Origin of the sequence: Kitasatospora sp. NPDC056184 (assembly GCF_042268405.1) — a bacterium.
Taxonomy (GTDB): Bacteria; Actinomycetota; Actinomycetes; order Streptomycetales; family Streptomycetaceae; genus Kitasatospora.
In genome coordinates this window covers 56,802-112,417 of record NZ_JBHJUI010000005.1, presented here as the reverse complement: position 1 = coordinate 112,417, position 55,616 = coordinate 56,802, and the positions used below count along the sequence as shown (strand labels likewise).

General features: G+C 74.2%; 53 protein-coding genes, 1 tRNA gene and 1 riboswitch (2 of these 55 cut by a window edge). Of the genes, 25 read left to right on the top strand and 29 right to left on the bottom strand.

What is annotated here, in order from left to right:
- The 3 genes in view from ACFC0B_RS12470 to ACFC0B_RS12460 are tightly spaced (each overlapping or abutting the next) and all read left to right on the top strand, a layout consistent with a single transcriptional unit that may run on beyond the window.
- Window positions 1-310 carry the final stretch of a hypothetical protein gene (locus ACFC0B_RS12470; RefSeq protein ID WP_376085289.1) on the top strand. Its footprint begins 944 nt before the window's first position, so only the last 310 of its 1,254 coding nucleotides appear in the window; its start codon lies beyond the left edge, outside the window; the stop codon is at window positions 308-310.
- A complete protein-coding gene (locus tag ACFC0B_RS12465) occupies window positions 307-933 on the top strand; it encodes a precorrin-8X methylmutase (RefSeq protein WP_376085288.1) in 627 nt (208 codons plus the stop codon). Before ACFC0B_RS12470 ends, ACFC0B_RS12465 begins: the two co-directional genes overlap by 4 nt.
- Window positions 930-2,444, top strand: a complete 1,515-nt coding sequence (locus tag ACFC0B_RS12460; RefSeq protein WP_376085286.1) for a precorrin-2 C(20)-methyltransferase — start codon at window positions 930-932, stop codon at window positions 2,442-2,444. Before ACFC0B_RS12465 ends, ACFC0B_RS12460 begins: the two co-directional genes overlap by 4 nt.
- Before the next feature lie 36 nt (window positions 2,445-2,480).
- On the opposite strand, the gene ACFC0B_RS12455 is transcribed toward ACFC0B_RS12460, so the two are convergent.
- Complete coding sequence (locus ACFC0B_RS12455; protein WP_376085284.1) at window positions 2,481-2,747, bottom strand: type II toxin-antitoxin system RelE/ParE family toxin; 267 nt, start codon at window positions 2,745-2,747, stop codon at window positions 2,481-2,483.
- A complete protein-coding gene (locus tag ACFC0B_RS12450) occupies window positions 2,744-3,007 on the bottom strand; it encodes a type II toxin-antitoxin system Phd/YefM family antitoxin (RefSeq protein ID WP_376085282.1) in 264 nt (87 codons plus the stop codon). The genes ACFC0B_RS12455 and ACFC0B_RS12450 overlap by 4 nt, the downstream gene beginning before the upstream one ends.
- 129 nt (window positions 3,008-3,136) lie before the next feature.
- Here ACFC0B_RS12450 and ACFC0B_RS12445 point away from each other — a divergent pair, with 129 nt between their 5' ends.
- Both ACFC0B_RS12445 and ACFC0B_RS12440 read left to right on the top strand, forming a co-directional pair.
- Window positions 3,137-4,267, top strand: coding sequence for a cobalt-precorrin-5B (C(1))-methyltransferase (locus tag ACFC0B_RS12445; protein ID WP_376085280.1), 1,131 nt, complete (start codon window positions 3,137-3,139; stop codon window positions 4,265-4,267).
- A 149-nt stretch (window positions 4,268-4,416) separates the two neighbouring features.
- A complete protein-coding gene (locus tag ACFC0B_RS12440) occupies window positions 4,417-5,946 on the top strand; it encodes a UDP-N-acetylglucosamine 1-carboxyvinyltransferase (protein ID WP_376085278.1) in 1,530 nt (509 codons plus the stop codon).
- A 49-nt stretch (window positions 5,947-5,995) separates the two neighbouring features.
- Here ACFC0B_RS12440 and ACFC0B_RS12435 read toward each other — a convergent pair whose 3' ends face one another.
- From ACFC0B_RS12435 to cbiE, 5 genes are read right to left on the bottom strand one after another with little or no spacing between them, the layout of a single operon-like run.
- Window positions 5,996-6,514, bottom strand: coding sequence for a protein phosphatase (locus ACFC0B_RS12435; protein ID WP_376085276.1), 519 nt, complete (start codon window positions 6,512-6,514; stop codon window positions 5,996-5,998).
- Between the two features lie 30 nt (window positions 6,515-6,544).
- Window positions 6,545-7,075 (bottom strand): DinB family protein, encoded by a 531-nt coding sequence (locus ACFC0B_RS12430; RefSeq protein ID WP_376085274.1) that lies wholly within the window; start codon window positions 7,073-7,075, stop codon window positions 6,545-6,547.
- 40 nt (window positions 7,076-7,115) lie between these two features.
- Window positions 7,116-7,856, bottom strand: coding sequence for a cobalt-precorrin-6A reductase (locus tag ACFC0B_RS12425; protein ID WP_376085957.1), 741 nt, complete (start codon window positions 7,854-7,856; stop codon window positions 7,116-7,118).
- Window positions 7,856-8,617 carry a precorrin-4 C(11)-methyltransferase gene (cobM, locus tag ACFC0B_RS12420; RefSeq protein ID WP_376085272.1) on the bottom strand — a complete coding sequence of 254 codons (762 nt, stop codon included), beginning with the start codon at window positions 8,615-8,617 and terminating at the stop codon, window positions 7,856-7,858. Before cobM ends, ACFC0B_RS12425 begins: the two co-directional genes overlap by 1 nt.
- Window positions 8,614-9,873, bottom strand: a complete 1,260-nt coding sequence (cbiE, locus tag ACFC0B_RS12415; protein ID WP_376085270.1) for a precorrin-6y C5,15-methyltransferase (decarboxylating) subunit CbiE — start codon at window positions 9,871-9,873, stop codon at window positions 8,614-8,616. The genes cobM and cbiE overlap by 4 nt, the downstream gene beginning before the upstream one ends.
- A 179-nt stretch (window positions 9,874-10,052) precedes the next feature.
- Here cbiE and ACFC0B_RS12410 point away from each other — a divergent pair, with 179 nt between their 5' ends.
- Window positions 10,053-11,513, top strand: a complete 1,461-nt coding sequence (locus ACFC0B_RS12410) for a catalase (protein ID WP_376085269.1) — start codon at window positions 10,053-10,055, stop codon at window positions 11,511-11,513.
- Between the two features lie 57 nt (window positions 11,514-11,570).
- Here ACFC0B_RS12410 and ACFC0B_RS12405 read toward each other — a convergent pair whose 3' ends face one another.
- Window positions 11,571-12,011 carry a gamma-glutamylcyclotransferase family protein gene (locus ACFC0B_RS12405; RefSeq protein WP_376085267.1) on the bottom strand — a complete coding sequence of 147 codons (441 nt, stop codon included), beginning with the start codon at window positions 12,009-12,011 and terminating at the stop codon, window positions 11,571-11,573.
- A gap of 131 nt (window positions 12,012-12,142) precedes the next feature.
- On the opposite strand from ACFC0B_RS12405, the gene ACFC0B_RS12400 reads away from it, so the two are divergent.
- Window positions 12,143-13,129 carry an EamA family transporter gene (locus ACFC0B_RS12400; protein WP_376085265.1) on the top strand — a complete coding sequence of 329 codons (987 nt, stop codon included), beginning with the start codon at window positions 12,143-12,145 and terminating at the stop codon, window positions 13,127-13,129.
- Here ACFC0B_RS12400 and ACFC0B_RS12395 read toward each other — a convergent pair.
- Window positions 13,083-13,679, bottom strand: coding sequence for a dihydrofolate reductase family protein (locus ACFC0B_RS12395; protein WP_376085264.1), 597 nt, complete (start codon window positions 13,677-13,679; stop codon window positions 13,083-13,085). The genes ACFC0B_RS12400 and ACFC0B_RS12395 overlap by 47 nt on opposite strands.
- A 152-nt stretch (window positions 13,680-13,831) precedes the next feature.
- On the opposite strand from ACFC0B_RS12395, the gene ACFC0B_RS12390 reads away from it, so the two are divergent.
- A complete protein-coding gene (locus ACFC0B_RS12390; protein ID WP_376085262.1) occupies window positions 13,832-14,407 on the top strand; it encodes a TetR/AcrR family transcriptional regulator in 576 nt (191 codons plus the stop codon).
- On the opposite strand, the gene ACFC0B_RS12385 is transcribed toward ACFC0B_RS12390, so the two are convergent.
- The 3 genes from ACFC0B_RS12385 to ACFC0B_RS12375 are packed head-to-tail and all read right to left on the bottom strand — an operon-like array spanning window position 14,408 to window position 16,726.
- The gene (locus ACFC0B_RS12385; RefSeq protein ID WP_376085260.1) at window positions 14,408-14,965 is read right to left on the bottom strand and encodes an AAA family ATPase; all 558 of its coding nucleotides are present in this window, start codon (window positions 14,963-14,965) and stop codon (window positions 14,408-14,410) included.
- 17 nt (window positions 14,966-14,982) lie between these two features.
- Window positions 14,983-15,615 carry an AAA family ATPase gene (locus ACFC0B_RS12380; RefSeq protein ID WP_376085259.1) on the bottom strand — a complete coding sequence of 211 codons (633 nt, stop codon included), beginning with the start codon at window positions 15,613-15,615 and terminating at the stop codon, window positions 14,983-14,985.
- 10 nt (window positions 15,616-15,625) lie between these two features.
- A complete protein-coding gene (locus ACFC0B_RS12375; protein ID WP_376085257.1) occupies window positions 15,626-16,726 on the bottom strand; it encodes a PhlD in 1,101 nt (366 codons plus the stop codon).
- Between the two features lie 224 nt (window positions 16,727-16,950).
- Between ACFC0B_RS12375 and ACFC0B_RS12370 the strand changes: the two genes are divergently transcribed.
- Window positions 16,951-18,291, top strand: a complete 1,341-nt coding sequence (locus ACFC0B_RS12370) for an MFS transporter (RefSeq protein ID WP_376085255.1) — start codon at window positions 16,951-16,953, stop codon at window positions 18,289-18,291.
- Window positions 18,292-18,298: 7 nt separating this feature from the next.
- Here the strand turns inward: ACFC0B_RS12370 and ACFC0B_RS12365 are convergent, their stop codons facing one another.
- From ACFC0B_RS12365 to ACFC0B_RS12340, 6 genes are all read right to left on the bottom strand, one after another.
- Window positions 18,299-18,862: an EF-hand domain-containing protein gene (locus ACFC0B_RS12365; RefSeq protein WP_376085253.1), complete on the bottom strand. Its 564-nt coding sequence runs from the start codon at window positions 18,860-18,862 to the stop codon at window positions 18,299-18,301.
- A gap of 137 nt (window positions 18,863-18,999) precedes the next feature.
- Complete coding sequence (locus tag ACFC0B_RS12360) at window positions 19,000-19,533, bottom strand: hypothetical protein (protein WP_376085251.1); 534 nt, start codon at window positions 19,531-19,533, stop codon at window positions 19,000-19,002.
- A 108-nt stretch (window positions 19,534-19,641) separates the two neighbouring features.
- On the bottom strand, window positions 19,642-21,345 hold the full coding sequence (locus ACFC0B_RS12355) for a dipeptide ABC transporter ATP-binding protein (RefSeq protein ID WP_376085250.1): 1,704 nt from the start codon (window positions 21,343-21,345) through the stop codon (window positions 19,642-19,644).
- 28 nt (window positions 21,346-21,373) lie between these two features.
- Window positions 21,374-22,366, bottom strand: coding sequence for an ABC transporter permease (locus tag ACFC0B_RS12350; RefSeq protein WP_376085248.1), 993 nt, complete (start codon window positions 22,364-22,366; stop codon window positions 21,374-21,376).
- Window positions 22,367-22,456: 90 nt separating this feature from the next.
- Window positions 22,457-24,214: an ABC transporter substrate-binding protein gene (locus ACFC0B_RS12345; protein ID WP_376085246.1), complete on the bottom strand. Its 1,758-nt coding sequence runs from the start codon at window positions 24,212-24,214 to the stop codon at window positions 22,457-22,459.
- Between the two features lie 81 nt (window positions 24,215-24,295).
- Complete coding sequence (locus tag ACFC0B_RS12340) at window positions 24,296-25,276, bottom strand: ABC transporter permease (RefSeq protein ID WP_376085244.1); 981 nt, start codon at window positions 25,274-25,276, stop codon at window positions 24,296-24,298.
- Window positions 25,277-25,593: 317 nt separating this feature from the next.
- Window positions 25,594-25,691: riboswitch (ZMP/ZTP riboswitch) on the top strand.
- A gap of 21 nt (window positions 25,692-25,712) precedes the next feature.
- On the opposite strand from ACFC0B_RS12340, the gene ACFC0B_RS12335 reads away from it, so the two are divergent.
- The gene (locus ACFC0B_RS12335) at window positions 25,713-27,170 is read left to right on the top strand and encodes a glycine hydroxymethyltransferase (protein WP_376085242.1); all 1,458 of its coding nucleotides are present in this window, start codon (window positions 25,713-25,715) and stop codon (window positions 27,168-27,170) included.
- A 95-nt stretch (window positions 27,171-27,265) separates the two neighbouring features.
- Here ACFC0B_RS12335 and ACFC0B_RS12330 read toward each other — a convergent pair whose 3' ends face one another.
- Together ACFC0B_RS12330 and ACFC0B_RS12325 are read right to left on the bottom strand one after the other, a co-directional pair.
- The gene (locus ACFC0B_RS12330; RefSeq protein ID WP_376085240.1) at window positions 27,266-28,714 is read right to left on the bottom strand and encodes an aldehyde dehydrogenase family protein; all 1,449 of its coding nucleotides are present in this window, start codon (window positions 28,712-28,714) and stop codon (window positions 27,266-27,268) included.
- A gap of 69 nt (window positions 28,715-28,783) precedes the next feature.
- Window positions 28,784-29,137 (bottom strand): hypothetical protein, encoded by a 354-nt coding sequence (locus tag ACFC0B_RS12325; protein WP_376085238.1) that lies wholly within the window; start codon window positions 29,135-29,137, stop codon window positions 28,784-28,786.
- A 542-nt stretch (window positions 29,138-29,679) separates the two neighbouring features.
- Between ACFC0B_RS12325 and ACFC0B_RS12320 the strand changes: the two genes are divergently transcribed.
- Window positions 29,680-30,681 carry a class I SAM-dependent methyltransferase gene (locus tag ACFC0B_RS12320; protein ID WP_376085236.1) on the top strand — a complete coding sequence of 334 codons (1,002 nt, stop codon included), beginning with the start codon at window positions 29,680-29,682 and terminating at the stop codon, window positions 30,679-30,681.
- A 167-nt stretch (window positions 30,682-30,848) separates the two neighbouring features.
- On the opposite strand, the gene ACFC0B_RS12315 is transcribed toward ACFC0B_RS12320, so the two are convergent.
- Window positions 30,849-31,373, bottom strand: coding sequence for an AAA family ATPase (locus tag ACFC0B_RS12315; protein ID WP_376085234.1), 525 nt, complete (start codon window positions 31,371-31,373; stop codon window positions 30,849-30,851).
- 447 nt (window positions 31,374-31,820) lie between these two features.
- Between ACFC0B_RS12315 and lysA the strand changes: the two genes are divergently transcribed.
- Window positions 31,821-33,224 carry a diaminopimelate decarboxylase gene (gene lysA / locus ACFC0B_RS12310; protein WP_376085232.1) on the top strand — a complete coding sequence of 468 codons (1,404 nt, stop codon included), beginning with the start codon at window positions 31,821-31,823 and terminating at the stop codon, window positions 33,222-33,224.
- Window positions 33,225-33,428: 204 nt separating this feature from the next.
- Window positions 33,429-34,364, top strand: a complete 936-nt coding sequence (locus ACFC0B_RS12305) for a LysR family transcriptional regulator (protein WP_376085230.1) — start codon at window positions 33,429-33,431, stop codon at window positions 34,362-34,364.
- A 166-nt stretch (window positions 34,365-34,530) separates the two neighbouring features.
- Here the strand turns inward: ACFC0B_RS12305 and ACFC0B_RS12300 are convergent, their stop codons facing one another.
- From ACFC0B_RS12300 to ACFC0B_RS12270, 7 genes are all read right to left on the bottom strand, one after another.
- Window positions 34,531-35,544, bottom strand: coding sequence for a serine hydrolase (locus ACFC0B_RS12300; protein WP_376085228.1), 1,014 nt, complete (start codon window positions 35,542-35,544; stop codon window positions 34,531-34,533).
- Window positions 35,541-37,241, bottom strand: a complete 1,701-nt coding sequence (locus tag ACFC0B_RS12295; RefSeq protein WP_376085226.1) for an amidohydrolase family protein — start codon at window positions 37,239-37,241, stop codon at window positions 35,541-35,543. The genes ACFC0B_RS12300 and ACFC0B_RS12295 overlap by 4 nt, the downstream gene beginning before the upstream one ends.
- 8 nt (window positions 37,242-37,249) lie before the next feature.
- A complete protein-coding gene (locus ACFC0B_RS12290) occupies window positions 37,250-38,011 on the bottom strand; it encodes an amino acid ABC transporter ATP-binding protein (protein WP_376085955.1) in 762 nt (253 codons plus the stop codon).
- Window positions 38,012-38,031: 20 nt separating this feature from the next.
- Window positions 38,032-39,066 (bottom strand): amino acid ABC transporter permease, encoded by a 1,035-nt coding sequence (locus tag ACFC0B_RS12285; protein WP_376085224.1) that lies wholly within the window; start codon window positions 39,064-39,066, stop codon window positions 38,032-38,034.
- Window positions 39,063-39,959 (bottom strand): ABC transporter substrate-binding protein, encoded by an 897-nt coding sequence (locus ACFC0B_RS12280; protein ID WP_376085222.1) that lies wholly within the window; start codon window positions 39,957-39,959, stop codon window positions 39,063-39,065. Before ACFC0B_RS12280 ends, ACFC0B_RS12285 begins: the two co-directional genes overlap by 4 nt.
- 180 nt (window positions 39,960-40,139) lie before the next feature.
- Entirely contained in the window at window positions 40,140-41,822 is a 1,683-nt protein-coding gene (locus ACFC0B_RS12275) for an APC family permease (protein ID WP_376085220.1), read from the bottom strand.
- Window positions 41,823-42,075: 253 nt separating this feature from the next.
- Window positions 42,076-42,163: transfer RNA gene (locus ACFC0B_RS12270), tRNA-Leu, on the bottom strand.
- A gap of 330 nt (window positions 42,164-42,493) precedes the next feature.
- On the opposite strand from ACFC0B_RS12270, the gene ACFC0B_RS12265 reads away from it, so the two are divergent.
- Window positions 42,494-42,964, top strand: a complete 471-nt coding sequence (locus ACFC0B_RS12265; protein WP_376085218.1) for an ATP-binding protein — start codon at window positions 42,494-42,496, stop codon at window positions 42,962-42,964.
- Between the two features lie 20 nt (window positions 42,965-42,984).
- On the opposite strand, the gene idi is transcribed toward ACFC0B_RS12265, so the two are convergent.
- Window positions 42,985-43,668: an isopentenyl-diphosphate Delta-isomerase gene (idi, locus tag ACFC0B_RS12260; protein WP_376085216.1), complete on the bottom strand. Its 684-nt coding sequence runs from the start codon at window positions 43,666-43,668 to the stop codon at window positions 42,985-42,987.
- A gap of 362 nt (window positions 43,669-44,030) precedes the next feature.
- Between idi and ACFC0B_RS12255 the strand changes: the two genes are divergently transcribed.
- The 11 genes from ACFC0B_RS12255 to shc all read left to right on the top strand — a co-directional run.
- Window positions 44,031-44,786, top strand: coding sequence for a sugar phosphate nucleotidyltransferase (locus ACFC0B_RS12255; protein WP_376085214.1), 756 nt, complete (start codon window positions 44,031-44,033; stop codon window positions 44,784-44,786).
- A complete protein-coding gene (locus ACFC0B_RS12250) occupies window positions 44,774-45,847 on the top strand; it encodes an iron-containing alcohol dehydrogenase family protein (RefSeq protein ID WP_376085212.1) in 1,074 nt (357 codons plus the stop codon). Before ACFC0B_RS12255 ends, ACFC0B_RS12250 begins: the two co-directional genes overlap by 13 nt.
- 91 nt (window positions 45,848-45,938) lie before the next feature.
- Window positions 45,939-46,676, top strand: coding sequence for a CDP-alcohol phosphatidyltransferase family protein (locus ACFC0B_RS12245; RefSeq protein WP_376085952.1), 738 nt, complete (start codon window positions 45,939-45,941; stop codon window positions 46,674-46,676).
- 143 nt (window positions 46,677-46,819) lie between these two features.
- Window positions 46,820-47,665 (top strand): glycosyltransferase family 2 protein, encoded by an 846-nt coding sequence (locus tag ACFC0B_RS12240; RefSeq protein ID WP_376085950.1) that lies wholly within the window; start codon window positions 46,820-46,822, stop codon window positions 47,663-47,665.
- A 152-nt stretch (window positions 47,666-47,817) separates the two neighbouring features.
- A complete protein-coding gene (locus ACFC0B_RS12235; protein ID WP_376085210.1) occupies window positions 47,818-48,753 on the top strand; it encodes an ABC transporter permease in 936 nt (311 codons plus the stop codon).
- A gap of 34 nt (window positions 48,754-48,787) precedes the next feature.
- The gene (locus tag ACFC0B_RS12230; RefSeq protein WP_376085947.1) at window positions 48,788-49,564 is read left to right on the top strand and encodes an ABC transporter ATP-binding protein; all 777 of its coding nucleotides are present in this window, start codon (window positions 48,788-48,790) and stop codon (window positions 49,562-49,564) included.
- Between the two features lie 296 nt (window positions 49,565-49,860).
- Window positions 49,861-50,874, top strand: coding sequence for a squalene synthase HpnC (gene hpnC / locus ACFC0B_RS12225; RefSeq protein WP_376085944.1), 1,014 nt, complete (start codon window positions 49,861-49,863; stop codon window positions 50,872-50,874).
- A gap of 41 nt (window positions 50,875-50,915) precedes the next feature.
- Window positions 50,916-51,773 (top strand): presqualene diphosphate synthase HpnD, encoded by an 858-nt coding sequence (gene hpnD / locus ACFC0B_RS12220; protein ID WP_376085942.1) that lies wholly within the window; start codon window positions 50,916-50,918, stop codon window positions 51,771-51,773.
- A gap of 166 nt (window positions 51,774-51,939) precedes the next feature.
- Window positions 51,940-53,376 carry a hydroxysqualene dehydroxylase HpnE gene (gene hpnE / locus ACFC0B_RS12215; protein WP_376085208.1) on the top strand — a complete coding sequence of 479 codons (1,437 nt, stop codon included), beginning with the start codon at window positions 51,940-51,942 and terminating at the stop codon, window positions 53,374-53,376.
- Between the two features lie 170 nt (window positions 53,377-53,546).
- Window positions 53,547-54,635 (top strand): polyprenyl synthetase family protein, encoded by a 1,089-nt coding sequence (locus tag ACFC0B_RS12210; RefSeq protein WP_376085206.1) that lies wholly within the window; start codon window positions 53,547-53,549, stop codon window positions 54,633-54,635.
- Between the two features lie 7 nt (window positions 54,636-54,642).
- Window positions 54,643-55,616: the start of a squalene--hopene cyclase gene (gene shc, locus ACFC0B_RS12205; protein ID WP_376085204.1), read on the top strand. The gene runs 1,120 nt beyond the window's last position; only the first 974 of its 2,094 coding nucleotides appear in the window; it begins with the start codon at window positions 54,643-54,645; the stop codon falls past the right edge of the window.

Below are 55,616 nucleotides of genomic sequence, written 5' to 3'. Positions count from 1 at the left end.
GCTGCCGGGCTGCGCGAAGTCGCTGGCCGACGTCCGGGCCGACGCGGCCCGGGCGCTGGACGGCGGTCCGGCCGTCGGCGGTCCGGCCGTCAGCGGGGAGCCCGCGGTGGCCGGCGGCCTGCCGGTGCACTGGTCGGGCTGCGAGCGCCGCTGCGGTCACCCCGCCGGACGCCGGGTGGACGTGCTGGCGACCGGGCAGGGGTACCGGGTGGCAGTGGAAGGGCTGCCCCCGGGGCGGGGAACCGCCGTGGAAGTGACGAACGAGGAGATGGCCGCGGTGGTCGCCGCGGCCCGGAGGACCACCACGTGATCGAGTACGAGAAGGACGGCGCGTCCATCTACCGCCAGTCGTTCGCCACCATCCGGGCCGAGGCCGACCTCGCCGCGCTGCCCGCGGACGTCGCCCGGGTCGCGGTGCGGATGATCCACGCCTGCGGCATGGTCGACCTGGTCGAGGACCTGGTGTACTCGCCGGGTGCGGTCGCCTCCGCGCGCGCCGCCCTGCGCGCCGGTGCGCCGATCCTGTGCGACGTCAACATGGTCGCCAGCGGCGTCACCCGCAAGCGGCTGCCCGCCGACAACGAGGTGATCTGCACCCTCACCGACCCGTCCGTGCCCGAGCTGGCCCGGGCGATGGGCAACACCCGCAGCGCCGCCGCGATGGAGCTGTGGCTGCCCCGGCTGGAGGGCGCCGTGGTCGCCGTCGGCAACGCGCCGACCTCGCTCTTCCGCCTGCTGGAGCTGATCGAGGCCGGCGCCCCGCGCCCGGCCGCCGTGATCGGCGTGCCGGTCGGCTTCATCGGCGCGGCCGAGTCCAAGGAGGCGCTGGCCGCGCACCCGGCCGGCCTGGAGCACCTGGTGGTCCGGGGCCGGCGCGGCGGCAGCGCGATGGCCGCCGCCGCGATCAACGCGATTGCGAGCGAGGAAGAGTGACGGAGAATCAGCAGACCGGTCGGCTCTACGGCGTGGGCCTCGGCCCCGGCGATCCCTCACTGGTGACCGTCGGCGCCGCCGAACTCATCGGCAAGGCCGACGTGGTGGCGTACCACAGCGCCCGGCACGGCCGGTCCATCGCCCGGTCGATCGCCGAGCGCTATCTGACGGGCGGTCAGATCGAGGAGAAGCTGGTCTACCCGATCACCGTCGAGACCACCGACCACCCCGGCGGCTACCGGGGCGCGCTGGACGACTTCTACGAGGAGGCCGCCGCCCGGCTGGCCGCCCACCTGGACGCCGGCCGCGACGTCGTGGTGCTCGCCGAGGGGGACCCGTTCTTCTACGGCTCCTACCAGCACATGCACAAGCGCCTGGCACACCGCTACCCGACCGAGGTGGTGCCCGGCGTGACCTCGGTCAGTGCCGCCGCCGCCCGGCTCGGCCAGCCACTCACCGAGGCCGAGGAGACGCTCACCGTCATCCCCGGCACGCTGCCCGAGGAGGAGTTGACCGCGCGCCTGGCCGCCGCCGACTCCGCCGTCGTGATGAAGCTCGGCCGCACCTTCCCGACCGTGCGCCGCGCCCTGGAGCGGGCCGGCCGGCTGGCCGACGCCCAGTACGTCGAGCGGGCCTTCATGGAGGGCGAGCGGACCGCGCCGCTGGCCTCGGTCGACGCCGAGGACGTCCCGTACTTCTCAGTGGCCGTGCTGCCCAGCAGGGTCGCCCCGCTGGAGCCCCCGGCGCCCGACCTGAGCGGGCCCGGCAGCGTCACCGTGGTCGGCACCGGCCCGGCCGGCCCGCTCTGGCTCACCCCCGAGGCGCGCGGCGCCCTGTCCGCCGCCACCGACCTGGTCGGCTACACCACCTACCTGGACCGGGTGCCGGTGCGCCCGGGCCAGACGCGGCACGGCTCCGACAACAAGGTGGAGTCCGAGCGCGCCGAGTTCGCCCTCGACCTGGCCCGCCGCGGCCACCGGGTGGTGGTGGTCTCCTCCGGCGACCCGGGCGTCTTCGCGATGGCCACCGCCGTCCTGGAGGTCGCCTGCGAGGAGGCCTACCGCGAGGTCCCGGTGCGGATCGTCCCCGGCATGACCGCCGCCCACGCGGCCGCCTCCCGGGCCGGCGCCCCGCTCGGCCACGACTACGCGGTGGTCTCGCTCTCCGACCGCCTCAAGCCCTGGGACGTCGTCGCCGCCCGCCTGCGCGCCGCGGCGGGGGCGGACCTCGTGCTCGCCCTCTACAACCCCGGCTCGCAGTCCCGCACCACCCAGGTCGGCCGCGCCCGCGACCTCCTCCTGGAGTACCGGGCCCCCGAGACCCCGGTCGTGCTGGCCCGCGACGTCGGCGGCCCCACCGAACGCGTGCGCACCGTCCGCCTCGCCGACCTCGACCCCGCCGAGGTCGACATGCGCACCATCCTCCTCATCGGCTCCTCCCAGACCCGGCACGTCCCCCGGTCCCCCCACCCGGACGTCACCTGGACCCCCCGCCGCTACCCGGAGGCCTGATACCCCACCTCCCGGACCCCCGAGGTCCGGGAGGCATCAGGACCAGGTGCGGTAGATCTCGGAACGGTGGCCGATCCGGATCACCAGGACGATCAACTGCCCGCCGTCGACGGTGTAGATCACCCGATGGTCGCCGACCCGCAGCCGTCGGTTCTCGGGCGAGCCGACCATCGCGGTCGTGTGGAAGCCGTAGGGGTCCTGCTCCAGGTCGGCGAGCTTGCGCAAGATCTGTATCGCCGCCTGCCGGGGGAGTTTGCGCAGTTCACTGCGGGCGGACTCGATGAAGCGGGTGCTGTACTTCACTCCGGCCTGGCCAGGGTCTCGGCCATGACCTCTTCCAGGGAGTAGGTGGGTTCGCCCCGGCGCTCCTCGATGAGGCGCACCAGTTCGCGCTCCTCCCATTGCCGGTACTCGCGAAGCAGCTCTATCGGGACGACGGCGGCCACCTCCCGTCCGCGCCGGGTGATCACGGTCGGTTCGTCCCGCTCGGCGCGGTCCACCACGTCGGCGAGGTGCTCTCGCGCTTCTCGGATCGATACGGTCTGGACGGGCTGCTCACTCATGAGTCGAGTGTACTAAGCGGACCATGTGTACACAATGCCCCTGTGGGCCCGTCCCGCGTGTGGGGCGTGCGGGGAGGCGGGGGACCATGGACCCGATCGGTAACGGGACTGCAAGGAAGACGGTGCGGCATGGGTGAGGTCGGTGGGCGGGCCGGGCAGCTGAGGAGCAGTGGGCTGCGGCACGGCTGGACGACCGGGGCGTGTGCCACGGCGGCGACCAAGGCGGCGTACCGGGCGCTGCTGACGGGGGAGTTCCCGGACCCGGTGGAGATCGTGCTGCCGAAGGGGCAGCGGCCGGCGTTCGCGCTCGCGGCGGAGGGGATCGCCGAGGAGCCGGGCGGGCGGCGGGCGATGGCCGGGGTGGTGAAGGACGCCGGGGACGACCCCGATGTCACGCACGGCGCGCTGGTGCGCTCCACGGTGTGGGCGGGGGAGCCCGGTACGGGCGTGGTGTTCCGGGCCGGGCCCGGGGTCGGCACCGTCACCAAGGCCGGGCTGCCGCTGCCGGTCGGCGAGCCGGCCGTCAACCCGGTGCCCCGGCAGCTGATCCGGGAGGCGGTCGCCGAGGTGGCGGCCGAGTGCGGGGGCAGCGGGGACGTGGTGGTGGAGATCTCCGTCGACAACGGCGAGGAGATCGCCCGCTCCACCTGGAACCCCCGGCTCGGCATCCTCGGCGGGCTGTCCATCCTCGGCACCACCGGGGTCGTCGTCCCCTACTCCTGCTCGGCGTGGATCGACTCGATCCGGCGCGGGGTGGACGTGGCGCGGGCCGCCGGGCGCACCCACGTGGCCGGCTGCACCGGGTCGACGTCGGAGCGGACGGCCGTCGCCGTGCACGGCCTGCCCGAGGACGCGCTGCTCGACATGGGCGACTTCGCGGGCGCGGTGCTCAAGTACCTCAAGCGCCACCCGGTGCCGCGCCTGACCATCGCCGGCGGCTTCGCCAAGCTCTCCAAGCTCGCCGCCGGCCACCTCGACCTGCACTCGGCGCGCTCCCAGGTGGACACGGGCTACCTGGCCGGACTCGCCCGCGCGGGCGGCGCGGACGCGGAGCTGGCGGCGGCGGTCGCGGCGGCCAACACCGCGCTGGAGGCGATCCAGCTCTGCCGGGCGGCCGGGGTGCCGCTGGGCGACCTGGTGGCCGAGGCGGCGCGGGCCACCGCGCTCGGGGTGCTGGTCGGTTCGCCGGTCGCGGTGGACGTCATCTGCATCGACCGGGCCGGGACGATCGTCGGCCGGGCGGAGCCGCTGGGGCCGTGAGCGGGCCGCGCTTTCGTCCCGGGCGTGTCCCGGGAACGTCGCCGTGATGTGAAGATCTGACGTGCATACGGGGTGAGAAACGGACAAAAGTCGCGCCACGCCCGGGGTCGGTTCTGTCGCTATCTCAGCCATGAGATATGGTCTGGCGAGTGACAGGCGACTACCTCACCCGTATCGGCACCCTCATCCGTACCGCGCGTCAGCACCGTGGTTGGTCCCAGGCCCAGCTCGGCGAGGCCCTCGGTACCAGCCAGAGCGCGGTCAACCGCATCGAACAGGGCAAGCAGAACGTCAGCCTTGAGATGATCGCCCGCATCGGCGAAGCGCTCGACAGCGAGATCGTCTCCCTCGGCTACGCCGGCCCGATGCATCTGAGGGTCGCCGGTGGCACCACCCTCTCCGGCGCGATCGACGTCCGCAGCAGCAAGAACGCCTGCGTGGCCATCCTCTGCGCCTCGCTGCTGACCACCGGTCGCACCACCCTGCGCAGCGTCGCCCGGATCGAGGAGGTCTACCGCATCCTCGAAGTGCTCACCAGCATCGGCGTCAAGAGCCGCTGGACCAACGACGGCCGCGACCTCGAACTCACCCCGCCCGCCGAGCTCGACATCGCCGGCATGGACGTCGAGGCCGCCCGCCGCACCCGCAGCGTGCTGATGTTCCTCGGCCCGCTGATGCACCGCGCCGACACCTTCGCCATCCCCTACGCGGGCGGCTGCGACCTCGGCACCCGCACCGTCCAGCCGCACCTCACCGCGCTGCGCCGGTTCGGCCTGGAGGTCGCCACCACCGGCGGCGCCTACCACGCCTCCGTCCAGCCCGGCGCCCCGCTGGACCGCCCGATCGTGCTGACCGAGCGCGGGGACACCGTCACCGAGAACGCCCTGCTCGCCGCCGCCCGCCACGACGGCGTCAGCGTCATCCGCAACGCCTCGCCCAACTACATGGTCCAGGACCTCTGCTTCTTCCTGGAGAAGCTGGGCGTGCGGATCGAGGGCGTCGGCACCACCACCCTCACCGTGCACGGCGTCCCGCAGATCACCTGCGACGTCGACTACACCCCGGCCGAGGACCCGGTCGAGGCGATGAGCCTGCTCGCCGCCGCCGTGGTCACCTCCTCCGAGCTGACCATCCGCCGGGTGCCGATCGAGTTCCTGGAGATCGAGCTCGCCGTCCTGGAGGGCATGGGCCTCGACTACGACCGCACCCCCGAGTACCCGGCCCACAACGGCCGCACCCGGCTGGTCGACCTCACGGTGCGCCCCTCCAAGCTCACCGCGCCGATCGACACCATCCACCCGATGCCCTTCCCCGGCATCAACATCGACAACGTGCCGTTCTTCGCCGCCATCGCCGCGGCCGCCCACGGCACCACGATGATCCACGACTGGGTCTACGACAACCGCGCCATCTACCTCACCGAACTCACCCGCCTCGGCGCGGACATCAAGCTCCTCGACCCGCACCGCGTCCTGGTCCAGGGCCCCACCCGCTGGCGCGCCGCCGAGATGGTCTGCCCGCCCGCCCTGCGCCCCGCCGTCGTCATCCTCCTCGCGATGCTCGCCGCCAAGGGCACCTCGGTGCTGCGCAACGTCTACGTCATCAACCGCGGCTACGAGGACCTCGCCGAGCGCCTCAACTCCATCGGCGCCCAGATCGAGACCTTCCGCGACATCTGATCCGGATCCGGTGCCCCGGGGCCGTGGCCGCCTGCGTGCGGCCGCGGCCTCAGCCGTCGGTGCCGGCGTCCAACCCGGCCAGCAGGTACGCGGTGGCCAGCCCGGTGGTCAGGTAGTCGACGAACGCCAGGTTCCCGAGGGCCGACGGGGAGCGCCGTTCGCGGACCAGCGCGATCGCCCGTCCGGCGTCGTGGCCCAGCTCGACGAGCGCCTGCGCCGCCACCAGGCCGGAGCGGTTGTAGCCCGAGTGGCACCGGACGAGGGTGCGGCGGCCCTGCCGGACGGCCGTCGCCGTCAGCGTGGCCGCCTCCTGGACGGCGCGCAGCTGGGCGGCGGTGAGGTAGTCGTCGGGCACCTCGCGGACGACGTGCTCCACGTCCGGTGCCGGGCCGTGGCCGGGCAGCGTGAACAGGCTCACGACCAGGTCGAACTCCCGGCCCGCGACGGCGGGTTCGCGTGTGCCGCCGGGGGGCGTGAAGTAGTGCCCGCCCATCCAGAGGCCCGGCACGATCTCGTTCCACGGCTCCTGCGGGCCGGGGGTGCCGCGTTCCTTCTGCCGGGTTCTCATCGTCCGGAGCCTTCCGTCGTGGCGCGGCCGCTACTCGCCGGTGCGGCCGTCGAGGTGTTCGCGGAGGAGGTCGGCGTGGCCGTTGTGGCGGGCGTACTCCTCGATCATGTGGGTGAGGATCCAGCGCAGCGACCAGCTCTGGTCGCCATTGGGGCGCAGGTGTCCGAGGACGTCCAACGACGGGGCGGCGGCGACGAGTTCCCGGGCGTGGGCGCATTCGGCGCGCCAGACGGCGAAGGCCTCGTCCGGGTCGGCCTCGTCGGCGTCGAACTCGGCGAAGCTGCCGTCCGGGTGCCGCCAGAAGCCGGGGTGGGCCTCGTCGTTGAGGACGTTGCGGAACCAGCCGCGCTCGACCTCGGCGAGGTGGCGGGTGAGGCCGAGCAGGGAGAGCGTGGAGGGGGCCAGCGGGCGGGCGCGGAGCTGCTCGGTGGTCAGCCCGGCGCACTTCCAGGCGAAGGTGTCGCGCTGGAAGTCCAGGAAGGCGGTCAGGGTGGCGCGTTCGTCGCCGAAGGGCGGGGGCTCGGTGCGGGCGGCGTCGGCGAGGCCGTAGGCGTCGGTCATCGGGCCATGGTGGCAGGAACGGGCCCGACCGGCACGGGAATTAGCGGGCGGCGAGCCAGGCCAGCGCGGCCTCGGCGGTCTCCGCGACCGGGACGCCGGCCGGGGCCGGCGGGCGGTCCACGACCACCACCGGCAGGCCGCGTTCGCGCGCCGCGGTGAGCTTGGGCGCGGTGGCGGCGCCGCCGCTGTCCTTGGTGACGACGACGTCGATCCGGTGCTCGCGCAGCACCGCCCGCTCGCCGTCCAGGGTGAACGGGCCGCGGTCGAGCAGGACGTCGAGCGAGGTGGGCAGCGGCGGCTCGGGCGGGTCGACCGAGCGGGCCGTGAAGTGCAGGCCGTCGAGGTGGGCGAAGGCGCCGATGCCCTGCCGGCCGCTGGTCAGCAGGATCCGCCGGCCGAGGGACGGCAGCAGGTCGGCCGCCGAGGCCAGCGAGGGGACGCGGTGCCAGCGGTCGCCCGGCACCGGTGCCCAGCCGGGGCGGCGCAGGGCGAGCAGCGGCACGCCGGTCGCCGCGGCGGCCCCGGCGGCGTTGCGGGACATCGCGGCGGCGAACGGGTGGGTGGCGTCGACCACCGCGGTCACCCGTTCGGCGCGCAGCCAGGCGGCGAGGCCCTCGGGGCCGCCGAAGCCGCCGATCCGCACCTCGCCGGCGGGCAGCCGGGGCTCGGCGACCCGCCCGGCGAGCGAGCTGGTGACCCGTAGGGCGGGGTGTCCGGCGGCCAGCGCGGCGGCGAGGGCGCGCGCCTCGGTGGTGCCGCCGAGCAGCAGGACGTGCGCCATCACGCGCCGCAGGGCTCGTGCGGGCGCTCGCGGTCCGCCGAGTAGAGGTGGCTGTCGCGGAACTGCTCGGCGCCGAGCGTCCGCCCGACGATGATCACCGCGGTGCGGACGATGCCGGCCGCCTTCAGCTGCCCGGCGATGTCCCCGACGGTGCCGCGCAGTACGACCTCGTCGGGCCGGCTGGCCATCGCGACCACGGCGGCCGGGCAGTCGGCCCCGTAGTGCGGCAGCAGCTGTTCGACCACGTCGTCCACGTACCCGGCGGCCAGGTGCAGGACGAGCAGGGCGCCGCTGCGGCCGAGGGTGGCGAGGTCCTCGCCCTCCGGCATCGGGGTGGCGCGCTTGGCGATCCGGGTGAGGATGACGGTCTGGCCGACGGTCGGCACGGTCAGTTCGCGCTTGAGCGCGGCCGCCGCGGCGGCGAAGGCCGGTACGCCGGGCACCACCTCGTACGGCACCCCGGCCGCGTCCAGCCGGCGCATCTGCTCGGCGACGGCGCTGAACACCGAGGGGTCGCCGGAGTGCAGCCGGGCGACGTCCTGCCCGGCGGCGTGCGCGCGGACCAGTTCGTCGGTGATCTCGTCGAGGGTGAGGTTGGCGGTGTCGACCAGCCGGGCGTCGGGCGGGCACTCGGCCAGCAGCTCGCGCGGCACCAGGCTGCCGGCGTAGAGGCAGACCTCGGCGCGGGCGAGGATCCGCTGGCCGCGCAGGGTGATGAGGTCGGCGGCGCCGGGGCCGGCCCCGATGAAGTGGACGGTCACGAGGCGTTCTCCTGAGGGGTGGACGGCGCGGGGGACGCGGCGGGCTTGACGGCGGACCACTGGGTGACCGGCATCGCCTGGCGCCAGCCGGTGAAGCCGCCGACCGGGACGGCGTGCGCCACGGCGAGCCGCAGCAGCTCCCCGCCGTGCCGCCGGTACCAGGTGGTGAGCAGGGCCTCCGACTCCAGGGTCACCGTGTTGGCGACCAGCCGGCCGCCGGGCGCCAGCGCGGTCCAGCAGGCGTCCAGCAGGCCGGGCGCGGTGAGGCCACCGCCGACGAACACGGCGTCCGGCGCGGGCAGGCCGTCGAGGGACCGCGGGGCGGCGCCGGTGACCACCCGCAGCCGGGGGACGCCGAGCGCGGCGGCGTTGCGGGCGATCCGTTCGGCCCGCACCGGGTCGCGCTCCACGGTGACGGCCCGGTTGTCGCGGTGGGCGCGCAGCCACTCGATCGCGATCGAGCCGGAGCCGCCGCCGACGTCCCAGAGCAGTTCGCCGGGGACGGGCGCGAGGGTGGCGAGGGTGGCGGCGCGCACGTGCCGCTTGGTCAGCTGGCCGTCGCTCTCGTAGGCGCCGTCGGGCAGGCCGGGGACGACGGGGGTGCGGGGGCCGTCGGCGGGGAGTTCGACGGCGATGACGTTGAGCGGGTCGCCGGGCGGGTGCGGCCAGCCGTCGGCGGGGCCGTCCAGCTGCCGCTCGCCGGGGCCGCCGAGCTGTTCCAGGACGCGCAGCCGGGCGGCGCCGTGGCCGGCCGCGGCGAGCAGTGCGGCGACGGCGGCCGGGGTGGCGGCGCCGGCGCTCAGCACCAGCAGCCGGCGCCCGGGGTTGAGGGCGAGCCGCAGGGTGTCCGGCGGGCGGCCGACCAGGCTGACCACCTCGGTGGACTCCAGCGGCCAGCCGAGCCGGGCGCAGGCGTACGCGACGGAGGAGGGGTGCGGCAGGACGCGCAGCCGTTCGGCCCCCGCGGTCTCGGCGAGGGTGCGGCCGATGCCGTAGAACATCGGGTCGCCGCTGGCCAGGACGGCGAGCGGGCGGCCGGCGTACCGGTCGAGCAGTCCGGGCACGGCCGGGCGCAGCGGGGACGGCCACGGCACCCGTTCGGCGGCCACCTCGTCCGCGGGCAGCAGGTCGAGCTGCCGGGGGCCGCCGATCACGGCGCCGGCCGCCCGCAGCGCGGCGCGGGCGCTGCCCGCGAGGCCGGGCCAGCCGTCGGCCCCGATCCCGACGACGGTGATCGGGGGTGGCTGCTGGGGCACCGGTCGGCTCCTCGGGGCGGGTCGTGGACGGGGGTCGTGGCGGGTCGTGGACCAGGGTGTGGGCAGCCTACCCGGCGGTGTCCGGGCGGAGGTCAGCCAGGGTGCGGGCCCGGTCGCACGGGGTTAGCGTCGTGCCGGGAACACCTCCGGGGGGACCTCAGCACGCAACGGAGGACAGCATGTCCGAGTCAGCGGTCCCGTACACCACCAACAACGCCGGCGTTCCGGTGCCGAGCGACGACAACTCGCTCACGGTGGGCAGGGACGGCCCGATCCTGCTCCACGACCACTACCTGATCGAGAAGATGGCCCAGTTCAACCGGGAACGGGTGCCGGAGCGGGTGGTGCACGCCAAGGGGGCCGGGGCGTACGGCGTCTTCGAGACGACGGAGGACGTCAGCCGCTACACCAGGGCGACCCTGTTCCAGCCGGGCAGGCGGACCGAGATGCTGGCCCGCTTCTCGACCGTGGCGGGCGAGCAGGGCAGCCCGGACACCTGGCGCGACCCGCGCGGTTTCGCGCTGAAGTTCTACACCGAGGACGGCAACTACGACCTGGTCGGCAACAACACGCCGGTCTTCTTCGTCCGCGACACCATCAAGTTCCAGGACTTCATCCGCTCGCAGAAGCGCCGCCCGGACAACGGCCTGCGCGACAACGACATGCAGTGGGACTTCTGGACGCTCTCGCCGGAGACCGCGCACCAGGTCACCTGGCTGATGGGCGACCGCGGCATCCCAAAGTCGTACCGTCACATGAACGGCTACAGCTCGCACACCTACCTCTGGGTCAACGCGGGCGGCGAGCGGTTCTGGGTGAAGTACCACTTCAAGACCGACCAGGGCGTCGACTTCCTCACCCAGGAGGACGCCGACCGGCTGGCCGGCTCCGACCCGGACCTGCACCGCGGGGACCTCTGGCAGGCCATCGAGGGCGGTGAGCCGCCGTCCTGGACGCTGTACGTGCAGGTCATGCCGTTCGACGAGGCGCCCGGCTACCGGTTCAACCCCTTCGACCTGACCAAGGTCTGGCCGCACGGCGACTACCCGCTGATCCGGGTCGGGACGATGACGCTGAACCGCAACCCGGAGGACTACTTCGTCCACATCGAGCAGGCCGCCTTCGAGCCGTCCAACCTGGTGCCCGGCATCAGCGTCTCGCCGGACAAGATGCTGCTCGGCCGGATCTTCTCCTACCCGGACACCCATCGGTACCGGATCGGCCCCAACTACGCCCAGCTGCCGCCGAACCGTCCGCACGTGCCGGCGCGCTCCTACGCCAAGGACGGGCCGATGCGCTTCGACCCGGCACGGACGGCGAGGCCCTACGCGCCGAACTCCTACGGCGGGCCGGCCGCCGACCCGAAGGTGTTCGACGACCCGGCGGCGGGCTGGCACAGCTCGGGCGACATGGTGCGCGAGGCCTACTCGCTGCACGCCGAGGACGACGACTGGGGGCAGGCGGGCACCCTGGTCCGGCAGGTGCTGGACGACGCGGCGCGCGACCGGCTGGTCTCCAACATCGTCGGCCACCTCCAGGGCGGGGTGAGCGACCCGGTGCTGGAGCGGGCCGTGCAGTACTGGCGCAATGTCGACAAGGCGCTGGGCGACCGGGTCGCCAAGGGCGTCGGCAAGGCCTGACGGCCGGTCGGCTCCCCGGACGGCCGCCGGGGGCGCGGGTCCACGCGGCCCGCGCCCTCAGGCGTCCCTGCGGCCGTGCCGCCGCCAGTCGCCGGAGGCGATGAGCGCCGGGTGCGCGCGCAGCCGGGCGGCGACGGCGGGCCCGGCCAGGTACACCCAGGCGTCCGCCGACGCGCCGTCCGCCGTCCGGACGGCGAGCCGCTCGCGCACGTACGTGCCCAGCCCGTCCGGCCGGCGGTCCTCCAGCCGGTCCAGCGCCGCGAGCACCGCCGGATGGGCGGCCGGGTGGACGGTGACCAGCTCGCCGCGGATCCGCCGCCCCGGCGCGGGGTCCGGCACGGCGTACGGGAACCCGGGCCCTTCGTGCAGCGCCGCGCCCTCCAGCACCGCCGCCCGCACCCCGGCGCACCGGCCGGCCAGGAAGGCGGCGTGGTTGCGCTCCCCGGTGAGCAGGGTGCCGTAGACGAAGAAGGGCAGGGCGGGGGCTTCGGCGGGCACGCGGGGTTCCTCCTGGATCGGGGCCGGTCGACAGTCGATGGTGCCCGTCCGGTGATACCCACTGGCGCGCGGGGCGGCCGATGCGGTGTCATGGCGGGTGCATCTGCCAGCACCGTACGAGGGGGACACCCATGACAGCTCCAGCCGAGCGCACACCGGCCGCGCCTGCGGACTCCGTGCCGACCGCTCCCGCTCCCGCGGGGCGGCTCGGCGCGGCCGTGTGGGTGGCGCTCGCCATCGTCTACGTGGTGTGGGGCTCCACGTACCTGGGGATCCGCATCGCGCTGGAGACCATGCCGTCCTTCCTCTCCGCCGCCGCGCGCTTCCTGACCGCCGGACTGCTGCTCGCCGGGTACGTCGCCGTCCGCCACGGCCGCTCCGCCCTGCGGGTGGACCTGCGGCAGCTGGGCTCCGCCGCCCTGGTCGGCGGCCTGCTGCTGACCGGCGGCAACGGGCTGGTGGTGCTCGGCGAGAACTCGATCCCCTCGGGCCTGGCCGCCCTGCTGGTCGCCGCCGTGCCGCTGTGGATGGTGCTGCTGACGGCGGCCGGCGGCGACCGCCCGAGGCCGGCCGAGCTGGCCGGGGTGCTGCTCGGACTGGTCGGCCTGGGTGTGCTGTCCGCCCCGGCGATCGGCGGCGACATCGCGCCGGCCGGGGTGGTCGCGGTCCTCGTCGCCACCGTCAGCTGGGCGTCCGGCTCCTTCGCGTCCAAGCGCATCCGGATGCCCGGGAACGTGTTGACCTCCAGCGCCTACCAGATGCTGGCCGGCGGGCTCGGCAACGTGCTGATCGGCCTGGCCCGCGGCGAGCAGCACGGCCTGCGCCCCGGCGACATCTCGACCCGCTCCTGGCTGGCGCTGGGCTGTCTGGTGGTGTTCGGCTCGCTGGTCGCCTTCACCGCGTACGCCTGGCTGCTGCGCTCCGCCCCGCTGACCCTGGTCGCCACCTACGCCTATGTGAACCCGGTGGTGGCCGTGCTGCTGGGCTGGCTGGTGCTGGCCGAGCCGCTGACCGGCCCCACCCTGCTGGGTGGGGCGATCGTGGTCGCGGGCGTCGGCCTGGTGGTGGGCGTCAGCCGGTCGCCGGCGCGCCCGTCCGCTCGTAGGTCAGCACGGTGACCCCGTTGGGGAAGCCGTGGGACCCGGCGAGCGCGAAGGTGTGCGGGGCGTGGCCCGCGCGGAACAGCGGCACCCCGGCGCCGATCGCCACCGGGTACTGCTTGACGATCAGCTCGTCGATCTCCGGCAGCAGCCGGCCGGCCAGCTCGCCGCCGCCGCAGAGCCAGATGCCGAGGCCGTCCTGCCGCTTGAGCTCCCGGACCAGCTCCAGCGGGTCGGCCGCGGTGACCTCCACGGCGGGGTCGGGGCTCCCGGCCAGGCTGCGCGAGAAGACGATCTGCCGCAGGTGGGCGTAGGGGCTGGTGAGGCCCACCGCCAGCCCCGGCTGGTAGGTGCCGCGGCCCATGACGACGGTGTCGAAGCGCTGGTTGGGCGCCTCGGCGATCCCCAGCGCGGCCCGCCCGGGGGTCGGCACGGTCTCCGGGTACTCCGCGCACATGTGGGAGAGGTAGTCCCCGCCGACGTACGGCATGAGGAACCGGTAGTCGCCGTCCGGGGCGGCGATGAAGCCGTCGATGGTGGCGCCGACGTAGTACGTGAGCTTTCGCATCCACATCCTTGGTCCGTGTTGGTCTTGGAGCGTGCTGGTCGATCCGGTCCGCCCCGCCGACTCCGCCGGGGCGAACAACGACAGTTATAGTACTTCAGACGTAGTACTTCAACTGTAGTGGTTGCCAGAGATTTCCTGAGGGAGCTTCAGCGATGGCCCAGAACCCCGCCCGGCGCACGGCGCTCACCGACGCCGCCGTCGACGTCCTCGCCGACCAGGGGGCGCGCGGACTCACCTTCCGCGCCGTGGACGCCCGGGCGGGCGTCCCGGCCGGCACCGCGTCCAACTACTTCGCCGGCCGCGACGACCTGCTCGACCAGACCGCCCGGCACATCCACCACCGGCTCACCCCCGACCCGGTGATCATCGGCGAGCTGCTGCGGGCGCCGCGCGACCGGGCCCTGGTCACCGCCCTGATGCACGACCTCGTGCGCCGCATCGACGCCGACCGGTCCGGCTACCTCGCGATGCTGGAGCTGCGCCTGGAGGCCACCCGCCGCCCGGAGATGCGCGCCCAGCTCACCGCGACCGTCCGGGAGGAGCTGGAGGCCAACATCGCCTACCACCTGGACGAGGGCTTCCCCGGCGACCGCGAGACCGTCGTCGTGCTCTACCTCGCGATGACCGGCCTGCTCGTCGAGCACCTCACCCTCCCCGGCGTCCTCGGCGCCGACGCCCTCCCGGCCCTGGTCGACACCCTGGTCGCCCGCACCGTCCCGGAGGCCTGATCAGCCCTCCGCCGCGATCCGCCGGACGGCCTCCTCGACCAGGTCCGCCCGCGCGGACACCGCGGCCGCCGGCACCTCGACCAGCCGGTAGCCGCGCGCCCGGTAGACCTCCTCGTGCAGCCGCTCGAAGGCGAGCGCGTCGGCGGGCGAGATCCGGCGGGCGGCGGTCCGCTCGACGAAGCCGAGCCCGCGGACGAGGAACACCTCGCGCCGGTAGACGGCCTCGGCCTCGATCCGGTCCAGTTCCGCCCCGAGCACGGGTGAGGCGGGGCGGCCGAGGAAGATCCTGAGCGCCTCGGTGCAGACCGGGGAGCGGTCGTGGAACCGGACCGCCCCGGCCGCGGCCCGCGGCCGTGCCGACGCGCGGTCCCGCTGCACCGCCGCCACCTCGTCGACGAAGTCGGCCCGCTCCCAGGGCTCCGGCTCCCCGGCGGCCTGCCGGCGGCCGATCACGTCGGTCGCGGCCTCCCGCACGACGTCGTGGCCGCGCCGCGCCAACTCCTCCAGCAGCGTGGTCTTCCCGGACCCCGGGGCGCCGGTGAGGACGAACCGTCGCACGGTGGGCCGCCGTTCTCTCAGACGAAGCGGATGTGGCGGGCGCCGACGGCGGCGCGGCGCAGGCGGGCGCGGAGCGGGCCGTCGGTGTCGGGGGCCAGGGCCAGGCCGGCCGAGGCGGCGAGGCGGTCGGCGACCTCGGGGACGGTCAGGGCGTCGGTCCGGACGTGCTCGCCGAACCCGGCGCCGCTCAGCCGCTCCAGGCAGTGGTCCAGCCGGGCGACGGCGAAGGACTCCCGGCGCAGCGGGGCCTCCTTCCCGGCGAGCAGCTGCACGGCGCGGCCGCCGCCGCGCTCGCGCAGCCGCCGCAGCACCTGCGCGCGCTCCGCCAGCAGCGCGAAGTGCCGGACGTCGTGGCCCCGTTCGCGCAGCCGGCCGACGGTCTCGGCGAAGTGGGCGGGCTCGGTGACCGTCATCGGGACGATCACCGGGCCCCGGTGGCCGGCGAGCGTGCGGTCCAGCACCTCGAACACGCCCTGGCGCCAGGCCGGGAGGTCCCGGAAGTCGCCGCGCAGCGCCTTCGGGGTCATCCGGTGCAGGCCGAAGCCGACCTCCTCGGGGTCGCAGACGACGCTGCCGGGCAACCGCCGCCGCAACTCGTGCGCGACCTGCGTCTTGCCGCCGCCGAAGGGCCCGTTGATCCACAGGAGCATGTCCGGCACCCTACGCCCCGGGGCCGGTCCAGGTGGCGAGGAGGGTGCTCAGGGTGACGCCCGGTCCGAGGCCGAGGACCAGGCCGCGGGCGCCCGGGGGAGGGGGCGTGCGGTGGGTGCGGGCGAGGACGGAGAAGACCGTCGCGCCGCCCAGGTTGCCCTCCTCGGCCAGGACGTCCCGGGAGTGCCGCAGGAAGGCCGCGTCCACGTCGAGCAGCACCCCGAGCCGTTCCAGGATCGCCGGGCCGCCCGGGTGCAGGACCCCGAAGTCCAGCGCCCGGCCGCCGTGCCGGTCCAGCCAGTCGAGCAGGGCCGGGCCGAGGTCGGTGACCGAGCGCAGCGAGGCCCGGGTCGACGCGAAGTGGTCGCCGCGGTGGTCGGTCAGCTTGCGGTAGCGGTCGGTGGTGCGCGGGATGGTGTACTCGAAGCAGTGCTCCAGCCGCAGTCCGGGCGTGCGCCGCTCGGTGGTGACCACGGCGGCGGCGGCCGCGTCGCCCCACAGGCCCTTGTAGATCTGGTCCTCCACCGCGGTGCGGGTGTTCTGGTACATCGAGGAGAGCGACTCGGCGGCGACCACCAGCACCACGCCCGCCGGGTTCCAGGCCAGGAACCGCCGGGCCGCGATCAGCACGTGCGCGCCGCCCGCGCAGGCCAGTTGGCTCATCGGGAGGCGGCTGACGTCGGGGCGCAGGCCGAGGTTCTGCTGGAGGTGGACGTCCAGTCCGGGGACGGCGTCGCCGGTCGCGCTGGTGACGATCACGCAGTCGACCCGCTCGGGCGGCACCCCGGCGTCCGCCAGCGCCTCGGCGGCGGCGCGTTCGGCGGCGGCCAGCAGGTCGGCGAAGGTGCTGGTCTTGCGCTCGGCGGCGGTCCGCTCGGGGGAGGCGACCGTTTCGTAGGGCCGGAAGTAGCGGCGGGTGCCGGGCAGGTTGCCGAGGGCCAGCCGCACGGTCTGGGCCTGGCGCGGCGGGTAGTCCGGATTGCGGGCGAGGATGTCCTCCCGGATCCGCTCGGCCGTCACGGTGTGCGGGCCGAGGACGAGCGCCGGGCGGCTGACATGCGCGACGGGGGGAGTGGGGGGAGTGGGGGGAGTGGGGGCGGTGCTGGGCATGCGGATGGTTCCTTGCAGGCGGTGCGCGTCGGGCCCGGCCGGGCCCGGCGCGGCCACGCTACCCGTCGGCCCCGCCCCGCCCCGGGGCCGGGACCCGCGAAGCGCCTGCGCCGGTGGGGATCATTCGAGTACCATCCGTCGGGTGCCGGGCCCGGCGGGGGAGCCCGGGCCGGGGAGGCACGGCAGCGCGGCCGGAGCACGGCCGGGACCGGGGGAGCGACGGCATGGCGGGCACCGGGGCACGGACGGCGGCGGCCACCACGGCGGCCCTCCCACCCGATCCACCGCCCGCCCTGTGGCGGCAGCGGAACTTCGCGGCCCTCTGGTCCGCCCACACGGTCAGCCAGTTCGGCACCCAGCTCAGCTTCTTCGTGCTGCCCGTCCTCGCGCTCACCACCGTCGGCGCGACCCCCGGCCAGCTCGGCCTGGTCTCCGCCGCCGAGACCCTGCCGTTCCTGCTGGTCGGCCTGCCCGCGGGCGCGCTGCTCGACCGGTGGGACCGGCGGCGGGTGATGGTCGTCGCGGACGCGGGCCGGGCGGTCGCACTCGGCGCCGTCCCGCTCGGCTACGCGTTCGACGTGCTGAGCGTGCCGCTGCTCTGCGCGGTCGCCTTCGTCACCGGCCTGTTCACCGTCTTCTTCGACATCGCCGACCAGGCCTTCCTGCCCGACGTCGTCGGCCGCCGCCAGGTCGCGGCCGCCAACGGCCGCCTGGAGTTCTCCCGTTCGGCCGCCGAACTCGCCGGACCCGGCCTGTCGGGCCTGCTGCTCCAGTGGGCGACCGCCCCGCTGATCCTGCTCGCCGACGCGGCCAGCTACCTCGTCTCGGCGCTGCTCCTCGGCGCGGTCCGCCCGCCGGGGCCGGCCGCCGGGACGGCCGCACAGCCGCCCGCCGGGACGGCCCCGCAGCCGCCCGCCGCGCGCGAGCGGATGCGCACCCGGATCGCCGAGGGCCTGCGCTTCGTGCTGCGCCACCGCGCCCTGCGCTCGCTGGCGCTGGCCACCGCCGTCGCCAACCTGGCCGGGCTCGGCGGCGCGCTCAGCGCCCTGCTGCCCGCCTTCGCCCTGCGGGACCTCGGGCTCTCGCCGGGCCGGCTCGGCCTCGCGCTGACCCTCGGAAACGCCTGCGCCCTGCTCGGCGCGCTGTTCACCGCCCGGCTGGTGCGGCTGCTGGGCCTCGGTCGGCTGCTGGTGGCCGCCCGCTGCCTGCCCGGCCTCGGCGTGCTGCTGCTCGCCACGGCCGAGCCGGGCCGCGCCGTCCCCACCCTGGCGGTGGCGGCCGGGCTGATCGCCTGCGGCATCACCGCCTACAACATCGCCCAGGTCAGCCTCCGGCAGGCGGTGACCCCGGCGGCGCTGCAGGCCCGGATGAACGCCTCCGTCCGCTTCGTCGTCTGGGGCACCCTGCCGCTCGGCGCGGCCGCCGGGGGCCTGCTCGGGTCGGTGGTCGGGCTGCGCCCGGCGCTCTGGGCGGTCGCCGCGGTGGCGCTGCTCTCCGTGCTGCCGCTGCTGCTGACCCGGGACGTCCGCTCGCTGCGCGACTTCCCGGACGAGGTCGGGGATTGACGGAGCGTCAGGACAGGTAGGGCGGCCGCCCGGCCCACCAGTGGCCGGGGGCCTCGGGGGCGCGGCTGGTCCAGAACTCGATGAGGCCGGAGACGAACTCCTCGGCGGAGAGGGTGCCGTCGCCGTCCAGGTCGAGCCGGCGGAAGGCCTCGTCCGCGTCGTCGCGGGAGAGGGCGGAGAAGTGGCCGCGCTGGAAGACGAAGAACTCGCCCGCGTCCACCGTCCCGCTGCCGTCCACGTCGGCGACGGCCAGGAACGCCTCGGCGAGCGCCCCGTAGACGGTCCGTGCGGCCGCCTCGTCGTCGGCGAGCGCGCGGGTCGAGGCGACGAACTGGCGGCGGCTGATCGCGGTGGTCCCGATCGGCAGGTGGGAGACGTGCAGGTCGCGCCAGATGGCGAGGTAGGCGGTGATGATCCGCTGCTCGGCGGCCGACTCCTCGCCGTGTCCCAGTGACCGGGCCACCGCGCGGCCCATCAGCACGTGGTCGTGCTCGGTCAGCAGGCCGTCCCCGTCGGCGTCGAGGTGGTCGAACCCGTGGTTGATCCTCGCGAGCAGCAGTTCCTCGGACACGTCTCCCCCGGTTGGTCGGTCCCGGCAAGCACAGCAGAATCAGTCGCAACTCTCGGACGCAGCACGCTAACCCGCCGGGCGCCGGGTGCGCAGCCGAAGCGGCGAAGTGGCGCCCGGCGGAATCGGCGGCTCGCCGTTCAGCCCGCGTTCCGCAGTGCCGCGTCCGCCAGTCGCTCGGCCAACTCGCCGAGGGCCGATTGGAGTTGTTCGTCGGCGATGCCGTTGGCGTAGCCCTGGAAGGCGAGCGCGGCCTGGGCCTGGACGGCCGGGGTGGCGTAACCGGGGTCGATCGGGAGCGGGCCGGTGGGCGGCCAGGGGAGCGGCCAGTGCCGGGGCCACGGGACCCGGCCGTGCGGGGTGCCGCACCAGTCGTCGCCCACCTCGGCGAGGATCTGCCGCGCGTCGCCGCCGGAGACCCTCGCGGTGATGGCGGCGTTGGCCACGGCGCCGACGGTGCGGGCGACGGACAGCCGCAGCGCGGCGGCGACGGGCGGCAGCGGCTGCGGGTTCAGCCCGGCGGCGTCGCCGTCGTCGTCGGCGCGGGCCGCGAGGCGGCTGCCCAGGGCGGCGCCGTGGGCCACCTCGTGGGGGATCAGGCCGTCCCAGGCCGCGGGGTTGAGCCGGCCGACGAGCGAGACCAGGGTGACGGACCGGCGGACGAGCGTGGTCATCGGGTGACCCCTTCTCCGAGGGATGGCCGTGGGTGTGCGGCCGGTGACCGATCGTAGGCGGAGCGGTCGTGGAGAAGGGGGACCGACACCGGCGGCCGCCGCCGCCGCTCAGTGGGCGGCGGCGAGCAGCTCGCGGGTGTACTCGGTGTGCGGGGCGGCGAAGAGCCGGTCGCGGTCGGTGGACTCGACCAGCCGGCCGTGGTGCATCACGGCGACGCGGTCGCAGAAGTGGCGGACCACCGCGAGGTCGTGGGAGACGAACAGGAAGGCGACACCGAGGCGCTCGCGCAGCTCCATCAGCAGGTTGAGCACCTGCGCCTGGACCGAGACGTCCAGGGCGGAGACCGGCTCGTCGGCGATGATCAGCCGCGGTTCGGGGGCCAGCGCCCGGGCGATCCCGATCCGCTGGCGCTGGCCGCCGGAGAACTCGTGCGGGTAGCGGTCCAGGTGGGCGGCCGGCAGACCGACCTGCTCCAGCAGCTCGGCGGAGCGCTCGCGCCGCTGCCCGGCGTCGAGCGCGGTGTGCAGCCGCAGCGGGGTGTCCAGGGTCTGGGCGACGGTGCGGCGCGGGTTGAGCGAGGCGTACGGGTCCTGGAAGACCAGCTGGACCTCCTTGGCGAGCCGCCTCCGCAGGGCCCGGTCGGGCCTGGTGGCGTCCACGCCGTCGTAGCGGACGGTGCCGGCGGTGGCGGGCTGCAGGCCGGCCAGGACCCGGGAGGTGGTGGACTTGCCGGAGCCGGACTCGCCGACCAGGCCGAGCGTCTCGCCGGGCGCGATGCGCAGGCTGACGCCCTCGACCGCCCGGACCGGCCCGGGTCGGGCGCGCCCCGGCAGCGGAAGGCCGTGGCGGCCGGGGAAGTGCACGGCGAGGTCCTCGACCTCGGCCAGCCAGGGGCCGTCCGGCACCGCGGCCCGCGCGGTCCGGACGGCGGCGGCCCGGGGCGCCGGCGAGGGGTCGTCGACGGTCGGCAGCGGCGTGCCCGGGACGGAGTCCAGGGTGAGCGCGGCGCCCACCAGGGCCCTGGTGTACGGCTCGCGGGGCGCGGCCAGCAGGGTGGCGGTCGGCGCGGTCTCCACCGTCCGGCCGCCGCGCAGGACGAGCGTGCGGTCCGTGGTCCCGGCGACCACCCCGAGGTCGTGGCTGACCAGCAGCACCGCGGTGCCGTGCTCGCGCTGCAGCTCGCCCAGCAGGTCCAGCACCTGGCGCTGGACGCGGGCGTCCAGCGCGGTGGTGGGCTCGTCGGCGATCAGCACGTCGGGGTCGTTCATCAGCGCCATCGCGATCATCACCCGCTGGCGCATGCCGCCGGAGAACTGGTGCGGGTAGTCGCGCACCCGGGTGGCCGGGATGCCGACCCGGTCGAGCATCTCCGCAGCCCGCCGGCGGGCCCCGGCGCGGCCCGCGCCGGGGTGGTGCAGCCGGTACATCTCGGCGAGCTGGGCGCCGACGCCGTGGAAGGGGCTCAGCGACGTGAGGGCGTCCTGGAAGACCAGGGCCACCCGGCCGCCGCGCACCTGCCGCAGCACAGCCTCCCCGGCGCCCACCAGCTCCTGCCCGGCCAGCCGGATCGAGCCGGTGACGGTGGTGGTGCGCGGGTCGTGCAGGCCGAGCACGGCGAGCCCGGTGGCGGACTTGCCGGAGCCGGACTCGCCGACCAGGCCGAGGACCTCACCGCGGGCGAGGTCGAAGGAGAGGCCCCGCACGGCGGTGACGGGCGTACCGCCGCGCGGGTCGGCGAAGGTGACGGACAGGTCCCGGACGCTGAGCACCGGCAGGGCCGGATCGTCGGAGGGAAGGGGGGAGGGGGTCATGGCGGCGGGCTCCAGAGGGGCGGGGAGGTCAGCTGAGGCGGATGCGCGGGTCGAGCCAGGCCACCACGAGGTCGGCCAGCGCGACGAACAGCACGACGAAGCAGGCGGCCAGCAGGACGGCGCCGACCACGGCCGGCAGGTCCTGCCCCTCGACGGCCTCGATGGCGAACCGGCCGACGCCGTTCAGCCCGAACACCGTCTCGGTGATCACCGCGCCGCCGAGCAGCGCGCCCGCCTCCAGGCCGAGCAGCTGCACCAGCGGGCCGGCGGCGCCGCGCGAGGTGTACTTGAGATGGGCGCGCAGCCGCCCGAGGCCCTTGCCGCGGGCCGTGCGGACGTACTCCTCGTCCATCGTCTCCAGCAGCTGGGAGCGCGACAGCCGGGCGAACACCGCGGAGTTGACGAAGCCGAGGACGAGCCAGGGCAGCAGCATGCCGCCCGCCCAGGCGGCCGGGTCGGTGGCCGGCGGGGTGTAGGAGGGCAGCGGCAGCAGTCCGGTGGTGTAGACCAGCCCCCACTGGGCGACGTAGCCGAGGAAGTAGATCTGCACGCTGGCGCCGATCAGGGTGAAGCCGGAGAGCAGCTTGTCGGTGCGGGTGCCGTGCCGCAGCGCGGCGACGAAGCCGGTGCCGAGCCCGAACAGGACCAGGACGGCCAGCGCGCCCGCCGCCAGCGAGACGGTGACCGGCAGGTGGTCGGTCAGCGCCTCGGTGACCGGCTGGTGCAGCCGGTAGGAGTAGCCGAGGCACGGGGCGTCGCAGTGGATCGTGGTGCCGTCCACGTCCTGGACGTCCCGGCCGGCGACGATCCCGGTGAGGTAGTCGGTGTACTGGGCGAGCAGCGGCTGGTCCAGGCCCATGCTCGTGCGGACCGCCGCGACCTGGCCGGTGTCGCAGCGCGGGCCGCAGGCGGCCCGGGCGGGGTCGGCGGGGCCGGCGTAGAAGAGGGCGAAGGCGGCGGCGGAGACCGCGGCCAGGACGGCGAGCGCCTGGAGGATCCGCCGCAGGGCGAAGGAGAGCATGGTGGCCGGTCCGGGTTCGGGGGTGTCGGGTCGGCGGGCCCGCCGCGCGCACCGGGCGGCGCGCGCGGCGGGTCCACCGGGGACTTCGGGTCAGGACTTGAGGAACAGCCAGGCGGGGCTGACCGTCCCGTAGATCGGGTGGATGAACGCGCCGCCGACGTTGGAGCCGCGCAGCTGGTTCACCGTCGGGTAGCTGAACGGCAGCACCGGCAGGTCCTTCATCACCGTCTGCTCCAGCGCGTACAGCTCCTTGGCCTTGGCGCGCGGCTCGCCGATCTGGTTGATCCGGTCGATCTCCTTGTCCACCTCGGGGTTGCGGTAGCGGGCCGAGTTGAGGTCGGTGCCGGCGCGGCCGTCGAAGGAGAACGGGATCAGGGTGGAGGGCGTCGGCCAGTCGACCGAGCTGGTCTCCTCCCACAGGTCGTACGGGGAGTCGGCGCGGTGCGCCTCGTCCAGCAGCGCCTTGGGATCGATCGGCTTGGGCACCACGGTGATGCCGGCCTTGGCGAAGCCGTCGACCAGCACCTGGGCGACCCGCTGCCCGTTGGGGGTGTTGGCGTACGCGTAGGTGAGCGGGCCGGGCGCCTGCTTGGCCTTGGCCAGCGCGGCCTTGGCGGCCTCCGGGTCGCCCTCGGGCTTGGCCGGGTTGAGGTCGTACTTCTGCCAGTCCAGCAGGGCGGGCGAGCTGAGCGTGCTGGCGAGCTCGCCGGACCGGGCGCCGCCCTGGACCTGGCGGGCCTGCTGGCGGGGGTAGGCCAGGTTGAGGGCCTTGCGGACCTCGGCGTCGGCCACCCGCTCGTTGTTGACCATGAGGTAGGTGACGAAGGCGCCCTGGCGCCCGGAGACGACCAGCTCCTGGGCCTTCGGGTCGGTGTCCACCGTCTGGTACAGCTCGGGGGAGAGCAGGGTCGCCGCCGTGGTGGCGTTGGCGCCGCCGTCGCGCCCGGAGAGGATCTCCTGGTTGATGTTGAGCGCCTCCTTCCCGAAGGTGAAGACGAACTTCTCCGGGTACTGGCTGCGGATCGGGTCGGTCTCCGGCTTCCAGTGCGGGTTGCGCTCCAGCACCATGCGGGTGTTCTGGACGTGCTCGACGATCCGGTACGGGCCGGTCGCGAACGGCTGGCGGTCGTAGTCGGTGCCGGTGTCCTTGTCCTGGCGCACCGGCGAGGAGGAGGACTGCGCGGCCATGTACGGCACGTCGGCCTGCGGCTGCGGGAAGTGGAAGACCAGCGTGCGCTCGTCCGGCGTCTCGATCGCGGCGAGGTCGCCGTCCTGCGGGCCGCCGTACTTCTTGCGGGCGTCCTCGTAGCTGGCCTCGCCGGTGAGCCACTGCGGCCAGTACGGCGGGCCGACCTCGTAGCCCTTGCCGAAGGAGCGCTCGATGCCGTACTTGACCTGCTGGGAGGTGATCGGCTGGCCGTCCTCCCAGGCCACGCCCGCCTTCAGCTTGTACGTCCAGGTGCGGCCGCCGTCGGCGGCGGTGCCGGTGTCGGTGGCGAGGTCGCCGACCAGCTTGGCCTTGCCGTCGACCACCTGGTACTGGGTCAGCTGGCGGCCCCAGAGCAGCGAGGTGTTGTACGTGGCGCCCGCGTACACCTTCTGCGGGTCGAGGTGGCGGAAGTCGGTGGCGTTGTAGATGTTCACCGTGCCGCCCTGGCGGGCGCCGGCGACGGCCGGGGCCGGGCCGGCGCTCTCCTGCTCGCTGCCGAGCGCGGCGGTCAGCGGCGAGGTGTCCCTGCTCGCCCCGCCGGGGCCGGCGGGGGAGGAGGTGGAGCTCGCGCCGGCCGAGCAGGACGTCGCCAGCAGGGCGGTCGCGAGGACGGCGAGGGACGGTCTGATCCAGCGCATGGCGAATCTCTCCTTGGCCCGGGGGCTCCGGGGTCGGGTCGGGTGGTGCGGTGAAGGTGAACCGCGGGAAGGGGGAAGGTCTCAGCGGGCGGCGCGCGGGTCCAGGGCGTCCCGGACGGCGTCGCCGAGCAGGTTGAAGGCGAGCACGAACAGCAGCAGCGCGACGCCGGGGAAGAACATGTACGTCGGATCGGCCTGGAAGACCTCGGAGCCGCGGGAGATCATCCGGCCCCAGTCCGGGACCGGCTCGTTGATGCCCACGCCGAGGAAGGACAGCACCGCCTCGGAGGCGACGAAGGTCGGCACCGCCATGGTGGCGTGCACCAGCAGCTGCGCCCGGACATTCGGCAGGAGTTCACGGAAAACGATGTGGAATCCGCTCGCGCCCATCGCCCGGGCGGACTGCACGAAATCCCTTTCCCGGAGCGACCGGACGGTGGCCCGCAGGGAAAGCGCGAGCGGAATCCAGCCGAACGCGGAGAAGACCAGGACGAGCACCAGGAACTGCATCCACGCCGGTTCCGCGGTACCCGGGTCGACCAGTCGGGACTGGATCACCGGGCTGAGCGCGAGCAGCAGGAGCAGTGTCGGGAAGGCCAGCAGGACGTTCGACAGGAATCCGAAGAGCCGGTCGGTGATCCCGCCGAGGTAGCCCACCGCGACCCCGGCCAGCACCCCGAGGGTGGTGGTCACGGCGGCCGAGAGGAAGGCGATCAGCAGCGAGGTGCGGATGCCGTACAGCAGCTGGGTGAACACGTCCCGCCCCAGGCCGGGCTCCAGGCCGAACCAGAACTCCCCGGAGATGCCGCCGTTCGGCGCGATCGGCAGGCCGCCGTCGCTGAGCAGGCCGGGCGTGTTCTGGCCGTAGTGCTCGGTGGGGTTCCTGCCGTACAGCGCGGCGATCAGCGGGGCCGCCAGGGCGAGCAGCAGGAAGAGCGCCACGACGCCGAGCGCGACGGCCCCGGTGCGGTCGCGGCAGACGCGGCGCAGCAGGCTCTTCGGGGCGGGCGCCGGCGACGGCGCCGGGGCGTCCGGTGCTGCGACTTGTTCGACCACTGCCATGAGAGGCGTACTCCCCGAATTCCTTGCCGCCCCGTGGGTGAGGGTGCGTCGACGTGCATTTCCGATCGGCCGCTCCGGGGGTTTCCAGGAAGGCCGACCGGCGTCATCAGATCGGATGGCGGGGAGTTTTCGCAAATCATTCCGAGGGTGCCAGCGGAGTGGTTCGGGTGCTTTGTTTCGGGAATGGTGACGGCTTCATTCCGCCGCAATACTGCTGTAGCAGTAGAACGGACATACATGGACAAAGGGAGTGTCATGTCCGCAGTCGTCCCGCATGGTGAGATCTCCACCACAGACCGCCCGGCATTGGTACGATTCCGGCGGGCCGCGACTGGCGCGCACGGATGGAATCGACCATCGGGAAGCGGCCCCGTGCCGAATCACGACGCAGTTGCCGAGCGCCTGGGCCTCCCGACCTCCCCACCAGGAGACCGCCATGGCCCCGCAGCCGCACACGGCCGCCACCCCCACCGCCAACACCGCCTTCCGCTCCGCCCTCGACGTGGTCCGCGAGGTCGAGCCGCGGATCGCCGCCGCCATCGGCCAGGAGATCGACGACCAGCGCGCCTCGCTCAAGCTCATCGCCAGCGAGAACTACGCCTCCCCGGCCGTCCTGCTCGCCATGGGCAACTGGCTCAGCGACAAGTACGCCGAGGGCACCGCCGGCCGCCGCTTCTACGCCGGCTGCCGCAACGTCGACACCGTCGAGACCATCGCCGCCGAGCACGCCCGGGCCCTGTTCGGCGCCGACCACGCCTACGTCCAGCCGCACTCCGGCATCGACGCCAACCTCACCGCCTTCTGGGCCGTCCTCTCCCAGCGGGTCGAGAGCCCCGCCCTGGAGCGCGCCGCGGTCCGCAACGTCAACGACCTCACCGAGCAGGACTGGGCGCGGCTGCGCCAGGAGCTGGGCAACCAGCGGATGCTCGGCATGTCCCTGGACACCGGCGGCCACCTCACCCACGGCTTCCGCCCCAACATCTCCGGCAAGATGTTCGACCAGCGCAGCTACGGCACCGACCCGGCCACCGGCCTGATCGACTACGCCGCGCTGCGCGCCACCGCCCGCGAGTTCCGCCCGCTGATCCTGGTGGCCGGCTACTCCGCCTACCCGCGGCTGGTGGACTTCGCGAAGATGCGCGAGATCGCCGACGAGGTCGGCGCCACCCTGATGGTCGACATGGCGCACTTCGCCGGCCTGGTCGCGGGCAAGGTGCTGACCGGCGACTTCGACCCGGTGCCGCACGCCGACATCGTCACCACGACCACCCACAAGTCGCTGCGCGGCCCGCGCGGCGGCGCGGTGCTCTGCACCTCCGCGCTCGCCGAGCACGTCGACCGCGGCTGCCCGCTGGTGCTCGGCGGCCCGCTCTCGCACGTCATGGCCGCCAAGGCGGTCGCCTTCGCTGAGGCCCGCCGCCCCGAGTTCCGCGACTACGCCCGGCAGGTCGTCGACAACGCGCAGGCGCTCGCCGAGGGCCTGCTGCGCCGCGGCGGCACCCTCGTCACCGGCGGCACCGACAACCACCTGGTGCTCGCCGACGTCTCCGGGTACGGCCTGACCGGCCGTCAGGCCGAGGCCGCGCTGCTCGACTCCGGCGTCGTCACCAACCGCAACTCCGTCCCGCAGGACCCGAACGGCGCCTGGTACACCTCCGGCGTGCGGATCGGCACCCCGGCGCTCACCACCCGCGGCCTCGGCACCGCCGAGATGGACGAGATCGCCGGCCTCATCGACACCGTGCTGCGCGCCACCGCCCCGGCGGCCACCGCCTCCGGTGCCCCGTCCAAGGCCCAGTACGCCCTGGACCCGGCGGTCGCCGAGGGCGTCGCCAAGCGCGCCGCCGACCTGCTCGCCGGCTTCCCGCTCTACCCGGGCGTCGACCTGGCCTGACGCGCCGCGCCGCTCCGGCGCCGCTCCGGCGCCGTTCCTCCTCCGCCGCCGCCCGGCCGGGTCCCTCCGGCCGGGCGGCGGCGCGGCCGCGTCGGTCAGTACTGCAGCGACTTGGACTGCAGGAACTCCTCCAGGCCGGGCCGGCCCAGTTCGCGGCCGAGGCCCGAGTTCTTGTAGCCGCCGAACGGCGCGAGGGGGTTGAAGCGTCCGCCGTTGAGGTCGATCTGCCCGGCGTCCAGCCGGCGGGCGAAGCGGGCGGCGGTGTCGGTGTCGGCCGCCCAGACCCCGCCGGCCAGGCCGTACTCGGTGGCGTTCGCCAGCTCGGCGGCGTGGTCCTCGTCCTCGTACGCCAGGACGGCCAGCACCGGCCCGAACACCTCCTCTCGGGCCACCGCCATGTCGGGGGTGACATCGGCGAGCACGGTCGGGCGGACGTAGAAGCCGGTCGCGAGGCCGTCCGGGGCCTCGGCGCCGCCGGTCACCAGGCGCGCGCCCTCGGCGAGCGCGCCGTTGATGTGGTCCCGCACCCGCTCGCGCTGGCGGGCGTTGACCAGCGGACCGATCCGGGTCTGCGGGTCCGCCGGATCGCCCGGGACGTACTTGGCGGCCGCCTTCGCGGTGAGCGCCACGGCCTCGTCGTACTGGTCGCGGTGGACCAGCAGCCTGGTCCACGCGCTGCAGGTCTGGCCGGCGTTGGCGAACACGTTGGCGACGTTGACGTTCACCGCGCGGGCCAGGTCGGCGCCCGGCAGCACCACGTTGGCGGACTTGCCGCCCAGCTCCAGCGACACCCGCTTGATGCCGCGCCCGGCCGTCTCGGCGACCGTCCGCCCGACCGCCGTCGAGCCGGTGAACGACACCACGTCCACGTCCGGGTGGGCGGCCAGCGCCGCGCCCGCCACCGCGCCCGTCCCCGTCACCAGGTTGAACACCCCGGCGGGGAAGCCCGCCGCGTCGACCAGCCGGGCGAACAGCCGGGCCACCAGCGGGGTGTCCTCGGCCGGCTTGAGGACCACCGGACAGCCGGCCGCCAGCGCGGGCACCACCTTGGCGGTGATCTGGTGCAGCGGGTAGTTCCACGGCGTGATCGCCGCGACCACCCCGGCGGGCTCGGCGTGCACCACCGAGTTGCCGATCCGCTCCTCGAAGGGGTAGCGGGCCAGCAGCTCCAGGTAGGTCTCGGTGATCGTCAGCGGCAGCGTGGCCTGCACGGCGGTGGCGAAGGCGATCGGCGCGCCCAGCTCGGCCGACACGGTGGCGGCGATCTCCTCCTGGTGCGCGGCCAGGCCGTCCCGCAGCCGGGTCAGCGGCACCAGCCGCTCGGCGGCGGTGGTCGCCCCCCAGCCGCGGGCCGCCCGGCGGGCCGCCGCGACGGCGGCGTCGACGTCCGCCGCGCCACCGGCCGGGACGGTGGCGAGCAGGCGCTCGGTCGCCGGGTCCAGCACCGGGATCGACCCCTGGTCGAGGGCGGGCCGCCAGGCGCCGTCGATGTACTGGTCCGTGTACTCGGCGTACCCCTCGGCCCGCTCCGTGTCGCCCGCCATGCGCTGCCCCTTCACGTGGAATCCGCTGCTCGCGGTGCCCTTGTGGCCCGTCGTAGGGCCGGCCCCGGATCAGTCATACGGTGCGCGCCCCGGGGGACGCAAGGCCCGACCCGCCCCGCGCGCCGACGTGCTACCGGGGCGCCGCCGGAGTGCCACCGGAGCGCTGTCGGGGCGCTGCCGGGGCGCGAACCGGCCCGTGTGCGCGGCGAACGGCTCGATGCCGACGGCGGCGCGCCGCTCGTCCGGGCGCTCCGGCTCCTCGCGCGGCCACGGCACCGGTCGGCCGTCCACCACCGCGCCGATCCGGGTGCCGGAGCGCTGCTCGCGGCCCTCGTCGACGGCGGGCCGGGCCGTCGGGAAGGCCGGCGCGCGGGCGCGCGCCGCGGTGTCCGCCGCCACCGCCACCACCGCCGCCGCCGTCATCGGCTCCACCGCCCGGCGCCGGACGTCGAGTTGACGGTCCGCGTGCTGGCCTGGGCTGGGGGACCGGCCGGGCGGCGCGCGCGGCGTCCGGGCCGACCGCCGCCTCGGTGGGCCGGCCGTGCTCGGCCATCCGGAGCAACTCCCGGCCGGGTCCGTGTCCGTCCTCGGTCCTGCTCCCCTTCGATCCGGCCGCCCCGGGCGGGCGGGCCGGAACTCCGGCGGGCGGCTCCGGACGGGTGAAGATCGTTTTCTGTGATGATGACAAATCGGCTGGTCCGACGGCAGGATGAACGAAGCGCCCTCCGTTCGAGGCGGGCCGCGCTCAAGTCCGCCCACATCCGGCCGGGCGGCGACACTCTTTCCGCCGACTTCCACCGACTTCGCCCAAGTCCGCTCGGCGGCGCGCGGGTTGCGGCGAACCCGGGCACTTCGGACTACCGTTGGCCACAGGTCAGGTTCTGTTCACGTGCCCGCGGCACCCCTGCCCCTCCCGGCCCGGAGATCCTGCCCATGGTCGTTCGTACCGACTTAGGAGCCGCCTCGTGACCGACGCCGCACTCAGTGCCGACCCCCAGCAGCCGGCGGAACCGGCGGTGCTCGACGACGTGCCCGGCTGGTTCTGGGAGCACGACCGCCACCTCTTCGACTGGTTCCTCGGCCGCCAGGAGAAGGCCGGCCTCTCCGGCGACCTCCTGGAGATGGGCGCCTACCTGGGCCGCAGCGCGATCGTCATCGGGGAGCACCTCCAGGCGGGCGAGACCTTCACGGTCTGCGACCTCTTCGACTCGGACGCCCCGGACGACGACAACGCCGCCGAGATGGACATGTCCTACCGCAGGACGCTGACCCGCACCGCCTTCGAGACCAACTACCTGGCCTTCCACGACCGGCTGCCGGAGATCGTCCAGGACTCCACCTCGGCCCTGGCCGGCGGCCGCGTCCCGCCCGGCGCGTTCCGGTTCGTCCACATCGACGCCTCGCACCTCTTCGAGCACGTGGCCGGCGACCTCCGGGTCGCCCGTACCGCGCTCGCCCCGGAAGGCGTCGTGGTCCTGGACGACTACCGCTCCGCCCACACCCCGGGCGTCGCCGCCGCCACCTGGGAGGCGGTGTTCACCCACGGCCTGCGGCCCATCGTGCTCACCGACACCAAGTTCTACGCCACCTGGGGCGACCCGGAACCTGCCCAGCTCGACCTGCTGGCCCGCCGCGGCACCCTGCCGCGGTGCGACATGACCAACGAGCTGATCGCCGACCACCGGGTCGTCCGGATCGGCGGCAGTGACGAGGGCGCCGAGCCGTTCCGGGTCTCCCGCCACCACGCCCGGCTGACCGTCGAAGCCGAACGCCGCGACCTCGCCCGGGCCGCCGAGGAAGCCCTGCGCGGCGCGGAGCACGAGCGCGACGAGGCCCTCCGCGACCTCGCCGCCCGCCGCGCCCGCGCCGCCGAGCACCGCCGCCCGGCCAACGTCGCCAAGCGGGCGGTACGCGACCTGCTCCCGCCCGTGCTCACCTCAGCCATCCGCCGGGCCCGGCGCGGCTGATATCGGCCCGGTGGTGCCGTGCCCGCCGTGCCCTCCGTGGCGGACGGCGGACCCCGCTGCCCAGGGCCCGCCGTGGCGGACGGCCGGCCCGGTGGTGCCGTGCCCGCCGTGCGCTCCGTGGCGGACGGCCTGACCCGGTGGGGCTGCGTCGTCGCGGGCCGCGGCGGTCACACGAACGACGGCCAGCGGTTGGCGGCCCACTCCCGCCAGCCCGCCCAGCCGGGCGGCGGGCCGGCCGGGCCGAGGCCCGCGAGCTCCGCCGCGTCGGGCTCCTCGAAGTGCGCCCGCCCGTGCAGGATGTCGGCCTCGGACATGGGCAGCGTCTCCTCGGGAGTGGTCGCCCGGCGACGGGCGATACGCGCGCGTTGGGTCGCGTCGTCCACCGGCAGGTAGACCATGCGGAAGCACGCGTCCTCGGCCTCCGCCAGCCAGCGGATCGCCGACCGTTCGTCCCGCGACCAGCAGCCGTAGTCCACGACGACATCGGTGCCCAGCCTGACCGCTTCCAGGGCGAGCCAGAGCATGCGTCCTTCCAGCACGTCGCGCTTCCCGTCCGCCTCCGCCGCGCCGAACAGGGGAATCATCCAGTCGTCGGGTGTCAGGCGCAGCGCGCCGTGCTCCGCAGCGAGCTGCCGGGCCCTCGTGGTCTTGCCGGCCCCCGGCAGGCCGACCATCAGGAACAACGTGGTCACACCCGGATCGTGGCAGGGAACCCGGTCGGACGGCCACCGCTCTGTCCGCCCGGCCACGGACCGAGCCGCAGTCGGACGGAGGCCGCGGTGACGGTGCCGTGGACGACGACGTGGGTGCGCTCGTGGTGGTGCGTGGCCACGGCGCGGTCGACGGCCGGCCCGCTGGTCCTTCGGCTCCGGGATGGTGCTGCTCCATCGGGGCGGGTGCGCGGATGCCCGCCGTCGAGGCGCTCGACCCGGATGCGTTCGTGGGCCGTGAACTCTCCGCTGTCGGGGTGCGCGGTCGGCGTGCCTCCGCCGCCGGCGTCGTGCCGGTCGCTGCCGGCGGTCGCTGCCGGGGCCCCAGGAGCATCGAAAGCGGTACTGCTGAGGGTCGGAAGAATGCGCTTTTCCGACTCCTCCCGTCCGGCCGAGGATGGCAGCGAACCAGCCCGCCGGGAGGAATCCGTGTCGTCTGTCTCGCCCGCCGCCCAGTCGCCCGCCGACGCCCGTTCCGCGGCCAAGCCGCCCGTCGATCCCGGGCTGCTGCCGCTCACCGCCGAGGAGGGCCCCGGTGGGCTCGCCGTCGGCGGGGTACCGCTGACGGAGCTCGCCCGCCGGTTCGGCACCCCGCTCTTCGTCTACGACGAGGAGCACCTGCGCCGCCGCTGCCGGGAGGCCGTCGCCGCCTTCGGCCCGGGCAACGTCGCCTACGCCTCGAAGGCGTTCCTCTGCACCGCGATGGCCCGGCTCGCCGCCGAGGAGGGCCTGCTGCTCGACGTCGCCTCCGGCGGCGAGCTGCGCACCGCCCTGCACGCCGGGGTCTCCCCGGAGCGGATCGTGCTGCACGGCAACAACAAGAGCGAGGCCGAACTGCACACCGCGCTCAGCGTCGGCCTGCGGCACGTCGTGGTCGACAGCTTCGACGAACTGGACCGGATCGAGCGCCTGGTCGCCGAGGAGGGCCTGCCGCCGGCCCGCGTCCAGCTGCGGGTGGCGCCGGGGGTCGCGGCGGGCGCCCACGAGGCGATCCGCACCGGCGGGCACGATTCCAAGTTCGGTTTCGGCCTGGCCGACGGCGCCGCCGAGGCCGCCGTCCGGCGGGCCGCCGCCTCGTCGGCCGTCCGGCTGGAGGGCGTGCACGCGCACGTCGGCTCGCAGGTGCTGGACCCGGCCGAACTCGCCGACGGCGCCGCCGCCGTGGCGCGGTTCGCGGTGGACTCCGGGGTGGCCCGGCTGACGGTGGGCGGCGGACTGGGCGTGGCGTACCTGGCTGGCCAGAGCGCGCCGACCTTCGCGGTGTGGGCGGAGCGGGTCCGGACGGCCGTCCGAGGGGCCGGCTGGACCGGGGAGATCGGCGTCGAGCCGGGGCGTTCGATCACCGCCCGGGCCGGGATGACCCTCTACCGGGTGGGCACGGTCAAGCGGATCGCCGGCGTGCGGACGTACGTGAGCGTCGACGGCGGGATGAGCGACAACCTCCGCCCCGCCCTGTACGGCGCGCGCTACGAGGCGTTCCTGCCGCGCTGCCCGCAGGAGCCCCGGCCGCTGCGGGCCCGCCTGGTCGGCAAGCACTGCGAGAGCGGGGACGTCATCATCGACGACGCCGCCCTCCCGGCCGACCTGCGGATCGGCGACGTGCTCGCCACCCCGGTCACCGGTGCGTACGGGTACGCGATGGCGTCGAACTACAACAAGCTGCCGCGCCCGGCCGTGGTCTTCGTCCGGGACGGCGACGCCCGGGTGGTGGTGCGCCGGGAGACCGAGGACGACCTGCTCCGGCTCGACGTCGACCCCGACGGTGACGGTGACGGCCCGGCCGAAGCCCTGGGGCGGGTCCCGGCCGCCTGGCGGCAGACCGCCGACGCGTGACCGCTGACTGCTGACCGCTGACCTTGCCGAATATGTAGACCGGTCTACCTTCTACGCCTCCTCCCGAGAAGGAATAGGTAGACCGGTCTACTTTTTCCCCACGCCGAATATGCAGACCGGTCTACTGAATCGAGAAGAATCGACCGACCGGTCTACAGAGTCGCCCTCCGCCCCTGACCAGCCACGATGACCTACCCTGGCCCGATGCTGAACAGCGCCCGTCTGCTCGTCCTGCTGGAGATCGCCCGCCGGGGCACCATCGTGGCCGCGGCGCAGGCGCTGCACCTGAGCCCGTCCGCCGTCTCCCACCAGCTCGCCCGCCTCGAACAGGAGCTGGGCGTCGCGCTGGTCGAGCGTCAGCCCCAGTCCCTGCGGCTGACCCCGGCGGGCGTCCGGCTGGCCGAACACGCCCAGGCGATCGCCGACCTCATGGCCGTCGCCCAGGACGACCTGCGCGCCCACTCCGAGGGCACGGCGGGCGTGCTACGCCTGGGCTTCTTCGCCTCGGCCGGCCTCGACCTGCTGCCCCGCGCGCTCACCGCCTTCTCGGCCCGGCACCCGCAGGTCGAACTCGAACTCATCATGGGCCAGCCGCACGAGCTGCTCCCCGACCTCGAAGCCGGCCGCCTGGACGCCGCCGTGGTCTTCGAGCACCCGCTCGACCCGTGGATCCGGCAGGCCGGCCGCCAAGGCACCGCCGAGGTCGAACTCTACTTCGACGAGCCGCAGTTGGTGATCGTGCCGCTGCGCCACCGGCTCGGGCGGCGCACCCTGGTCCGGCTCGCCGAACTCGACGGCGAGAGCTGGATCGGCACCCACGGCGGTTCGACCGGCGAGCCGGTGCTGGAACGTGCCTGCGCCGCCGAGGGGTTCCGCCCCCGGGTGCGCTGCCGCAGCGACCACTACCAGGTGACGATCAACCTCGCCCGGGCCGGTATGGGCGTCGCACTGATCCCGGCCCTCGGCCTGGCCGACAGCGCCGGTGTGCACGTCTGCCGCCTGGACCACCCGCAGCTGCACCGCCGGATCGGCGTGGCCACCCGGGCCACCAACCGCAACCCGGCCGTCCGCGCTTTCCTCACGGAACTGCGGGCGGCCGCCGGCGAGGTCCGGTCCCTGCTCGAACTGCAGTGGTCCTGACCTCCCCGGCGGCCGCCCGCCATCCGCTCGTCGCCCGCCACCCGCCGCCCGCCACCCGTCGCCCGCCATCCGCTCGGCCGCCCGCCGACCGTTCAGCCGTCGGGCGGCCGCTGAGCCGGGTGCCGCCCGACGCGCGTTCAGCCGCGTGCCCCCGCCTGCCGACCGCTCAGCCTCCCGACGGCCGCAGCAGCGCGCAGGTGGCCGGCTCGCCGCGCAGCGCGCCCGCCGCGAGCGCCCGCCCGACCTCGCGGATGGCGTGCACCGCCGCCCGCTCCGTGCTCGGCCCGAGCGCCACGTCCCAGTGCGCGATCACCGCGTACGCCACCCGCCGGGTGCCGATCAGCACCCCGGCGTCGGCCCGCACCCCGGTGTCGGTCCCGGTCTTGTTGGCGACCAGCAGTCCGCCGGGCAGCGAGTCGGGGAAGCACTCCGCGTACGGGTCGTGCTGGACGAGCGCCGGGACCAGCCCGTGGTCGGTGTTGGAGCGCATCCACCCCAGCAGCCGCGCCGACGCGCCGGGCGTGACCAGGTCGCCCCGGACGGCCAGCGCGACCAGCCGCGCGAGGTCCCGGGCCGTTCCGGTGGCGAACACCGGCGGCACGCCGGGCCCGCGGACGTCCCGGACCCGGTCGTGCAGGGTGAGCCGATCCAGCCCGAGCTCCCGGGCGAGCCGCTCGGTGGCGGGCAGGCCGACCGTGCGCAGCAGCGCGTTGGTGGCGGTGTTGTCGCTGACCGAGGCGGTCAGCCAGGCCAGGTCCTCGACCGTCCAGCCGCACGCGCCCCCGCGAGAGAGCCGCCGCAGCAGCCCGGTGCCCCCGGCCACGTCCTCGTCCTCGATCGGCACCACCGCGTCCGCCCGCAGCTCCCCGGCGTCCAGCCGGCGCGCGACCTCGGCGAGCAGCAGCAGCTTGGACGCGCTGGCGACCGGCAGCACCACCGTGTCGTCCACCCCGACCGCGCTCCCGCCGACGCCGGCCCTGGCCGCCGTCCCGCTCGCACCCCCGCCCGCACCCGCACCCGTGCCGACGCCCGCGTCGCCGTCGGCGTCCACCGCCGCGACCGCCGCGACCGCCTCCGCCTCCGCCTCCGCCTCCGCGTCCACGTCCACCGCCGCGACCGCAAGGGTCAACGGCAGTGCGGCCGCCGACCGTGCGGCGGCCGCCACCTGCGCCAGGATCATCGGACCCGTACCACCTCTCCGGCCCGGGCACCCGTCGGCCGCCCGTCGCGCACCGCGACCTGCCCGGCGACCACCACGGCCGCCACCCCCCGCGGCGGCAGCAGCGGCCGCTCGAAGGTGGCCGCGTCCCGGACGGCGTCCGGGTCCAGTACCACCAGGTCCGCCACCGCGCCGTCGCGGACCACCCCGCGCCCGGCGAGCCGGAAGCGCGCCGCCGGCAGCCCGGTCATCTTGTGCACCGCGCTCTCCAGCGGCAGCAGCCCCTCGTCCCGGCCGTAGTGGCCGAGGACCCGGGCGAAGCTGCCCGCCCAGCGCGGGTGCGGCCGCCCGGGCTTGGGCACGCCGTCCGAGCCGATCATCGACAGCGGACTGGCCAGCACCCGGCGGACGTCGTCCTCGCGCATCGAGTGGCTGATGATGGTCACCTCTCCCTGCGAGTCGAGCAGCAGGTCGCACACGTAGTCGACCGGGTCGGCGCCGCTCGCGGCGGCCAGGTCGGCGATCCGGTGGCCCTCCGCCGCGCGGCGGGCCGGGGCGGCGGCGACCGCGATGAGGTCCCAGCCGCCGTTGCCGACGGTGTTCTCCCAGCCGTCGACGCCGCCCGCGATGTCCGCCCGGATCCGCTCGCGCACCTCCGGGCGGCGCAGCCGCTCCAGCAGCGCGCCGACCCCGCCCTCGCTGGTCCACGGCGGCAGCATCGCGTGCAGCACCGTACTGCCCGCGGTGTAGGGGTACACGTCGCAGAGCACGTCGAGGCCGTCCGCGCGGGCCTGTTCGAGCCGGGGGAGGGTCCGCAGGGTGGCGCCCCAGGCGTGCCGGCCGGCGGTCTTGTGGTGGGAGACCTGGAGCGGCGCGCCGGAGCGTTCGGCGATCTCCAGCGCCTCCTCCAGGGCCTTCTCCACCTGGGACATCTCGTCCCGCAGATGGGTCACATACGGCTTGCCGTGCCGGGCCGCGACCCGGGCGAGCGCGACGATCTCGTCGGTGTCGGCGTACGTGCCGGGCGGATAGATCAGGCCGGTGGAGAAGCCGGCCGCGCCCTGGGCGAGGGCGCGGTCGAGCAGTTCGCACATCGCGGCCAGCTCGTCCGGGCGGGGCGGGCGGTCGGCGAAGCCCATCACCCCGGCCCGCAGCGTGCCGTGGCCGACCAGCGAGGCGAGGTGGTTGCGGCGCAGCTCGGGCCGCTGGGCGGCGGCGAAGGCGGCGAAGTCCTCGGCCGGGCGGACCGGGCCGATGCCGAAGGTGACCCGCAGGTGCTCGGCCAGCTCCGGCAGCCGCTCGGGCAGGCAGGGGAAGAGGCTGCTGCCGCAGTTGCCGCTGATCTCGGTGGTCACGCCCTGGAGGAGCGGGGCGAGCCGCAGCTCCTCCAGGGCGTCCCACGCGGTGTCCCCGTCGTCGACACCTGCGTCCGCACCACCCGTACCACCCACACCACCCGCACCACCCGCACCACCCGCACCGTCCGGACCGCCCGGGCCCCCGACGGCGGCCAGGGCGTCGGAGTGCGTGTGCACGTCGATGAACCCGGGGGCGACGACCAGCCCGGTGGCGTCGACGACCGCCGCCGGAGCACCGCCGCCGTCGCCCGCGCCGGGCGGCAGCACGGTGACCCGTCCGCCCGCCACCGCGAGGTCGGCGGGCCGCGCGGGCGCCCCGGTGCCGTCCACCAGCAGTCCGCCGCGCACGAGGAGTTCCACGGCCGCCATCACAGCACCGTCGCCAGGAAGGCCCGGGTGCGCTCGTGGCGCGGGGCGGTGAACACCTCGTCCGGGTGCCCGGCCTCGACGACCGCGCCCTGGTCCATGAAGACGACCCGGTCGGCGACCTCGCGGGCGAACCCCATCTCATGGGTGACGACGATCATCGTCATCCCGCTGCGGGCGAGGTCGCGCATCACGCCCAGCACCTCCCCGACGAGTTCGGGGTCGAGCGCCGAGGTGGGCTCGTCGAAGAGCATCAGGGTCGGCTCCATGGCCAGCGCCCGGGCGATCGCCACCCGCTGCTGCTGGCCGCCGGAGAGCTGGCCGGGGTAGTGGTCGGCGCGGTCGGCGAGGCCGACCCGGTGCAGCAGCTCGCGGGCCTGCCGCTCGGCCGCGGCCCGTCCGCGGCCCTGGACGGCGACCGGCCCCTCCATCACGTTCTGCACCGCCGTGCGGTGCGGGAACAGGTGGAACCGCTGGAACACCATGCCGATCCGCTCGCGCTGGCGCTGGATGTCCCGGGGCCGCCGCTCGCGCAGCGTGGTGCCGCCGGAGCCGGCCGGCTCGTAGCCGATCAGCTCGCCGTTGACGGCGATCCGCCCGGCGTCGATCTTCTCCAGGTGGTTGAAGCAGCGCAGCAGGGTGGACTTGCCCGAGCCCGAGGGCCCGATCACGCACAGCACCTCCCCGCTCCGCACCTCCAGGTCGATCCCGCGCAGCACCTCCAGCTCGCCGAATCGTTTCCGCACGCCACGCGCCGAGAGGATCACCTCGTCCGTCGCCACCGTCACTTCCCCGCCCCCTTCTTCCTCGGGTCCGTCTTCCTCGGGTCGGTCTTCCTCGCACCGGGCCGCAGGTTCCGCAGCACCCGCTGCCCCAGCCCGGGGCGCGCCGTCTGCGCCCCGGGACTGAACTTCCGCTCCACGGCGTGCTGCGCGACGCTCGCGATGGTGGTCAGCACCAGGTACCAGATCGACGCCACCACCAGCAGCGCGATGACCTCGAAGTTCGCCAGGTACAGGTGCTGCGAGACCGTCATCAGGTCGGCGCCCGCGATCACCGAGACCAGCGAGGTGGTCTTCAGCATCGAGATGAACTGGTTCCCGAACGGCGGGATGATCACCCGCATCGCCTGCGGCAGGACCACCCGGACGAGGATCTGCCGGTTGGACATGCCCAGCGCCGCCGCGGCCTCGCGCTGCCCGGGGTCGACGCTCTGGATGCCGGCCCGGACGATCTCCGACATGTAGGCGCCCTCGTTGATCGACAGGCCCAGCAGCGCCGCGACGAACCCGGTGATCAGCGCGTTCGTCTGCCAGCTCACCAGCTTCGGCCCGTCGAACGGGATCCCGATGCTGATCTCCGGGAAGAGCAGCGCGAGGTTGAACCAGAAGATCAGCTGCACCAGCAGCGGCGTCCCGCGGAAGAACCAGGTGTACGCGCCGGCCGTGGTCCGCAGCACCGGGCTGTCCGACAGCTGCATCACCGCCGCCAGCACGCCGATCACGATGCCGGCCACCTGGGAGATGAGGGTCAGCTGGACGGTGACCCACAGGCCCTCCAGGATCACCCCGTCGAACTGGTACTTCGCGATGACGTCCCAGTGCAGGTTGGGGTTGACGATGACCGTGTACGCCAGCCAGACGGCCGCGAACGCCGCCACCAGCACGGCCACCCACCGCCCGGGCCGGGGCCGCCCGGTGATCCGCAGCGACAGGTCGTCCTCCGCGGGCGCCACCGGCGCGGCCTTCGTGGCGACGCCCGCGCCCTCTCCCCGCGCGCCGTCGCCGGCTCTCATGCCGTCGCCCGCCACCGCACTCACTGCCCGACCGTGTTGACGGTGACCTTGGTGACGGCGCTGCCGGCGACCTCGTAGCGGTCCAGCACCGTGCGGTACTCACCCGAGTCGATCAGCTCCTGGAGCGCCCGCTGCACCGCGTCGCGCAGCCCGCTCTCCTTCTTCGCCACCGCGATGCCCCACGGCGCCGTCCCGTACTGCTCGGGCAGCACCTGGTACGCGGTGTTCTTCTGCGCGAACATCTGCGCCACCGGGTAGTCCACGATGGTGGCGACGGCCCGCCCGCTGTCCAGCTGCAGCAGTCCGGTGGGCGCGTCCTCGCTCTGCGAGATGGTCATCTTCTCGGCGCACTTGGCGTTCTGCTGCTCGCCGATCTCCAGGTTGGAGCTGCCCTTGGCCAGCACCACCTGCTTGCCGCAGAGGTCCTCCAGGGACTTGATGCCCCGGGGGTTGTCCTTGGTGGTCATGACGACCCCGCCGGTGCGGAAGTAGTCGACGAAGTCGACGGCCTGGCGGCGCTGCTCGCTGTCGGTCATCGAGGACATCACCAGGTCGAACCGGCCGGCCTGGAGGCCCGGGATCAGCCCGTCGAACGAGGCGTTGGTCATCTCCAGCTTCAGCCCGAGCTTCGCCGCGACCGCCGCGGCGAGGTCCGGGTCGACGCCGGTCAGTTCGGTGGTGCCGGTCTTGTACATCTCCATCGGCGGGTACCCGACGGCGGTGGCCACTCTCAGCACGCCGGCCTGCTTGTACTTGCCGGGCAGCAGCTCGGCCGAGCTCTTCCCGGCGGTGTCGCCGGTCCCGGCGGCCGCACCCGGCGCGGCGGCGGAGCCCTGGTCGGAACGCCCGCAGGCGGTGGCGGCCAGGGCCACCAGCGCCAGCGCGGCCAGACAACGCAGAGGACGGGGGCGGTTCATCGGCATCTCCCTCAGGCGGTGACGGTCCGCCGATGCTGGCAGCCGTCCCCAGCTGAATGGAAGATGATGAAACTATTGCCCCCTGACCAACCAAAAACGTACGCCTCCCCCCCCGCCCGCCAAGCGAAAGCGCCGACCGGACATCGCCCGGTCGGCGCTTTCGCGAGGGTGCGGCGGGCCTCAGACCCGGGAGGGGGCGCCGCTCTCCGGGGCGCGGGGGGCCGGGTCGGTGGCGGCGTCGGCCTCCAGCAGCTCGCGCTTGACGGCGGCCAGGGTGGGATTGGCCCAGGCACTGCGGACGCCCCAGGCGTAGAAGGCCAGGCCGATCGCGGCGACGACGAGGAGGTCCCAGCCCTCCGGCAGGTAGCCCCGGCCGCCGAAGTCGCCGGAGCCGGCCCAGGAGACGGCGGCCATCACGAAGAGGTAGGCGATCATCCAGGCACCCGCCTTGAGGTGCGGCTTCAGCTCGGTGAACGGCTTGCGCAGCTCGTACCAGGCCCAGATCGGCAGGCCGGCGGCCATCAGCAGGATGACCTTGCCGGTGAGCGGCCAGCGGGCCCAGTACAGCACCAGCGAGCCGAAGACCATGGCGACCGGGGCGATCACCGGCATCGCGCGCAGCCGGACCGGGCGCGGCAGCTCGGGTGCCAGGCGGCGCAGCGCCATCACGGCGACCGGGCCGGTGATGTAGGAGATCACGGTGGCCACCGAGACGATCTCGGCGAGCGAGCCCCAGCCGCGGAAGACCGCGAGGAAGCCGAAGGCGACGACCAGGTTGAGCACCAGCGCCGGCCGCGGGATGCCGGTCCTGGGGTCGACCTTGCCGAAGACGGACGGCAGGTGGCCGTTCTCCTGGACGCCGTGGATCATCCGGGAGGTGGTGGCGGCGTAGATCATGCCGGTGCCGCTGGGGGAGACGAAGGCGTCCGCGTACAGCAGCAGCGCGAGCCAGTTCAGGCCCCAGGCGATGGCGAGGTCGGCGAGCGGCGAGGTGTAGCCGAGGCCGCCCCAGCCGTTGGCCAGGTCGGCGGTCGGGACGGCGCCGAGGAAGGCGACCTGCAGCGCGACGTAGATCACCAGGGCGATCAGGATCGAGCCGATCACCGCCGTGGGCAGCGACTTGCCGGGGTTGCGGGCCTCGCCGGCAAGGTTGAGCGGGGACTGGAAGCCGTTGAACGCCCAGACGATGCCGGAGACGGCCACGGCCGTGAACACCGCGCTCCAGCCGTTCGGCGCGAAGCCGCCGTGGTCGGTGAAGTGCTTGGTGTCGAAGTGCGAGAGCAGCAGGGCCCCGGCGGTGAGCGAGGGCACGACGATCTTGAACACGGTGATCGCCGTATTGGTCTTGGCGAACAGGGTGATCGCGAACCAGTTCAACGCGAAGTAGACCAACAGCAGCACGCTCGCCAGCGCCACCCCGCTGACCGACAGCTCCTGCCCGTCGTACAGCCCCTTGGCCCAGTCGAAGTCCCAGGAGCTCATGTACTGCACCGAGGCGGTCGCCTCGCCGGGGATGACCGAGACGATGGCGATCCAGTTGGCCCAGGCGGCCAGGTACCCGGCCAGCGAGCCGTGCGAGTACTGCCCGTACCGGACCATGCCGCCGGCCTTGGGGAACATCGACCCCAGCTCGCTGTAGGTGAGCGCGATGGTCAGGGCGACGGCCGCCCCGATCACCCAGGCGACGATCGACGCCGGCCCGGCCAGCCGCGCCGCCCGCTCGGCCCCGAAGAGCCAGCCGGACCCGATGATCGACCCCAGCCCGACCGCGGTGAGGCTGATGGTGCCGAGCGAGCGGCGGTAGTGCTGGTGTGATGCCGTCGTCGACTCGGGTTCACTCACCGTATCGGTCCTCTGTCTCATCGTGTCACTCGGTTTTCCGGACAAACGGACACAGCCTAAACGGCGAAATCGGGCGAAACCTCAGATTGGCCTCAAATGCGAGTGAAAACACCTGATCGTTGTCATCTCGTGCTCGAACCATCACGCCATTGGCGGTATGCCGCACAGGGTCGCCGAGGGGGCCGCCGAAGAGGGCGGGGAAGGTGTTGCTGAAGGGGTCGGGAAAAAGAAAAATTCCCCGCGGAAACTCTTTCGAGTTCCCACGGGGAATCCATGGTGTCCGAGGGGGGACTTGAACCCCCACGCCCGATAAAGGGCACTAGCACCTCAAGCTAGCGCGTCTGCCATTCCGCCACCCGGACGGGGTGTGTGCTTCGGGGATTTCTTGCTCGCCCCCTCGGCGACAGAGAGAACATTACCAGGGTTTCGGAGTGCTTCTCACCTGCGTTTCCCCGGTGGGGATGGTGGGAGTCGGGGGGACGGGTCGAAGGTGTGCGCGAAGCGGTGGTTCGACGGCGGTAAACGGTCGAGTTGCGGACGGTGAACGGTCGGGAACGGGCGGGGGCGGTCCGACACGGGCAACTTGTCGACGGTGCCCCGGTCGCGGGGGCGGCTCTCCTAGCCTCTGTGCACCGAGGGCGCCATGAGCGGAACGCCTGATTCCCGGGGTCGCGGACGAAGGGCGGCTGGACGTGGAGCGGATCAGCGAGGAAGAGGCGGCGCGGGGCGGCCCCGTCGAGGGGGTGTGGCGGTTCACCGTGCCGGCCGAGCAGGCCTCGGTGCCGCGCACCCGGCACGCGGTGCGCGACCGGCTGCTGGCCCAGGGGCTGGCGGAGATCCGCTACCAGGAGTTGGTGGACGATCTGCTGCTGATCGTCTCCGAGCTGGTCGGCAACGCGGTGACGCACGCCGCCGAGCTGTCGCCGGAGGTGACCACCGAGCTGGCGGTGCGGGGCGGCTGGGTACGGGTCTCCGTCGAGGACGGCGACCCGTACCGGCCGAAGGCGCTGGTCGCCGACACCGGGCGGACCGGCGGGCGCGGGCTGCTGCTGGTGAAGAGCGTCACGCTGCAGGCCGGCGGGGTGTGCGACGTGGAGAAGGCGGGGGAGGGCGGCAAGGTCATCTGGGCCTCGCTGCCGCTCCCCCGGGGGGGCCGGGGCTGACGGAACGGGGTCCGGCGGTCCTACCAGGAGTTCCCGGCGATCTCGCGGATCCCCGGCAGGGCGGCCTCGAAGACGGTCCGGAACCACACCGAGAACGGCCGCTCCGCCTCCAGCGCGCGCAGTTCCTCGGCGGTCACGAAGGCGTAGTCGTCCACCTCCTCCGGGGCCGGCCGCACCGGCGCGGTGACCAGGCCGACGAACAGGTGGTTCCACTCCCGCTCGATCAGCCCGGACGCCTCGTCCGGCAGGTCGTAGCGGACCGTGCCCGCCTCGCAGAGGAGCGCGGGGGCGACGCCCAGCTCCTCCGCGGTGCGCCGGGCGGCGGCCACGAAGGGCGGCTCGTCGGGGTAGGGGTGGCCGCAGCAGGTGTTCGACCAGACGCCGGGGGAGTGGTACTTGCCGAGCGCCCGGCGCTGGAGCAGCATCCGGCCCTGGCGGTCGAAGAGGAACACCGAGAACGCCCGGTGCAGCCGGCCGGGCTGCTGGTGGGCCCAGAGCTTCTCCGCGGTGCCGATCGTCACGCCCTCGTCGTCGACCAGCTCCAGCAGGATCTCCCCCGGAGCGCCGGAGGGCCGCGCGCCGGTGTCCACGTCCGTCTCGACGTCCAGGCCGCTGTCCAGGCCGGTGTCCGGACTGGTGTCCAGCCCGGGGCCGGCCTCCTGGTCGAGGGGGGTCGGGTGATCGGTCGGCAGGCTCTGGGGCATGAGGCCTCTTTCGGCAGCTTCGGGAGCACTTCGGGAGCACGGGGAGCAACCACGGCTCGCACCGGTGGCGTCGCGCCCCAGTCTGCCGTACGGGTGGCACCGCGCAGAGGTCCCACGCACAACCGGGCGGGACGGGGGCCTCCGGGAGCCGGGGAGGGGCGCCGAACTAGCAATCCTGTTCGGAATGTGTTCGATCCGTGTTCGACGCTCGGACCGCGTTCGGGCTGGTCGCCGTGGTCGCCTACCATCACATAGGACACCGCGGCCGCATCTCGCGGCCCCGGCGCGCCATCGCCGGTCACCCGGAGACTCCCGGTAGCCGCGCGCGGCCGCGCACCGCACGACGGATCAGGAGACCCCGCATGATCGGCCTCGTTCTGGCAGCCGGCGCAGGCCGCCGACTGCGCCCGTACACCGACACCCTGCCCAAGGCGCTGGTGCCGGTCGACGGGGAGCGGACCGTGCTGGACCTCACCCTCGGCAACTTCGCCGAGGTCGGTCTGCGCGAGGCCGCGATCGTGGTCGGCTACCGCAAGGAGGCGGTGGAGGAGCGCAAGGAGGCCCTGGAGCGGAAGTACGGCGTCAAGCTCACCCTGGTCGAGAACGACAAGGCCGAGGAGTGGAACAACGCCTACTCGCTCTGGTGCGCCCGTGACCTCTTCACCGAGGGTCTGCTGCTCGCCAACGGCGACACCGTCCACCCGGCCTCCGTCCAGCGCACCATGCTGGAGGCGAACGCCCGGCTGGCCGCCGAGGGCCGCGAGCCCGGCATCCTGCTCGCCCTCGACACCGTGAAGCGGCTCGCCGACGAGGAGATGAAAGTGGTCGTGCACCCGACCGCCGGCATGCGCCGCATCACCAAGCTGATGGACCCGGCCGAGGCCACCGGCGAGTACATCGGCGTCACCGTGATCAACCCGTCCGCCGCCGCCGACCTCGCCGACGCGCTGCGCGCCACCTACGAGCGCGACCCGCAGCTGTACTACGAGGACGGCTACCAGGAGATGGTCGACCGCGGCCTGCGGATCGACGTCCAGCCGATCGGCGAGGTCTCCTGGGTCGAGGTCGACAACCACGACGACCTGGCGAAGGCGCGGGAGATCGCGTGCCAGTACTGACCCGGCTGGTGCCCTCGCCGGTCTTCGTGGAGATCCGCCCGGGCGCGCTGGACGCGCTCGGCGGGATCCTCGCCGACCAGCGGCTGTCCGCCTCCGGCCGGATCGCGGTGGCGATCAGCAACGGCTCGGGCTCGGTGCTGCGCGCCCGGCTGGAGCCGGCGCTGCCCGGCGCGGACTGGTACAGCGTCGAGGACGGCAGCCTCGACAGCGCGGTCCGGCTGGCGGACGACATCCGCGGCGGCGTGCACGGCGGCCACTACGACACCGTCGTCGCCCTGGGCGGCGGCAAGATCATCGACGTGGCCAAGTACGCCGCCGCGCGGATCGGCCTGCCGCTGGTCTCCGTCCCGACCAACCTGGCCCACGACGGCATCTGCTCGCCGGTCTCCACCCTCGACAACGTCGGCGGGCGCGGCTCCTACGGGGTGCCCAGCCCGATCGGCATCGTGATCGACCTGGACGTGATCCTGGGCGCCCCGCCGCGCTTCGTCGCGGCCGGCATCGGCGACATCGTCTCCAACATCTCGGCCTGCGCCGACTGGGAGCTCTCGCACGCCGAGACCGGCGAACCGGTGGACGGACTGGCCGTGGCGATGGCCCGCTCGGCCGGGGAGAACCTGCTGCGGCACCCGGGGAACCTCCAGGACCGGGGCTTCCTCACGGCCCTCGCGGAGGCACTGGTACTGTCCGGCATCGCGATGAACATCGCGGGCAGCACCCGGCCCTCGTCGGGCGCCTGCCACGAGATCTCGCATGCCCTGGACGTGCTGTATCCCAAGCGGTCCGCCCAGCACGGCGAGCAGGTCGGCCTCGGCGCCGCCTTCGCCAGCTTCCTGCGGGGCGAGCGCGAGCTGACCGGTCTGATCGTGGAGCGCCTGGCGCACCACGGGCTGCCGGTGACCGCCGCTCAGATCGGCTTCACCGAGGCGGAGTTCACCGAGGCGGTGCACTACGCTCCGAACACCCGGCCGGGCCGCTTCACCATCCTTGAGCACCTCGACCTCTCCCCTTCCGCAATCAGGGACGCGTACGCCGACTATGTCCAAGCCGTCAACAGCTGACCGCTCCGCCGCGGGGGCCGTGCCGCCGCCGGTGGACCTGACCCGCCGGCCCTCGATCGAGGAGCTGCGCGCGGTGATCCACCCGGAGGGCATGCTCCAGCGCCGCAGCGCCGAGCACTGGGCCGGGCGGCTCTACATGCGGAAGATCTCGCTGCGGATCACCCGGGTGCTGTCGACCGCGACGGCGATCACGCCCAACGGCCTGACCTACCTGATGATGCTCACCGGCATCCTGGCCGGTGCCGCGCTGGTCGTCCCGGGGATCGCGGGCGCCGTGCTGGCGGCGCTGCTGATCCAGGCGTACCTGCTGCTGGACTGCGTGGACGGCGAGGTGGCCCGCTGGCGCCGGCAGACCTCGCTGACCGGCGTCTACCTGGACCGGGTCGGCCACTACGTGTCCGAGGCGGCCCTGCTGACCGGCCTCGGCCTGCGCGCCACCGACCTGCTCCACCGCGAGGGCTCCGCCGCGCACTGGGAGTGGGCGTTCCTCGGCACCCTGGCCGCGCTCGGCGCGATCCTGATCAAGTCGGAGACCGACCTGGTCGACGTCGCCCGCGCCCGCAGCGGCATGACGGCGGTCGAGGACGGCGCCTCGGTGCCGCGCTCGGCCGGCGTCGCCAAGGCCCGCCGGGCCGCCTCGTTCCTCAAGTTCCACCGGCTGGTCGGCGCGGTCGAGGCCTCGCTGCTCATCCTGGCCGCGGGTGTCGCCGACCTCGTCCACGGCGGCCTGCTGTTCACCCGGATCGCGGTGGTCGTGCTGGCCGCGATCGCCATGCTGCAGACCGTCCTGCACCTGCTGAGCATCGTCCTGTCGAGCAGGCTCCGGTGAGCGGCGCGGCGGGCACCGGCCCGACGGGGAGCGGGACGACGGTGACCGGGACGACGGGAACCGAGACCGAGACGACGGGGAGCACCGTGCAGACCACCCCCACCGGAGCCGACGCCTTCCGGCTCGGCGCGGTGATCATCACCATGGGCAACCGCCCGGACGAGCTGACCGCGCTGATCGAGTCGGTCCGCGCCCAGCAGGGCCCGGCCGTCGAGCTGGCCGTGGTCGCCAACGGCGCCCCGCTGCCCCCGCTCCCGCCGGGGGTGCGCGCCGTCGAGCTGCCCGAGAACCTCGGCATCCCGGGCGGGCGCAACGTCGGCATCGAGCTGTTCGGCCCCGACGGCCGGGACGTCGACGCGGTGCTGTTCCTGGACGACGACGGCCGGCTGCCCGGCACCGACTCGGCCCGCCTGCTGCGCGAGGCCTTCACGGCGGACCCGGAGCTCGGCATCGTGAGCTTCCGGATCGCCGACCCGGACACCGGCGTCACCCAGCGCCGGCACGTGCCCCGGCTGCGCGCCAGCGACCCGCTGCGCTCCTCCCGGGTGACCACCTTCCTCGGCGGTGCGAGCGCGGTGCGGTGCGCCGTGTTCGAGAACGCCGGCCAGCTGCCCGCCGAGTTCTTCTACGCGCACGAGGAGACCGACCTCGCCTGGCGCGCGCTGGACGCCGGCTGGGCCATCGACTACCGGGCCGACGTGGTGCTCCACCACCCCACCACCTCGCCCGCCCGGCACGCCTCGTACTTCCACAACGTGGCCCGGAACAGGGTTTGGCTCGCCAGGCGGAACCTTCCGGCCCCGTTGATGCCTCTATACCTGGGAACCTGGTTCCTGCTCACGCTGGCCCGCCGCCCCTCCCCGGAGGCGTTCAAGGCCTGGCTGGGAGGGTTCAAGGCGGGCTGGCGCGAACCCTGCGGTGCGCGGCGGCCCATGCGATGGCGTACCGTGTGGCGGCTGACCCGGCTGGGCCGGCCGCCGGTCATCTGATCGGTCCGACGGCCGTACGGTAGGACGGCCGTCACCCGGCCGGTGACCACACCGGCCCCACTCCCCCCGATATCCGAGTGGATCCCCATCGGCGCCGGGCCGGCGGACCCCCGCCGACCGGCCGCCCCGACGATCCCGCGCGAAGGACGAATGTGTCGACAGTGAGTGAACCCGTCAGCCTCTCAGCCCCGAGGGGGGCGGACGCGGGCCTGACCCCCAAGCAGCTTGCGGACAAGTACGGCCTGACGGTGAGCGGCAGAAGGCCCGGCCTGTTCGCCTACACCAGGCAGCTCTGGGCCCGCCGTCACTTCATCTGGGCCTTCGCCACCGCGCGCCTGGTGGCCCAGTACACCGACGCCAAGCTCGGCCAGGTCTGGCAGGTCGTGACGCCGCTGCTGAACTGCGCGGTGTTCTACCTGGTCTTCGGCGAGATCCTGAGCAACAAGGACGACAACCCGCACTACGTCGCCTGGCTCTGCATCGGTGTCTTCATCTTCCAGTTCACCCAGAACGCCGTGCAGTCCGGCACCCGGGCGATCTCGGACAACCTCGGGCTGATCCGGGCGCTGCACTTCCCCCGCGCCTCGCTGCCGATCGCCTTCACCGTGATCCAGCTCCAGCAGCTGCTGATCTCGATGGTCGTGCTGTTCGCGGTGGTCCTGCTGAACGGCATCGAGCCCGGCCGGACCTGGATCCTGGTCGTCCCCGCGCTGGTGCTGCAGTCGATGTTCAACACCGGTGTCGCCCTGATCTTCTCCCGGATCGGCGCCAAGACCAGCGACATCTCCCAGCTGATCCCGTTCGCGATGCGCGCCTGGCTGTTCCTGTCCGGCGTCATGTACAGCATCTCCGACAAGATCAAGGACTGGCCGCCGTTCTGGCAGAAGGTGATGGAGCTCAACCCGGCCTCGGTCTACATCGACCTGGTCCGGCACGCGCTGGCCCCGGTCATCTACAACAAGCACCAGGAGAAGTTCCTGGAGTTCCCGCCGCACCAGTGGAAGTACGCGATCGCCTGGGGTGTGGGCATGCTGGTCATCGGATACGTCTTCTTCTGGAAGGCTGAGGAGGAGTACGGCCGTGGCTGACACCGACGTGAAGGACGCCCGTCCGCGCCGCAAGGTGTTCGACGCCGACGTGGCCCGCGAGCCCACCGTCGTCGTCGACGACGTGCACATCGTCTACCGGGTGCACGGCGCCGGCTCCGGCAAGGGCAGCGCCACCTCGGCGCTCAGCCGGATCATCAGCCGCAAGCGCGGCTCCGGCGTCCGCGAGGTGCACGCGGTCAAGGGCGTCAGCTTCACCGCCTACAAGGGCGAGGCGATCGGCCTGATCGGCTCCAACGGCTCCGGCAAGTCCACCATGCTGGCGGCCATCGCGGGCCTGCTGCCGACCGAGCGGGGCGGCATCTACACCAACGGCCAGCCCTCGCTGCTCGGCGTCAACGCCGCGCTGATGAACGAGCTGACCGGTGAGCGCAACGTCGTCCTCGGCTGCCTCGCCATGGGCATGTCGCCGGCCGACGTGAAGAGCCGCTACCAGCAGATCGTCGACTTCTCGGGCATCAACGAGAAGGGCGACTTCATCTCGCTGCCGATGCGCACCTACTCCTCCGGCATGGGCGCCCGCCTGCGGTTCGCGATCGCTGCGGCCAAGGCCCACGACGTGCTGCTCATCGACGAGGCGCTGGCCACCGGCGACCAGGCCTTCCAGGCCCGCAGCAAGAAGCGGATCGCGGAGCTGCGCGAGGAGGCCGGTACGGTCTTCCTGGTCAGCCACGACAACGCGTCGATCCGCGAGACCTGTGAGCGGACCATCTGGATCGAGGCCGGCGAGCTCATCATGGACGGGCCGACCGAGGAGGTCGTCCGCCGCTACGAGCGCGGCGAGCGCCCGTAGCGCCGCGCGGGAGCGCACAGGACGAGGCAGGACCGCGGCGGGGGCCGGTCCCGGAGCAGCTCCGGGACCGGCCCCGCCGTCGTTGGTGCGCCCCGGGCCCGCCCCGTCGTGCCCCGGGTGGCCCGCCGCCGCCCGGGTGAGCGCCCCGTGCGCCGGGTGAGGCGCTCTTCTCCGGCGCGGCCGTTGGTGTCAGGCTGTAGGCGCGGGGGTTGTGTGCCGGACGTGACTCCCGTGATCGGACGCGTGTCCGACTCGGGCCGGTTACCGGAGCGGTGTAGAACGGGGGAGTGACAGCAGTGTCGGCTTCGGCCCAGCCCAACAGTGATTCCCCGCCCGCGGAGGGTGCCGCGGGAGCGGCGACCCTCGCCAAGGCGAGCGCGGAGAACTTCCCGGTCGCCCCGTTCTTCCTGCCCGCCGCGTGGCGCGAGGACCTCATGAGGGTCTACGGCTTCGCCCGGTTGGTCGACGACGCCGGTGACGGCGACCTCGCCGACCCGGCCGGCACCGCCGCACTGCTCGGCGTGCCCGCCCCGCCGCGCCCGGAGCCCGCCCCCGCCGCCGCTCCCGGCACCGCCGCCCCGCACCGGCCCGGCGCCGCCGAGACCGCCTTCCGGCTCGCCCTGCTGGACGGCCTGGAGCGCGACCTCGACCGGGTCTTCGAGACGGCCCTCGCCCCGTCCACGGCCGCCGAGGCCCCCCGCCACCCGCTGCTGCGCCCGCTGGTCCCGCTGGTCGACCGGCACGGCCTCACCCCGGAGCCCTTCCGCCGGCTGATCCGGGCCAACCGGGTGGACCAGACCACCGAGCGGTACGCCACCTACGACGACCTCCGCGGCTACTGCACGCTCTCCGCCGACCCGGTCGGCCGCCTGGTGCTCGGCATCGCCGGCCTCGCCACCCCCGAGCGGATCGCGATGTCCGACGCCGTCTGCACCGCCCTGCAGATCGTCGAGCACCTCCAGGACGTCGCCGAGGACCTCGCCCGGGGCCGGATCTACCTGCCCGCCGAGGACCTCGACAGGTTCGGCGTCACCGAGGAGGACCTCGCCGCACCGGCCGCCGGGCCCGCCGTGCGCCGGCTGATCGCCTTCGAGGCGGACCGTGCCCGCACCCTGCTCGACCGCGGTGCGCCATTGGTAGGTACGGTTCGGGGGAGGCTTCGACTGCTCCTGGCGGGATTCACCGCAGGTGGCTACGCGGCCCTGGCGGCCGTCGAGGACGCCGGGTACGACGTGCTCGCCCAGCAGGCGAAGCCGGACAAGCGCCGCCTCGCAGCGAAGGCGGCGGCCATCTTCGCGAAGGGAAGGTGAACGCCCGAGTGGCGGCATCACCACTGGCGTCCGCGCCGGTCATGGCGGCGTACCGGTACTGCGAGGCAGTGACCGGGCTGCAGGCCCGCAACTTCAGCTACGGCATCAGGCTGCTGCCGGAGCCGAAGCGGCTGGCCATGTCGGCCCTGTACGCCCTCGCGCGCCGGGTGGACGACATCGGCGACGGCGACCTCCCGGACGACCGCAAGGCCGAGGCCCTGCTGCGCACCCGCGAGCTGCTCGACGAGATCCGGGCCGGCTCCGTCGCGGAGGACGACACCGACCCGATCAAGGTCGCGCTGGCGGACGCGGCCCGGCGGTTCCCGATCCCGCTCGGCGGCTTCGACGAGCTGATCGACGGGGTCGAGATGGACCTCAAGGGCGCCGAGTACCAGACGTTCGAGGAGCTCAAGGTCTACTGCCGGTGCGTGGCCGGGGCGATCGGGCGGCTGTCGCTCGGCGTGTACGGCTGCGAGGACCCCGAGCGCGGCGCCCGGTACGCGGACACCCTGGGCCTGGCGCTCCAGCTCACCAACATCCTGCGCGACCTGCGCGAGGACGCCCTGAACGGCCGGACCTACCTGCCGACCGAGGACCTCGTCCGGTTCGGCTGCCAGGAGGGCTTCGCGCAGTCCAGGCCGCCGGTCGGCGCCGACTTCACCGGCCTGATCGCCTTCGAGGCGGCCCGCGCCCAGGCGGCCTTCGAGGAGGGCCTGCGGCTGCTGCCGATGCTGGACCGCCGCAGCCGGGCCTGCACCGCCGCGATGGCCGGGATCTACCACCGGCTGCTCGGCCGGATCGCCGCCGACCCGGAGTCGGTGCTGCGCGGCCGGGTGTCGCTGCCGGGCTGGGAGAAGGCGTACGTGGCGCTTTCCGGGCTCGCCGGGGGGCGTTCTTGATTCTTGCCACAGTTCTGTCACGCTGTGTCAGCGGGGAATCACTTTTGGGTAGAGCCCTGTTGACGGCTGTGCCGGATCCGACCGCACTGGTCCCGGGTCCGACCGCATTGACCACGGGCGCTCCGGCCGGGACCGGACCGGGCGCGGGACGCGAGGGGGAGAGCCGATGACCGGGCGAGCCGACGCCGCGCGCCCGGCCGCCGTCGTGGTCGGCGGCGGCCTCGCGGGCATCACCGCCGCACTGCGGCTGGCCGAGGCCGGCCACCGGGTCACCCTCGCCGAGGGCCGCCCCCGGCTGGGCGGCCTGGCCTTCTCCTTCCAGCGCGGCGAGCTGACCGTCGACAACGGCCAGCACGTCTACCTGCGCTGCTGCACCGCCTACCGGGGCCTGCTGGAGCGGCTCGGCGCCAACCGGCTGGTGCACCTCCAGGACCGCCTGGAGGTGCCCGTGCTGGGCGTCTCCGGGCCCTCCGGCGCCCCGGTGCGCACCCTGGGCCGCTTGGAGCGGGCCGCGCTGCCGGTGCCGCTGCACCTGGCCGGCAGCCTGGCCCGCTACCCGCACCTGGGCCCGGCCGACCGGGCCCGGGTGGTCCGCGGCGCCCTGGCGCTGCGCCGCCTCGACCTGGCCGACCCGGCGCTGGACGCGGTCTCCTTCGGCGACTGGCTGCGCAGCCGGGGCCAGAACGAGCGCACCCTCGCCGCCCTGTGGGACCTCGTCGGCGTGGCCACCCTGAACGCCCGGGCCGACCAGGTGTCGCTGGCGCTCGCCGCCATGGTGTTCAAGACCGGGCTGCTCTCCGACCCCGGGGCGTCCGACATCGGCACGGCCACCGTCCCGCTCGGTGAGATCCACCACGACCGGGCGCTCGCTGAACTGGAACGCGCCGGCGTGAAGGTGCTGCTGCGCGCCCGGGTGGCCGAGCTCAAGCCGGCCGTCCCGCAGCACGCCGTCCGGCTGGAGGGCGTCGACGAGCCGCTCGCCGCCGACACCGTGGTGCTGGCCGGCGCCCAGGACACCGCGGCGGCCCTGCTGCCGCCGGACGCGATCGCGGGGCAGGACCGGCTCGCCGGCTTCGGCACCGCGCCGATCCTCAACGTCCACGTGATCTACGACCGCCAGGTGCTGCGCAGGCCGTTCTTCGCCGCCCTCGGCTCGCCCGTCCAGTGGGTCTTCGACCGCACCCGGCACTCCGGTCTGGCCGGTACCGCGCTCGGCGCGGCCCACCCGGGCGCCCAGTACCTGGCGGTGTCGCAGTCCGCCGTGCAGGACGAGATCGACCTGCCGGTCGCCGAGCTGCGCCGGCGCTACCTGCCGGAGCTGGCCCGGCTGCTGCCCGCCGCCGGCGGGGCCGAGGTGCTGGACTTCTTCGTCACCAGGGAGCGCACCGCCACCTTCGACCCGGCCCCGGGCACGGCGGCGCTGCGGCCCGGCCCGCGCACCGCCGTCCCCGGCCTGCTGCTGGCCGGCGCGTGGACGGCCACCGGCTGGCCCGCCACGATGGAGGGAGCCGTGCGCAGCGGCCACGCCGCCGCCGACGCGGCCCTCGCCGACGACGGCCGGCGCCGGCCGTCGGACCGCGGCGACGGGAGGTGGCCGCGGTGACCGGCGCCCCGCTCGCCGGGGACCGCGGCGAGCCCGCCAGAGCGGGCGTTCACCCGTTCGGTCCCGGCGGCGCGACCGCCCGTGCCGGCCGTGGCCCCACCGGCCGCACCACCACCGCCAGCGTCCGGCCGTCCCACGCGGCCAGGCACCACCAGGGAGAGGGAACGTACGTGGAGTCACGCATCGGCACGGCCGTCGGAGGCACGGCCCATGCCGAACCGGTCTCGGTGCCGGAGCTGCTCAACCGCACCCGCGCGCTCTGCACCCCGCCGCTGAGGGCCGCCGTCGCCCGTCTGGCGGCACCGATGGACACCGTCGCGGCGTACCACTTCGGCTGGATCGACCGGGACGGCACACCGGTCGCCGGGGACGGCGGCAAGGCCGTCCGCCCCGCCCTGGCGCTGCTCTCGGCCCAGGCCGCCGGTGCCCCGGCGGAGGCCGGGGTGCCCGGTGGGGTCGCTGTTGAACTGGTGCACAACTTCTCCCTGCTCCATGATGATCTGATGGACGGTGACGAGACCCGGCGCCACCGGGCCACCGCCTGGACGGTCTTCGGTCCGGCCCAGGCGATCCTGGTCGGTGACGCCCTGGCGACGCTCGGTACGGAGGTGCTGCTCGACGCCGCGACCACGGGCGGCGCGAGCGCCGCCGACGCCGCGCGCGCCGTCCGGCTGCTCAACACCGCCAGCCGCCGGCTGATCGACGGCCAGGCGATGGACGTCGCCTTCGAGCAGCGGGACACCGTCACCGTCGCCGAGTGCCTGGAGATGGAGGGCGGCAAGACCGCCGCCCTGCTCTCCGCGGCCTCGGCGCTGGGCGCCGTCCTGGCCGGCGCCGACGACCGGGCCGCGGACTCCCTCCAGCGCTTCGGCGAGCACCTGGGCCTGGCCTTCCAGGCGGTCGACGACCTGCTCGGCATCTGGGGGGCCACCGAGGTCACCGGCAAGCCGCACTGGGGCGACCTGCGCCAGCGCAAGAAGTCCCTGCCGGTCGCCGCCGCCCTCGCCGAGGGCGGCGAGGCCTCCCGCGAACTGGCCGAACAGCTCGCCGACCCCAAGGGGCGCGGCGAGGAGAGCGAGACCGAGCTGGCCGCCCGCGCCCTGCTGATCGAGAAGGCCGGCGGGCGTGCCTGGACCCAGGAGGAGGCCCGCCGCCAGCACACGACTGCCCTCGCCGCTCTGGACGAGGTGCCCATGCCCGATGTGGTGCGCGAGCACTTCGTCGCACTCGCCGAATTCGTGGTGGTACGAGAGAGGTGACGTTACGTTGACAGCAACCGCGGACGGCCGGCTCGACCCTGAGTACGATTCCGAGCCGGTCGCGGTGGGCGGCCTCCCCCCGGCGCTCCTGAGCGCCGGGCGGTGGCAGCCCGAGGGATCCGCCCCGGACGCCCCGGCCGGCCGGACCGATCAGCAGCAGGACGGGGCCGCCTCCGCCGAGGAGGCGCTGGCCCGCGCCACCACCCATCTGCTCTCCCTGCAGAGCTCCGAGGGGTGGTGGAAGGGCGATCTGGAGACCAACGTCACCATGGACGCCGAGGACTTACTGCTCCGCCAGTTCCTCGGGATCCTCAACGAGGAGCAGACCAAGGCCACCGCCGAGTGGATCCGCTCGCAGCAGCGCGAGGACGGCACCTGGTCGACCTTCCACGGCGGCCCGGCCGAGCTCTCCACCACCGTCGAGGCGTACGTCGCCCTGAAGCTCGCCGGCGACGACCCGAACGCCCCGCACATGGCGGCCGCCGCCCGCTGGATCCGCTCCGCCGGCGGCATCGCCGCCTCCCGGGTGTTCACCCGGATCTGGCTCGCCCTCTTCGGCTGGTGGCCGTGGGAGCGGCTGCCCGAGATGCCGCCGGAGATCATGTTCCTGCCGAAGTGGCTCCCGCTGAACATCTACGCCTTCGGCTGCTGGGCCCGGCAGACGATCGTCCCGCTGACCATCGTCTCCGCGCACCGCCCGGTGCGCCCGGCCCCCTTCCCGCTCACCGAGCTGCACACCGACCCGGACGACCCCTTCCCGGCCCGGCCGCTCTCGGCCGCGACCAGCTGGGACGGCCTGTTCGAACGCCTCGACAAGGTCCTGCACGCCTACCACCGGCGCGCGCTGCGCCCGCTGCGCCGGCTCGCGCTCTCCCAGGCCTGCCGCTGGATCGTCGAGCGCCAGGAGGCCGACGGCTGCTGGGGCGGCATCCAGCCGCCCGCCGTCTACTCGCTGATCGCCCTGCACCTGGAGGGCTACGA

Bases quoted from the DNA above. Each gene is read 5' to 3' on its own strand.
- ACFC0B_RS12450 (WP_376085282.1), bottom strand. From the start codon at position 3,007: ATGAGTGAGCAGCCCGTCCAGACCGTATCGATCCGAGAAGCGCGAGAG.
- ACFC0B_RS12445 (WP_376085280.1), top strand. From the start codon at position 3,137: ATGGGTGAGGTCGGTGGGCGGGCCGGGCAGCTGAGGAGCAGTGGGCTG.
- ACFC0B_RS12435 (WP_376085276.1), bottom strand. From the start codon at position 6,514: ATGAGAACCCGGCAGAAGGAACGCGGCACCCCCGGCCCGCAGGAGCCG.
- ACFC0B_RS12430 (WP_376085274.1), bottom strand. From the start codon at position 7,075: ATGACCGACGCCTACGGCCTCGCCGACGCCGCCCGCACCGAGCCCCCG.
- ACFC0B_RS12425 (WP_376085957.1), bottom strand. From the start codon at position 7,856: ATGGCGCACGTCCTGCTGCTCGGCGGCACCACCGAGGCGCGCGCCCTC.
- ACFC0B_RS12410 (WP_376085269.1), top strand. From the start codon at position 10,053: ATGTCCGAGTCAGCGGTCCCGTACACCACCAACAACGCCGGCGTTCCG.
- ACFC0B_RS12400 (WP_376085265.1), top strand. From the start codon at position 12,143: ATGACAGCTCCAGCCGAGCGCACACCGGCCGCGCCTGCGGACTCCGTG.
- ACFC0B_RS12395 (WP_376085264.1), bottom strand. From the start codon at position 13,679: ATGCGAAAGCTCACGTACTACGTCGGCGCCACCATCGACGGCTTCATC.
- ACFC0B_RS12390 (WP_376085262.1), top strand. From the start codon at position 13,832: ATGGCCCAGAACCCCGCCCGGCGCACGGCGCTCACCGACGCCGCCGTC.
- ACFC0B_RS12380 (WP_376085259.1), bottom strand. From the start codon at position 15,615: ATGCTCCTGTGGATCAACGGGCCCTTCGGCGGCGGCAAGACGCAGGTC.
- ACFC0B_RS12375 (WP_376085257.1), bottom strand. From the start codon at position 16,726: ATGCCCAGCACCGCCCCCACTCCCCCCACTCCCCCCACTCCCCCCGTC.
- ACFC0B_RS12370 (WP_376085255.1), top strand. From the start codon at position 16,951: ATGGCGGGCACCGGGGCACGGACGGCGGCGGCCACCACGGCGGCCCTC.
- ACFC0B_RS12360 (WP_376085251.1), bottom strand. From the start codon at position 19,533: ATGACCACGCTCGTCCGCCGGTCCGTCACCCTGGTCTCGCTCGTCGGC.
- ACFC0B_RS12355 (WP_376085250.1), bottom strand. From the start codon at position 21,345: ATGACCCCCTCCCCCCTTCCCTCCGACGATCCGGCCCTGCCGGTGCTC.
- ACFC0B_RS12350 (WP_376085248.1), bottom strand. From the start codon at position 22,366: ATGCTCTCCTTCGCCCTGCGGCGGATCCTCCAGGCGCTCGCCGTCCTG.
- ACFC0B_RS12345 (WP_376085246.1), bottom strand. From the start codon at position 24,214: ATGCGCTGGATCAGACCGTCCCTCGCCGTCCTCGCGACCGCCCTGCTG.
- ACFC0B_RS12340 (WP_376085244.1), bottom strand. From the start codon at position 25,276: ATGGCAGTGGTCGAACAAGTCGCAGCACCGGACGCCCCGGCGCCGTCG.
- ACFC0B_RS12335 (WP_376085242.1), top strand. From the start codon at position 25,713: ATGGCCCCGCAGCCGCACACGGCCGCCACCCCCACCGCCAACACCGCC.
- ACFC0B_RS12330 (WP_376085240.1), bottom strand. From the start codon at position 28,714: ATGGCGGGCGACACGGAGCGGGCCGAGGGGTACGCCGAGTACACGGAC.
- ACFC0B_RS12325 (WP_376085238.1), bottom strand. From the start codon at position 29,137: ATGACGGCGGCGGCGGTGGTGGCGGTGGCGGCGGACACCGCGGCGCGC.
- ACFC0B_RS12305 (WP_376085230.1), top strand. From the start codon at position 33,429: ATGCTGAACAGCGCCCGTCTGCTCGTCCTGCTGGAGATCGCCCGCCGG.
- ACFC0B_RS12300 (WP_376085228.1), bottom strand. From the start codon at position 35,544: ATGATCCTGGCGCAGGTGGCGGCCGCCGCACGGTCGGCGGCCGCACTG.
- ACFC0B_RS12280 (WP_376085222.1), bottom strand. From the start codon at position 39,959: ATGAACCGCCCCCGTCCTCTGCGTTGTCTGGCCGCGCTGGCGCTGGTG.
- ACFC0B_RS12275 (WP_376085220.1), bottom strand. From the start codon at position 41,822: ATGAGACAGAGGACCGATACGGTGAGTGAACCCGAGTCGACGACGGCA.
- idi (WP_376085216.1), bottom strand. From the start codon at position 43,668: ATGCCCCAGAGCCTGCCGACCGATCACCCGACCCCCCTCGACCAGGAG.
- ACFC0B_RS12255 (WP_376085214.1), top strand. From the start codon at position 44,031: ATGATCGGCCTCGTTCTGGCAGCCGGCGCAGGCCGCCGACTGCGCCCG.
- ACFC0B_RS12245 (WP_376085952.1), top strand. From the start codon at position 45,939: ATGCTCCAGCGCCGCAGCGCCGAGCACTGGGCCGGGCGGCTCTACATG.
- ACFC0B_RS12240 (WP_376085950.1), top strand. From the start codon at position 46,820: ATGGGCAACCGCCCGGACGAGCTGACCGCGCTGATCGAGTCGGTCCGC.
- hpnD (WP_376085942.1), top strand. From the start codon at position 50,916: ATGGCGGCGTACCGGTACTGCGAGGCAGTGACCGGGCTGCAGGCCCGC.
- hpnE (WP_376085208.1), top strand. From the start codon at position 51,940: ATGACCGGGCGAGCCGACGCCGCGCGCCCGGCCGCCGTCGTGGTCGGC.